General features: G+C 68.2%; 54 protein-coding genes and 1 pseudogene (2 of these 55 only partly in view). 33 read left to right on the top strand and 22 right to left on the bottom strand.

The genetic code is table 11. The features are described from left to right. Nucleotides 1-1,101, bottom strand: partial view of an aldehyde dehydrogenase family protein gene (locus G6N50_RS17380; protein WP_083098435.1) — the 5' portion only. It extends 384 nt beyond the left edge of the window; the window shows 1,101 of its 1,485 coding nt (coding positions 1-1,101); it begins with the start codon at nt 1,099-1,101; its stop codon lies off the left edge, out of view. Nucleotides 1,102-1,187: 86 nt separating this feature from the next. Here G6N50_RS17380 and G6N50_RS17375 point away from each other — a divergent pair, with 86 nt between their 5' ends. From G6N50_RS17375 to G6N50_RS17355, 5 genes are all read left to right on the top strand, one after another. Beyond that, nucleotides 1,188-1,478, top strand: coding sequence for a LysR family transcriptional regulator (locus G6N50_RS17375; protein ID WP_232068769.1), 291 nt, complete (start codon nt 1,188-1,190; stop codon nt 1,476-1,478). A 168-nt stretch (nt 1,479-1,646) separates the two neighbouring features. Beyond that, a complete protein-coding gene (gene dnaK, locus G6N50_RS17370; protein ID WP_083098433.1) occupies nt 1,647-3,506 on the top strand; it encodes a molecular chaperone DnaK in 1,860 nt (619 codons plus the stop codon). Then, a complete protein-coding gene (gene grpE, locus G6N50_RS17365) occupies nt 3,503-4,171 on the top strand; it encodes a nucleotide exchange factor GrpE (RefSeq protein WP_083098431.1) in 669 nt (222 codons plus the stop codon). Before dnaK ends, grpE begins: the two co-directional genes overlap by 4 nt. A gap of 50 nt (nt 4,172-4,221) precedes the next feature. After that, nucleotides 4,222-5,400, top strand: a complete 1,179-nt coding sequence (dnaJ, locus tag G6N50_RS17360; protein ID WP_083098429.1) for a molecular chaperone DnaJ — start codon at nt 4,222-4,224, stop codon at nt 5,398-5,400. Continuing rightward, nucleotides 5,400-5,783 (top strand): heat shock protein transcriptional repressor HspR, encoded by a 384-nt coding sequence (locus G6N50_RS17355; protein WP_083098428.1) that lies wholly within the window; start codon nt 5,400-5,402, stop codon nt 5,781-5,783. The genes dnaJ and G6N50_RS17355 overlap by 1 nt, the downstream gene beginning before the upstream one ends. Here the strand turns inward: G6N50_RS17355 and G6N50_RS17350 are convergent. The 3 genes from G6N50_RS17350 to G6N50_RS17340 are packed head-to-tail and all read right to left on the bottom strand — an operon-like array spanning nt 5,780 to nt 8,339. Then, on the bottom strand, nt 5,780-6,685 hold the full coding sequence (locus G6N50_RS17350) for an aldose 1-epimerase (protein ID WP_083098427.1): 906 nt from the start codon (nt 6,683-6,685) through the stop codon (nt 5,780-5,782). The two genes, G6N50_RS17355 and G6N50_RS17350, sit on opposite strands and share 4 nt — an antisense overlap. Nucleotides 6,686-6,687: 2 nt before the next feature. Next, nucleotides 6,688-7,866 (bottom strand): FAD-binding oxidoreductase, encoded by a 1,179-nt coding sequence (locus G6N50_RS17345; protein WP_083098426.1) that lies wholly within the window; start codon nt 7,864-7,866, stop codon nt 6,688-6,690. Between the two features lie 32 nt (nt 7,867-7,898). Then, entirely contained in the window at nt 7,899-8,339 is a 441-nt protein-coding gene (locus tag G6N50_RS17340) for a DUF3060 domain-containing protein (RefSeq protein WP_083098425.1), read from the bottom strand. A 131-nt stretch (nt 8,340-8,470) separates the two neighbouring features. Here G6N50_RS17340 and clpB point away from each other — a divergent pair, with 131 nt between their 5' ends. From clpB to G6N50_RS29740, 8 genes are all read left to right on the top strand, one after another. Continuing rightward, nucleotides 8,471-11,017, top strand: a complete 2,547-nt coding sequence (gene clpB, locus G6N50_RS17335; RefSeq protein WP_083098482.1) for an ATP-dependent chaperone ClpB — start codon at nt 8,471-8,473, stop codon at nt 11,015-11,017. Nucleotides 11,018-11,415: 398 nt separating this feature from the next. After that, nucleotides 11,416-12,294, top strand: a complete 879-nt coding sequence (gene ttfA, locus G6N50_RS17330; protein WP_083098422.1) for a trehalose monomycolate transport factor TtfA — start codon at nt 11,416-11,418, stop codon at nt 12,292-12,294. Between the two features lie 56 nt (nt 12,295-12,350). After that, on the top strand, nt 12,351-13,127 hold the full coding sequence (locus G6N50_RS17325) for an SDR family NAD(P)-dependent oxidoreductase (RefSeq protein ID WP_083098480.1): 777 nt from the start codon (nt 12,351-12,353) through the stop codon (nt 13,125-13,127). Beyond that, entirely contained in the window at nt 13,114-13,653 is a 540-nt protein-coding gene (pyrE, locus tag G6N50_RS17320; RefSeq protein WP_083098420.1) for an orotate phosphoribosyltransferase, read from the top strand. Before G6N50_RS17325 ends, pyrE begins: the two co-directional genes overlap by 14 nt. A 228-nt stretch (nt 13,654-13,881) precedes the next feature. Further along, nucleotides 13,882-14,784 carry a hypothetical protein gene (locus G6N50_RS17315; protein WP_083098418.1) on the top strand — a complete coding sequence of 301 codons (903 nt, stop codon included), beginning with the start codon at nt 13,882-13,884 and terminating at the stop codon, nt 14,782-14,784. Further along, complete coding sequence (locus tag G6N50_RS17310; RefSeq protein WP_083098416.1) at nt 14,781-15,428, top strand: TrmH family RNA methyltransferase; 648 nt, start codon at nt 14,781-14,783, stop codon at nt 15,426-15,428. The genes G6N50_RS17315 and G6N50_RS17310 overlap by 4 nt, the downstream gene beginning before the upstream one ends. 87 nt (nt 15,429-15,515) lie before the next feature. Continuing rightward, the gene (locus tag G6N50_RS17305; protein WP_083098414.1) at nt 15,516-16,646 is read left to right on the top strand and encodes a glycoside hydrolase family 76 protein; all 1,131 of its coding nucleotides are present in this window, start codon (nt 15,516-15,518) and stop codon (nt 16,644-16,646) included. Continuing rightward, on the top strand, nt 16,643-17,995 hold the full coding sequence (locus G6N50_RS29740) for a 3-oxoacid CoA-transferase (RefSeq protein ID WP_083098412.1): 1,353 nt from the start codon (nt 16,643-16,645) through the stop codon (nt 17,993-17,995). Before G6N50_RS17305 ends, G6N50_RS29740 begins: the two co-directional genes overlap by 4 nt. 13 nt (nt 17,996-18,008) lie before the next feature. Here the strand turns inward: G6N50_RS29740 and G6N50_RS17295 are convergent, their stop codons facing one another. Then, nucleotides 18,009-18,701: a DedA family protein gene (locus G6N50_RS17295; protein WP_083098410.1), complete on the bottom strand. Its 693-nt coding sequence runs from the start codon at nt 18,699-18,701 to the stop codon at nt 18,009-18,011. A gap of 129 nt (nt 18,702-18,830) precedes the next feature. On the opposite strand from G6N50_RS17295, the gene fbaA reads away from it, so the two are divergent. Further along, nucleotides 18,831-19,865: a class II fructose-bisphosphate aldolase gene (gene fbaA / locus G6N50_RS17290; RefSeq protein ID WP_083098408.1), complete on the top strand. Its 1,035-nt coding sequence runs from the start codon at nt 18,831-18,833 to the stop codon at nt 19,863-19,865. Nucleotide 19,866: 1 nt separating this feature from the next. On the opposite strand, the gene G6N50_RS29735 is transcribed toward fbaA, so the two are convergent. Together G6N50_RS29735 and G6N50_RS17280 are read right to left on the bottom strand one after the other, a co-directional pair. After that, entirely contained in the window at nt 19,867-21,249 is a 1,383-nt protein-coding gene (locus tag G6N50_RS29735) for a serine/threonine-protein kinase (RefSeq protein WP_083098407.1), read from the bottom strand. Between the two features lie 97 nt (nt 21,250-21,346). Continuing rightward, complete coding sequence (locus G6N50_RS17280; RefSeq protein ID WP_083098406.1) at nt 21,347-22,219, bottom strand: Rv0361 family membrane protein; 873 nt, start codon at nt 22,217-22,219, stop codon at nt 21,347-21,349. Between the two features lie 120 nt (nt 22,220-22,339). Here G6N50_RS17280 and G6N50_RS17275 point away from each other — a divergent pair, with 120 nt between their 5' ends. After that, nucleotides 22,340-22,753: a DUF3151 domain-containing protein gene (locus G6N50_RS17275; RefSeq protein WP_083098478.1), complete on the top strand. Its 414-nt coding sequence runs from the start codon at nt 22,340-22,342 to the stop codon at nt 22,751-22,753. 1 nt (nt 22,754) lies between these two features. On the opposite strand, the gene G6N50_RS17270 is transcribed toward G6N50_RS17275, so the two are convergent. Genes G6N50_RS17270 through G6N50_RS17260 form a run of 3 tightly spaced genes read right to left on the bottom strand, consistent with a single transcriptional unit; the run spans nt 22,755 to nt 25,074 of the window. Further along, a complete protein-coding gene (locus G6N50_RS17270) occupies nt 22,755-23,651 on the bottom strand; it encodes a cation diffusion facilitator family transporter (RefSeq protein ID WP_083098405.1) in 897 nt (298 codons plus the stop codon). 40 nt (nt 23,652-23,691) lie between these two features. Further along, nucleotides 23,692-24,474 (bottom strand): site-2 protease family protein, encoded by a 783-nt coding sequence (locus tag G6N50_RS17265; protein ID WP_083098404.1) that lies wholly within the window; start codon nt 24,472-24,474, stop codon nt 23,692-23,694. 9 nt (nt 24,475-24,483) lie between these two features. Then, complete coding sequence (locus G6N50_RS17260) at nt 24,484-25,074, bottom strand: peptidase M50 (protein ID WP_232068768.1); 591 nt, start codon at nt 25,072-25,074, stop codon at nt 24,484-24,486. A 420-nt stretch (nt 25,075-25,494) separates the two neighbouring features. Here G6N50_RS17260 and G6N50_RS17255 point away from each other — a divergent pair, with 420 nt between their 5' ends. From G6N50_RS17255 to G6N50_RS17230, 6 genes are all read left to right on the top strand, one after another. Beyond that, complete coding sequence (locus G6N50_RS17255; protein ID WP_142275717.1) at nt 25,495-26,397, top strand: histidine phosphatase family protein; 903 nt, start codon at nt 25,495-25,497, stop codon at nt 26,395-26,397. A gap of 217 nt (nt 26,398-26,614) precedes the next feature. Further along, entirely contained in the window at nt 26,615-27,913 is a 1,299-nt protein-coding gene (locus G6N50_RS17250) for an adenylosuccinate synthase (protein WP_083098400.1), read from the top strand. After that, nucleotides 27,910-28,554, top strand: coding sequence for a PaaI family thioesterase (locus G6N50_RS17245; protein WP_083098398.1), 645 nt, complete (start codon nt 27,910-27,912; stop codon nt 28,552-28,554). The genes G6N50_RS17250 and G6N50_RS17245 overlap by 4 nt, the downstream gene beginning before the upstream one ends. Before the next feature lie 97 nt (nt 28,555-28,651). Then, the gene (purT, locus tag G6N50_RS17240; protein ID WP_083098396.1) at nt 28,652-29,902 is read left to right on the top strand and encodes a formate-dependent phosphoribosylglycinamide formyltransferase; all 1,251 of its coding nucleotides are present in this window, start codon (nt 28,652-28,654) and stop codon (nt 29,900-29,902) included. Between the two features lie 124 nt (nt 29,903-30,026). Beyond that, nucleotides 30,027-30,467, top strand: coding sequence for a rhodanese-like domain-containing protein (locus G6N50_RS17235; protein WP_083098394.1), 441 nt, complete (start codon nt 30,027-30,029; stop codon nt 30,465-30,467). A gap of 7 nt (nt 30,468-30,474) precedes the next feature. Continuing rightward, nucleotides 30,475-31,698 carry an O-succinylhomoserine sulfhydrylase gene (locus tag G6N50_RS17230; protein ID WP_083098392.1) on the top strand — a complete coding sequence of 408 codons (1,224 nt, stop codon included), beginning with the start codon at nt 30,475-30,477 and terminating at the stop codon, nt 31,696-31,698. On the opposite strand, the gene G6N50_RS17225 is transcribed toward G6N50_RS17230, so the two are convergent. The 5 genes from G6N50_RS17225 to G6N50_RS17205 all read right to left on the bottom strand — a co-directional run bounded on the left by G6N50_RS17225 (nt 31,695) and on the right by G6N50_RS17205 (nt 37,564). Continuing rightward, entirely contained in the window at nt 31,695-33,074 is a 1,380-nt protein-coding gene (locus G6N50_RS17225) for an NAD(P)/FAD-dependent oxidoreductase (protein WP_083098390.1), read from the bottom strand. The two genes, G6N50_RS17230 and G6N50_RS17225, sit on opposite strands and share 4 nt — an antisense overlap. An 843-nt stretch (nt 33,075-33,917) precedes the next feature. Beyond that, nucleotides 33,918-34,544: a hypothetical protein gene (locus G6N50_RS17220; protein WP_083098388.1), complete on the bottom strand. Its 627-nt coding sequence runs from the start codon at nt 34,542-34,544 to the stop codon at nt 33,918-33,920. 4 nt (nt 34,545-34,548) lie between these two features. Continuing rightward, the gene (locus G6N50_RS17215) at nt 34,549-35,211 is read right to left on the bottom strand and encodes a TetR/AcrR family transcriptional regulator (protein ID WP_083098386.1); all 663 of its coding nucleotides are present in this window, start codon (nt 35,209-35,211) and stop codon (nt 34,549-34,551) included. Between the two features lie 7 nt (nt 35,212-35,218). Beyond that, complete coding sequence (locus G6N50_RS17210) at nt 35,219-36,367, bottom strand: acyl-CoA dehydrogenase family protein (protein WP_083098384.1); 1,149 nt, start codon at nt 36,365-36,367, stop codon at nt 35,219-35,221. A 12-nt stretch (nt 36,368-36,379) separates the two neighbouring features. Then, nucleotides 36,380-37,564, bottom strand: coding sequence for an acyl-CoA dehydrogenase family protein (locus G6N50_RS17205; RefSeq protein ID WP_083098382.1), 1,185 nt, complete (start codon nt 37,562-37,564; stop codon nt 36,380-36,382). Between the two features lie 173 nt (nt 37,565-37,737). Between G6N50_RS17205 and G6N50_RS17200 the strand changes: the two genes are divergently transcribed. From G6N50_RS17200 to G6N50_RS17190, 3 genes are read left to right on the top strand one after another with little or no spacing between them, the layout of a single operon-like run. Beyond that, on the top strand, nt 37,738-38,109 hold the full coding sequence (locus tag G6N50_RS17200) for a DUF3054 domain-containing protein (RefSeq protein ID WP_083098380.1): 372 nt from the start codon (nt 37,738-37,740) through the stop codon (nt 38,107-38,109). Nucleotides 38,110-38,116: 7 nt separating this feature from the next. Beyond that, nucleotides 38,117-38,998 carry an SAM-dependent methyltransferase gene (locus tag G6N50_RS17195; protein ID WP_083098379.1) on the top strand — a complete coding sequence of 294 codons (882 nt, stop codon included), beginning with the start codon at nt 38,117-38,119 and terminating at the stop codon, nt 38,996-38,998. A gap of 6 nt (nt 38,999-39,004) precedes the next feature. Next, nucleotides 39,005-39,508 carry a GNAT family N-acetyltransferase gene (locus G6N50_RS17190; protein WP_083098476.1) on the top strand — a complete coding sequence of 168 codons (504 nt, stop codon included), beginning with the start codon at nt 39,005-39,007 and terminating at the stop codon, nt 39,506-39,508. 63 nt (nt 39,509-39,571) lie between these two features. On the opposite strand, the pseudogene G6N50_RS17185 reads toward G6N50_RS17190, so the two are convergent. Together G6N50_RS17185 and G6N50_RS17180 are read right to left on the bottom strand one after the other, a co-directional pair. Next, a pseudogene (locus G6N50_RS17185) lies at nt 39,572-40,556 on the bottom strand (IS481 family transposase). A gap of 169 nt (nt 40,557-40,725) precedes the next feature. Next, complete coding sequence (locus tag G6N50_RS17180; protein WP_083099956.1) at nt 40,726-41,472, bottom strand: MBL fold metallo-hydrolase; 747 nt, start codon at nt 41,470-41,472, stop codon at nt 40,726-40,728. 239 nt (nt 41,473-41,711) lie between these two features. Here G6N50_RS17180 and fgd point away from each other — a divergent pair, with 239 nt between their 5' ends. The 4 genes from fgd to G6N50_RS17160 all read left to right on the top strand — a co-directional run bounded on the left by fgd (nt 41,712) and on the right by G6N50_RS17160 (nt 46,887). Next, nucleotides 41,712-42,722: a glucose-6-phosphate dehydrogenase (coenzyme-F420) gene (fgd, locus tag G6N50_RS17175; RefSeq protein ID WP_083099955.1), complete on the top strand. Its 1,011-nt coding sequence runs from the start codon at nt 41,712-41,714 to the stop codon at nt 42,720-42,722. Nucleotides 42,723-42,733: 11 nt separating this feature from the next. Next, entirely contained in the window at nt 42,734-44,818 is a 2,085-nt protein-coding gene (pta, locus tag G6N50_RS17170; RefSeq protein WP_083099953.1) for a phosphate acetyltransferase, read from the top strand. Beyond that, on the top strand, nt 44,808-45,968 hold the full coding sequence (locus tag G6N50_RS17165; protein WP_083099952.1) for an acetate kinase: 1,161 nt from the start codon (nt 44,808-44,810) through the stop codon (nt 45,966-45,968). The genes pta and G6N50_RS17165 overlap by 11 nt, the downstream gene beginning before the upstream one ends. Nucleotides 45,969-46,032: 64 nt before the next feature. After that, complete coding sequence (locus G6N50_RS17160) at nt 46,033-46,887, top strand: endonuclease domain-containing protein (RefSeq protein ID WP_083099950.1); 855 nt, start codon at nt 46,033-46,035, stop codon at nt 46,885-46,887. Between the two features lie 86 nt (nt 46,888-46,973). Here the strand turns inward: G6N50_RS17160 and G6N50_RS17155 are convergent, their stop codons facing one another. From G6N50_RS17155 to glnX, 3 genes are read right to left on the bottom strand one after another with little or no spacing between them, the layout of a single operon-like run. After that, entirely contained in the window at nt 46,974-49,256 is a 2,283-nt protein-coding gene (locus G6N50_RS17155; RefSeq protein WP_083099948.1) for a serine/threonine-protein kinase PknG, read from the bottom strand. Next, on the bottom strand, nt 49,256-50,233 hold the full coding sequence (locus G6N50_RS17150; protein ID WP_083099947.1) for a glutamate ABC transporter substrate-binding protein: 978 nt from the start codon (nt 50,231-50,233) through the stop codon (nt 49,256-49,258). The genes G6N50_RS17155 and G6N50_RS17150 overlap by 1 nt, the downstream gene beginning before the upstream one ends. Further along, the gene (glnX, locus tag G6N50_RS17145) at nt 50,233-51,552 is read right to left on the bottom strand and encodes a protein kinase G-activating protein GlnX (RefSeq protein WP_083099945.1); all 1,320 of its coding nucleotides are present in this window, start codon (nt 51,550-51,552) and stop codon (nt 50,233-50,235) included. Before glnX ends, G6N50_RS17150 begins: the two co-directional genes overlap by 1 nt. 139 nt (nt 51,553-51,691) lie before the next feature. Here glnX and G6N50_RS17140 point away from each other — a divergent pair, with 139 nt between their 5' ends. After that, nucleotides 51,692-52,324 carry an NUDIX hydrolase gene (locus G6N50_RS17140; RefSeq protein WP_083099944.1) on the top strand — a complete coding sequence of 211 codons (633 nt, stop codon included), beginning with the start codon at nt 51,692-51,694 and terminating at the stop codon, nt 52,322-52,324. On the opposite strand, the gene thiE is transcribed toward G6N50_RS17140, so the two are convergent. Then, a complete protein-coding gene (thiE, locus tag G6N50_RS17135) occupies nt 52,296-52,967 on the bottom strand; it encodes a thiamine phosphate synthase (RefSeq protein ID WP_083099942.1) in 672 nt (223 codons plus the stop codon). The genes G6N50_RS17140 and thiE overlap by 29 nt on opposite strands. 174 nt (nt 52,968-53,141) lie before the next feature. Here thiE and thiO point away from each other — a divergent pair, with 174 nt between their 5' ends. Genes thiO through G6N50_RS17115 form a run of 4 tightly spaced genes read left to right on the top strand, consistent with a single transcriptional unit; the run spans nt 53,142 to nt 55,926 of the window. After that, nucleotides 53,142-54,161, top strand: a complete 1,020-nt coding sequence (gene thiO / locus G6N50_RS17130) for a glycine oxidase ThiO (RefSeq protein ID WP_083099958.1) — start codon at nt 53,142-53,144, stop codon at nt 54,159-54,161. 52 nt (nt 54,162-54,213) lie between these two features. Then, a complete protein-coding gene (gene thiS, locus G6N50_RS17125) occupies nt 54,214-54,411 on the top strand; it encodes a sulfur carrier protein ThiS (RefSeq protein ID WP_083099941.1) in 198 nt (65 codons plus the stop codon). Beyond that, entirely contained in the window at nt 54,404-55,162 is a 759-nt protein-coding gene (gene thiG, locus G6N50_RS17120) for a thiazole synthase (RefSeq protein ID WP_083099939.1), read from the top strand. The genes thiS and thiG overlap by 8 nt, the downstream gene beginning before the upstream one ends. Continuing rightward, the gene (locus tag G6N50_RS17115) at nt 55,159-55,926 is read left to right on the top strand and encodes an SGNH/GDSL hydrolase family protein (protein WP_083099937.1); all 768 of its coding nucleotides are present in this window, start codon (nt 55,159-55,161) and stop codon (nt 55,924-55,926) included. Before thiG ends, G6N50_RS17115 begins: the two co-directional genes overlap by 4 nt. A gap of 3 nt (nt 55,927-55,929) precedes the next feature. On the opposite strand, the gene G6N50_RS17110 is transcribed toward G6N50_RS17115, so the two are convergent. Continuing rightward, nucleotides 55,930-56,388 carry the 3' portion of a serine/threonine protein kinase gene (locus tag G6N50_RS17110; RefSeq protein ID WP_083099936.1) on the bottom strand. 63 nt of this gene lie beyond the right edge of the window, so the window shows 459 of its 522 coding nt (coding positions 64-522); the start codon falls outside the window, past its right edge; its stop codon occupies nt 55,930-55,932.

The following is a 56,388-nucleotide window of genomic DNA, read 5'->3' as shown; positions in this document are numbered from 1 at the left end:
CACGGTCGGTGCGACGTAGAAGCCGTCCGCGAGCCGGGGATCCTGCGGTAGTGGCGCCTGGGCGGCGATGTGGGCGCCTTCGGCCACGCCGATGTCGAGATAGTCCAGGACCTGCTTGCGCTGTGCTCGGGTGACCAGCGGACCCACATCGGTGCTGGGATCGGCGCCGTCGCCCACCCGCAGCCGGCGCACAGCGGCGCACAGCCTCTCTTCGAACTCCGCATAGATGTTGTCCTGCACCAGGATTCGCGACGCCGCGGTGCACGCCTCGCCCTGGTTGAAGAAGCCGCCGTCGATGGCGGCCAGCAGCGCGTCACTCAGGTTGGCGTCGTCAAACACCAGCAGCGGGTTCTTTCCGCCCAGCTCCATCAGCGCCGGCGTGAGGTTGCCGGCCGCGGTGCGCAGGACCGCCGAACCGGTCAGCGGCGATCCGGTGAAGGAGATCTTGCCCACCAGTTGATGCTCCGCGAGTGCGGCGCCCACCCTGCCTCCGCCGGGCACGGCGTACACCACCGGGTCGGGCAGCACCGACTGGATCAGTTCCACCAGTCTCAGCACCACCGAGGGCGCCTGCTCCGGCGGTTTGAGCACGACGGCGTTGCCGACGGCCAGTGCGGGCGCGACCTTTCCCGCGGTGTGGATCGGCGGCCAGTTGAAGGGCACGATGCCGGCGATCACGCCGTAGGGCTCCAGCGTGGTCACGTCGAAAACCGGGCCGTAGTCACGCGCCTGGCTCGGCAGCACCTCGACCATGGCGGCGAAGTATTCAAAGATCCCGATCGCGGCTTCGACGTCGAAGCCGCGCGCCTGGGTGACCGGCTTGCCCATCTCCCGCGATTCGAGGGCGGCGATCTCGTCGGCGTGCGCGCGAATCACGTCGGCGATCTGCCGCAGGTAGCGGCCGCGTTCGCGGGCCGGGCGCTGCTTCCAGTTCAGGTGCGCGGCGTGCGCGGCCCGCACGGCCTGGTCCACCTGCTCGATACCGGCCCCCCGCACGACGGTGACGACCTGACCGGTGGCGGGGTCTTCCACGACGAACCTGTCGTCGGGGGACGCCGAGGACCAGCGGGTGCTGACCTCGGTTGGGGCTTGCTGATCCATGGGCATTGTCACGGTATGCCCGTCAGTCCGATCAGCACCAACGATATCTTCTGATGGTTGCCATCATCGCCGGTGATAATCGCTGTATGGAGCTTCGGCACCTCGAGTATTTTCTGGCCGTCGCGGACAGTCGGAGCTTCACGGCGGCGGCCAAGCGCCTGCACGTCGTGCAGTCCGGGGTGTCGGCCACCATCAAGGCGCTCGAACGCGAACTGGGCACCGAGCTGTTCATCCGGGCCGCGGCCGGCGTGGCGCTGAGCTCCGCCGGCGAAGCGCTGCGACCCCACGCCCGGGCCACCCTCGACGCCGCCCGCGCGGCCACCCGGGCGCTGCTCGCGCTGATCGAGGAACTCGCCGGCGAGGCGACGAATTTTTAGCCACCCCGGGGAACAAGGCTGGACCAACCACCGTTAACATCATCGACAAGTTGAGCGAAGCACACTCAATACTGGGTTGACAGCCCACCGGCCCAAAAGGCAGGCTTGAGCGAGGTTCACTCAGCATAGTGGCACCAGACAAGCTCTACATATTCAGGAGGAATCACTATGGCTCGTGCGGTCGGTATCGACCTCGGGACCACCAACTCCGTCGTCGCAGTTCTCGAGGGCGGCGACCCGGTCGTCGTCGCCAACTCCGAGGGTTCGCGGACCACCCCGTCCATCGTCGCCTTCGCGCGCAACGGTGAGGTGCTCGTCGGCCAGCCCGCCAAGAACCAGGCGGTCACCAACGTCGACCGCACTATCCGTTCGGTCAAGCGGCACATGGGCAGCGACTGGTCCATCGAGATCGACGACAAGAAATACACCGCCCAGGAGATCAGCGCCCGCGTGCTGATGAAGCTGAAGCGCGACGCCGAGGCGTACCTGGGTGAGGACGTCACCGACGCGGTCGTCACCGTGCCGGCGTACTTCAACGACGCCCAGCGTCAGGCGACCAAGGAGGCCGGCCAGATCGCCGGCCTGAACGTGCTGCGCATCGTCAACGAGCCGACCGCCGCGGCGCTGGCCTACGGCCTGGACAAGGGCGAGAAGGAACAGACCATCCTGGTCTTCGACCTTGGTGGCGGTACGTTCGACGTCTCGCTGCTTGAGATCGGCGAGGGCGTGGTCGAGGTCCGCGCCACCAGTGGTGACAACCACCTCGGTGGTGACGACTGGGATGACCGCGTGGTCGAGTGGCTGGTCGACAAGTTCAAGGGCACCAGCGGAATTGACCTGACCAAGGACAAGATGGCGATGCAGCGGCTGCGTGAGGCCGCCGAGAAGGCCAAGATCGAGCTCTCGAGTTCGCAGAGCACCTCGATCAACTTGCCCTACATCACCGTTGACGCGGACAAGAACCCGCTGTTCCTCGACGAGCAGCTGACCCGCGCCGAATTCCAGCGCATCACACAGGACCTGCTGGACCGAACCCGTCAGCCCTTCCAGTCCGTGATCAAGGACGCCGGCATCTCGGTCTCCGAGATCGACCACGTGGTCCTGGTGGGTGGTTCCACCCGCATGCCGGCGGTCACCGAGTTGGTCAAGGAACTGACCGGCGGCAAGGAGCCCAACAAGGGCGTCAACCCCGACGAGGTCGTCGCCGTGGGTGCCGCGCTGCAGGCCGGCGTGCTCAAGGGTGAGGTGAAAGATGTTCTGCTGCTTGACGTTACGCCGCTGAGCCTGGGTATTGAGACCAAGGGTGGCGTGATGACCAAGCTCATCGAACGCAACACCACCATCCCCACCAAGCGGTCGGAGACCTTCACCACGGCCGACGACAACCAGCCGTCGGTGCAGATCCAGGTCTATCAGGGTGAGCGCGAGATCGCCTCGCACAACAAGCTGCTCGGCTCCTTCGAGTTGACCGGCATCCCGCCGGCTCCGCGCGGCGTCCCGCAGATCGAGGTCACGTTCGACATCGACGCCAACGGCATCGTGCACGTCACGGCCAAGGACAAGGGCACCGGCAAGGAGAACACGATCAAGATCCAGGAGGGCTCCGGCCTGTCCAAGGAGGAGATCGACCGGATGATCAAGGACGCCGAGGCGCACGCCGAGGAGGACCGTCAGCGGCGCGAGGAGGCCGACGTCCGCAACCAGGCCGAATCGCTGGTCTACCAGACGGAGAAATTCGTCACCGAACAGCGCGAAGCCGAAGGCGGCTCGAAGGTTCCCGAGGACACGCTGAGCAAGGTCGACGCCGCGATCGCCGAGGCCAAGACGGCCTTGGGCGGCACCGACATCACCGCGATCAAGGCGGCGATGGAGAAGCTGGGCCAGGAGTCCCAGGCGCTCGGACAGGCGATCTACGAGGCCACCCAGGCCGCCGGCGAGCAGGCCGGCGCCGGCGCGGCCGGGTCGGCGGGGTCCGCCGACGACGTCGTGGACGCGGAGGTGGTCGACGATGACCGGGAGTCCAAGTGACGGAAAGCAATCCACACGAACAGGTGACAGTCACCGACAAGCGGCGAATCGATCCTGAGACCGGCGAAATTCGGCAGGTCCCTCCCGGCGGCACGCCGGGAGGGGCTGCGGCCGGGCCTTTCGCGGGCGAATCTCCCGAGGAGGCCGGCAAGGCCGCCGAATTGCTGGGTGATCTGCAACGCGTCCAGGCCGACTTCGCCAACTACCGCAAGCGGGCGCTGCGCGATCAGCAGGCCGCGGCGGACCGGGCCAAGGCCGCCGTCGTCAACCAATTGCTGCCTGTGCTCGACGATCTCGACCGGGCACGCAAGCACGGCGACCTGGAGTCCGGACCGCTGAGGTCGGTGGCCGACAAGCTGGAGAGTGCGCTGACCGGTCTGGGCCTGTCGGCGTTCGGCGCCGAAGGCGAGGACTTCGACCCGCTGCTGCACGAAGCCGTCCAGCACGAGGGCAGCGGCTCCGATGGCTCCCGTCCGGTGATCGGCACTGTCATGCGGCAGGGCTACAAGCTGGGCGAGCAGGTGCTGCGCCACGCTCTGGTCGGCGTCGTCGACACGGTCGAAGGCGACGGCGAGGCGGCGGTCGCTACCGGTGAGTCCGCCGCGACGGCCGGGGAAACCGCGTCGGCCGAATCGGACGATAACGCCGGCACACCCGGTGACTAGACCACACAATCAGCACAACAGAAGAGAGAAAGGTGAGGAGGTGACGCGACATGGCCCAGCGTGAATGGGTCGAAAAGGACTTCTATAAGGAGCTGGGCGTCTCCTCTGACGCCAGTCCCGAAGAGATCAAACGTGCCTACCGCAAGCTGGCGCGCGATCTGCACCCGGACGCCAACCCCGACAACCCCGCCGCCGGCGAACGATTCAAAGCGGTCTCGGAGGCGCACAACGTCTTGTCGGATCCGGCCAAGCGCAAGGAATACGACGAGACCCGAAGGCTGTTCGCCGGCGGTGGTTTTGGCGGGCGCCGGTTCGACACCGGCGGGTTCGGGGGCTTCAACGTCGGCGGTGACGGCGCTGAATTCAACCTCAACGATCTGTTCGACGCCGCCGGCCGCAGCGGCGGCACCAACATCGGCGACCTGTTCGGCGGGTTGTTCGGGCGGGGTTCGGGTGCCCGTCCCAGCCGGCCGCGCCGCGGCAACGACCTCGAGACCGAAACCCAGCTGGATTTCGTCGAGGCCGCCAAGGGTGTGGCGATGCCGTTGCGGCTGACCAGTCCGGCGCCGTGCACCAACTGCCACGGCAGTGGCGCGCGGCCGGGCACCAGCCCGAAAGTTTGTCCCACCTGCAACGGTTCCGGGGTGATCAACCGCAACCAGGGCGCGTTCGGCTTCTCCGAACCCTGCACCGATTGCCGGGGCAGCGGCTCGATCATCGAGCACCCCTGCGACGAGTGCAAGGGCACCGGCGTCACCACCCGCACCCGCACCATCAACGTGCGGATCCCGCCTGGCGTGGAGGACGGGCAGCGCATCCGGCTGCCCGGCCAGGGTGAAGCCGGGTTGCGCGGTGCGCCGTCGGGTGACTTGTACGTGACCGTGCATGTGCGCCCGGACAAGGTGTTCGGCCGCGACGGCGACGACCTCACCGTGACCGTTCCGGTCAGCTTCACCGAGTTGGCTTTGGGCTCAACCATTTCGGTTCCCACGCTGGACGGCAAGGTCGGGGTTCGGGTGCCCAAGGGCACCGCCGACGGACGCATCCTGCGGGTGCGCGGACGGGGCGTGCCCAAGCGCAGCGGCGGTAATGGCGACTTGCTGGTGACTGTAAAGGTCGCCGTACCACCGAATCTGGAGGGTGCCGCCCAGGAGGCGCTGGAGGCGTACGCCGCCGCCGAGCGTTCCAGTGGCTTCGACCCCCGGGCCGGATGGGCGGGTAACCGCTGATGGCCAAGAATCGCAAAGAGGATGCGCGGACCTTTCTGATCTCGGTGGCCGCCGAGCTGGCCGGCATGCACGCCCAGACGCTGCGCACCTACGACCGCCTCGGCCTGGTCAGCCCGCGCCGGACTTCCGGTGGGGGACGGCGGTATTCGGAGCACGACGTCAACCTGCTGCGCGAGGTGCAACGGCTCTCCCAGGACGAGGGGGTCAACCTCGCCGGCATCAAGCGCATCATCGAGCTGACCAACCAAGTCGATGCGCTGCAGGCCCGGATCAAGGAGTTGACCGAGGAACTGGCGCAGACGCGTGCCAGCCAGCGCCGCGATCTGGCGGTGGTGCCCAAGAGCACCGCCGTGGTGGTGTGGCAGCCGCGCCGGGGACGCTAGGCCAGCCGAAGGGAAAACTGCGTGACCGCCGGTTCGCCCGGCCGCGCGCATCGGTAGCCGCCGCGGCGCAGCGCGTCGGTCGGTGCGGTCATCGGCTCAAAGCACACGATCGCCTTCGCGGGGTCCTCGGCCGGTGGCGCGAAAATCTGCGCCGCCGGATAGCCGTACTCGAAATGCACCTCGATGCGGCGTCCGCCGCCGGACACCGCGAACACCGCGCCTTCGGCCACCTCGTCGTAGGCATCGTCGAAAGACTTGTCGCCCAGCGCCTCTCGCCGCGCCGGCTCCGGCTCGGAGTCGCCGGTCGGCAGCCCGCTGCCGTCGAGGCCCAGATGCCGCAACGGCGGCGTCTCGATGATCCACTCGGACCGCGGCACGTCGGGCAGCTGCAGGTAGGGATGAAACCCGAAGCACAGCGGCACCACGCGGTCACCGGTCGCGATGACCGTCGTCCGCACCGTCAGCGTCCGGTCGGCCAGCCGCACCGCCAGCGTCAGCAGATGCGGGTACGGGAAGCTGGCCAGTAATCGGGGATCCGCACCGAAATCCAGGTCAGCGGTCAACTCGTGGGCGGTCTCGGCTGTCGTCCGCCATCCCGGGTAGGCGGCCAGGACACCGTGGATGGGCAGCCCGTTGGGGTCGGCGCGCACCCCGTTTTCTCCCGGCGTCAGGGTCACCGTGACGTCCCGCGCGGTATAGGTGTTCCCGCCCAACCGATTTGCCCAGGGATACAGAATCGGGATCCCCATCGTCTTGCCATCCGAGATATAGGCGTCCAGGCCGCGGCGCTGGCCCAGCAACTCGACACCGGCGTCGCGCAGCGACGTGCCGATCATCCCCGCCTCGGGGACGAACTGCGCGACCACCGGCGATGAAGGATCGCGCAGGGTGACGACGTGCATGGTTACCTCCATAGCGGGTCATGCTGAATGCGTTCGGGCGGAGTCCCTTTGGCGATCAGGGCGGCCTTGGTGGCCTCGACCATCGCCGGCCCGCCGCAGACCAGGATCTGCCGGTCGCCCCACCCGCCGTACTTGGTCACCACCTCGGGCAGCCGGCCGATCTGGTGCACGTGCAGGCCTCGCGGTGGCGTCACGTCGGGATAGTCGACGGCCCACGACGGGTCGGCGTTGTATTCCGAGACCGGCGATACCGACAACCACGGATTGTGCGAGGCGATCTGCCACAGCGTCGGCAGGTCGTAGAGTTCGCAGCGGTACCGGGCGCCGAAGAAAAGATGGATCCGCGGGTTGACCGCGTACCGGCACAGGTCCATGATCAGCGCCCGCAGCGGTGCCAGACCCGTGCTGCCGACGACCATCAGCACGTCGCCGCCGTCCCGGTCGACCCGTAGGCCGCCATGCGGGCTGGACAGCCGCCACCGGTCGCCGATGCGGGTTTCGTTGACGATTGCGGTGCTGACCAAGCCGCCGGGGACCAACCGGACGTGAAACTCGATCCCGCCGCCCGGGTCGGCCGGGATGGCCGGACTCAAATACCGCCAGCGGCGCGGGCATTGGGGCACATGGACGTTGACGTACTGGCCGGCGTGGTAGTCCATCGGCTGATCGAGCTGCAGCCGCACCACCGCCAGATCCCGGGACACCCGCATGTGCTCGATGACGGTGCCGTCCCACCAGGCGGGTCCCTCGTCGGCGTCCGCGGCGCCGCTCATCACCCCGGTGATCAGGTTCAGCGACTCCCGGGCCGCCTCGTCGACCGCACCCGTCCAGGCCGCACCCAAGTGGGCACGCAGCGTTGTGAACAACGCTCTCCGCAGCGTCTCGTAATGGTGCGGCAGCACACCGTATTTGCGATGATCGCGGCCGAGTTGGGCCAGGAAAGCCACCGGCTCCCGGGCGCGCCGCGCGACCAGCTCGCCGTACACCCAGTGCAACGCGTGGCCGAAAGCGATCCGCTGGGCGCTCATTTCGGGCGGGAACAGGTCGCGCACGGAGCCGTCGAGGGCGAACCACTGGGTGTAGAAGCGATGGACGAGTTCCCCGGAATCGACCGGGCCCGAGCCGTCGGGTGCGAAGGCAGCGCGCAGCACCCGCAGCGCTTCGACGTCCTCCAGGCTCACGGGCCCCGATTCTAGGCTCGGCAGCCGGCGAATCAGCCTTGCCGGACGATGTTGGCCGTCCCGGCGTTCGCGATCTTGGGTGAACCCCAGTGATAGAGAACGACGTTGCCGGTCCCGGACGCGCTCACCGCATCGGTGCTGTCGACCGCGACGTGATTGCCGCTGCCAGAGACGCTGACGCTGGTGCAGTGCCCGGTCAGGGTGATGGTGTTCTGCTTCCCACTCACCGACAGATAGCCGTCGTGACAAAGAAGCGTCTTGGTCGCACCGGTCCCGCTGACCTGCAACGTGCCGGACTCCGGAACCGTCGAGGGATCGTCGCCGCCGAGGTCCGTGTGCGACCCGACGGCAACCAGGCCCGCAAGCGCGAGTCCGGCGGCCACGGCGGCGAGCCAGAGGATCCGGGGAACGCGGCGCCGGGGCTTGGAGAGGTCGGCGCCGGCCTGGTTGGGGTACTGCGTCGTCTGCGTCATCGATAGGGGGGTACCCCGTACGCCGGATCGCCCAAAACTCGATAGGGTTGAGCGGAACAGACTCAACCTTGACGGCGTTGAACTACCGGACGAGCATTTTTCCCAACCTTTGGAACCGAACGGAGGTCGTCGTGGACGCTTTCAACCCGACCACCAAAACCCAGGCGGCGCTGACCTCGGCGCTGCAGGCGGCGTCGGCCGCCGGCAACCCCGAAATCCGGCCCGCGCACCTGCTGATGGCCCTGCTGACCCAGGCGGACGGGATCGCGGGGCCGCTGTTGGAGGCTGTCGGCGTCCAGCCCGCGACCATTCGCACCGAGGCGGAGCGCCTGGTGGAAAGGCTGCCCCAGACCAGCGGCGCCAGCTCGCAGCCCCAGCTGTCGCGCGAATCGCTGGCCGCCATCACCACCGCACAGCAACTGGCCACCGAGATGGACGACGAGTACGTCTCGACCGAGCACCTGCTGGTCGGCCTGGCCACCGGGGATTCCGACGTGGCCAAGCTGCTGACCGGCCACGGCGCGTCGCCGCAGGCCCTGCGGGACGGCTTCGTCAAGGTCCGCGGCAGCGCCCGAGTCACCAGCCCCGAGCCCGAGGCCACCTATCAGGCGCTGGAGAAGTACTCCACCGACCTGACGGCACGCGCCCGCGAAGGCAAACTCGACCCGGTCATCGGCAGGGACAACGAGATCCGCCGCGTCGTGCAGGTGCTGTCGCGCCGCACCAAGAACAACCCGGTGCTCATCGGTGAGCCCGGCGTCGGCAAGACCGCGATCGTGGAGGGCCTGGCCCAGCGCATCGTCGCCGGCGACGTGCCCGAGAGCCTGCGCGACAAGACCGTCATCAGCCTGGACATGGGCTCGATGGTGGCCGGCGCCAAGTACCGCGGCGAGTTCGAGGAGCGGCTCAAGGCCGTCCTCGACGACATCAAGAACTCCGCCGGGCAGATCATCACGTTCATCGACGAGCTGCACACCATCGTCGGCGCCGGCGCGACCGGCGAGGGCGCCATGGACGCCGGCAACATGATCAAACCGATGCTGGCCCGTGGCGAGCTGCGGCTGGTCGGCGCGACCACGCTCGACGAATACCGCAAGTACATCGAGAAGGACGCCGCGCTGGAGCGGCGCTTCCAGCAGGTGCTGGTCGGAGAGCCGTCGGTGGAGGACACCGTCGGCATCCTGCGCGGGCTCAAGGACCGCTACGAGGTGCACCACGGTGTGCGCATCACCGACTCGGCGCTGGTCGCCGCGGCGACGCTGTCCGACCGCTACATCACCGCCCGCTTCCTGCCGGACAAGGCCATCGACCTGGTCGACGAGGCCGCGTCGCGCCTGAAGATGGAGATCGACTCGCGGCCCGTCGAGATCGACGAGGTCGAGCGCCTGGTGCGCCGCCTCGAGATCGAGGAGATGGCGCTGGCCAAGGAGGAGGACGAGGCGTCCAAGGAGCGGCTGGAGAAGCTGCGCTCCGAGCTGGCCGACCAGAAGGAGAAGCTGGCCGAGCTCACCACGAGGTGGCAGAACGAGAAGAGCGCGATCGACGTCGTCCGTGAACTCAAGGAGCAGCTGGACACGCTGCGCGGCGAGTCCGAGCGCGCCGAGCGCGACGGCGACCTGGCCAAGGCCGCCGAGCTGCGCTACGGGCGCATCCCCGAGGTCGAGAAGAAGCTCGACGCCGCCCTGCCGCACGCCGAGGCCCGCGACAACGTGATGCTCAAGGAGGAGGTTGGTCCCGACGACATCGCCGACGTGGTGTCAGCCTGGACGGGGATCCCCGCCGGGCGCATGCTCGAGGGCGAAACCGCCAAGCTGCTGCGCATGGAGGACGAGCTGGGCAAGCGCGTCATCGGCCAGAAGAGGGCGGTGACCGCGGTGTCCGATGCGGTGCGCCGTTCCCGGGCCGGTGTTGCCGACCCGAACCGGCCGACAGGGTCGTTCATGTTCCTGGGCCCGACCGGTGTCGGTAAGACCGAGCTGGCAAAGGCGCTGGCGGAGTTCCTGTTCGACGACGAACGCGCGATGGTCCGCATCGACATGAGCGAATACGGCGAGAAGCACTCGGTGGCACGCCTCGTCGGCGCCCCGCCCGGGTACATCGGCTACGACCAGGGCGGCCAGCTGACCGAGGCGGTCCGGCGGCGTCCCTACACGGTGATCCTGTTCGACGAGATCGAGAAGGCGCACCCGGACGTGTTCGACGTGCTGCTGCAGGTGCTCGACGAGGGCCGGCTCACCGACGGGCAGGGCCGCACGGTCGACTTCCGCAACACCATCCTGATCCTGACGTCCAACCTGGGGTCGGGTGGCAGCGAGGAGCAGGTGATGGCCGCGGTGCGCTCGGCATTCAAGCCCGAGTTCATCAACCGGCTCGACGACGTGATCATCTTCCACGGCCTCGAGCCCGGCGAGCTGGTATCGATCGTCGACATCCAGCTGGCCCAGCTGCAGAAGCGGCTGGCACAGCGTCGCCTCATCTTGGAGGTGTCGCTGCCGGCCAAGCAGTGGCTGGCGCAGCGCGGGTTCGACCCGGTCTACGGCGCCCGGCCGCTGCGCCGCCTCGTGCAGCAGGCCATCGGCGACCAGCTGGCGAAGCTGTTGCTGGCCGGCGACGTGCACGACGGCGACACCGTCCCGGTGAACGTCAGCCCCGACGGCGACTCGCTGATCCTGGGCTAGTGACGATCGCGAGCGCGGCGTAGCCGGGCGAAGCGGGTCGTCACCATCGGGCTAGCACGATCGCGAGCGCGGCGTAGCCGGGCGAAGCGGGTCGTCACCATCGGGCTAGCACGATCGCGAGCGCGGCGTAGCCGGGCGAAGCGGGTCGTCACCGTCGGGCTAGCACGATCGCGAGCGCGGCGTAGCCGGGCGAAGCGGGTCGTCACCATCGGGCTAGCACGATCGCCGGCGCCGAACGTGCACTCACGGTGGAAACCGAGCGATTTCTTCGCACTGAGCGCACGTTCGGCACGTCAGCCCCGGACGCCGGCTCGCCGATCCTGGGCCAGCCAGCTGTGATTGGGTTGTGACCTGGTCGCCTTCTGTGTTCCGGGCCAATAGCAGATACCCTGTTTTGGATGGTCCCCCTCTGGTTCACGCTCTCCGCGCTGTGCTTTGTCGGCGCGGGGGTGTTGCTGTACGTCGACATCGATCGGCGGCGCGGGCGCAGCAGGCGCCGCAAGTCGTGGGCGCGATCGCACGGCTTCGACTACGAGCGTGAATCGACCGACATCCTCAAGCGCTGGAAGCGCGGTGTGATGTCGACGGTGGGCGATGTCACCGCCCAGAACGTGGTGCTGGGTCAGATCCGTGGCGAGGCCGTCTACATCTTCGACCTCGAAGAGGTCGCGACGGTTATCGCACTGCACCGCAAGGTGGGCACCAACGTCGTGGTGGACCTGCGACTCAAGGGACTCAAAGAGCCACGGGAGAGCGACATTTGGCTGTTGGGCGCGATCGGGCCGCGGATGGTCTACTCCACCAATCTGGACGCCGCCCGCCGGGCCTGCGACCGCCGCATGGTCACCTTCGCGCACACCGCACCGGACAGCGCCGAGATCATGTGGAACGAGCAGAACTGGACGCTGGTCGCCATGCCGATTACCAGCACCCGCACCCAGTGGGACGAGGGTCTGCGCACCGTACGTCAGTTCAACGACCTGTTGCGGGTGCTGCCGCCGCTGCCCGACGAGGCCCCGCAGGAAACCGGGGCGCCGTCGGGACCGCGCAACGCCTCGCCCAGCCGGCCCTTGGCGCCCGCGGGCCGAGCCGAGCTGCCGCCTCGACGCCCGCAGCAGGATGTGGCGGGGCTGATGGGCCCCGATCTTCAGCCGGGTCGCCGCGCCGCCGAGCCGCTGCGCCGGGAGCAGCCGCCACCCGAAGGGCGCCCGGAGACCATCCGTCGTCCACCGCCCTCGGGGCGCAACGGCCACCAGGCCAGCAACTATCAGCTCTGACGGCGGCGCCGGGTAGCGCAGGACCCGGTGCAGCCGCCGTCATTAAGATGTCGCTCATGCCTCGCCCCGTCGCCCTGATCACCGGGCCCACGTCGGGAATCGGCGCCGGATTCGCGCGACGCTATGCCAGCGACGGCTACGACCTGGTACTGGTCGCCCGCGACGTCGACCGCCTGACCCGGCTGTCGGCCGAGTTGCAGGAACACGCCGGTGCCGTCGAGATCCTGCCCGCCGACCTGGCCGATCCCGCCGGCCGCCAGCGGGTCTGCAACCGGCTCGCCGCCGGGGGTGTGCGCGTCCTGGTGAACAACGCCGGCTTCGGCACCTCCGGCGACTTCTGGTCCGCCGACCCCGCGCTGCTGCAGTCCCAGCTCGACGTCAACGTCACCGCGGTCATGCACCTGACCCGGGCGGCCCTGCCGGCCATGCTCGAGGCCGGCAGGGGCACCGTCATCAACATCGCCAGCGTCGCAGGGCTGGTGCCCGGGCGCGGGTCGACCTATTCGGCGTCCAAGGCCTGGGTGATCTCGTTCAGCGAGGGCCTGGCCGTCGGCCTGCAGGGCACCGGGGTTTCCGTGCACGCGGTGTGCCCGGGCTACGTGCACACCGAATTTCACGACCGCGCCGGGATCGACATGGCCAAGTCGCCGTCGTTCATGTGGCTCGAGGTCGACGACGTCGTCAACCAGAGCCTGGCCGATGTCGCCCGCGGCAAGGTGATCAGCATTCCGGGCCTGCAGTACAAGGCGATCATCGCCGCCGAGCGCCTGATGCCGCGGACCCTGATGCGAGCGGTCACCAAACGAATCGGGAGCGGCCGTGGCCGGACCTGACCTCGAAGAGCTGGCGGAGCTGGTGCGGCGGCTGTCGGTGGTGCACGGGCGGGTCACGCTGTCCTCGGGCAAGGAGGCCGACTACTACGTCGACCTGCGCCGGGCCACCCTGCACCACCGCGCCTCGGCGCTGATCGGCACGCTGATGCGGGAACTGACCAGCGACTGGGACTACGACGTGGTCGGCGGCCTGACGCTGGGCGCTGACCCGGTGGCCACCGCCGTCATGCACGCGCCGGGCCGCCCCATCGACGCCTTCGTCGTGCGTAAGTCGGCGAAAACCCATGGGCTGCAACGTCTTATCGAAGGATCAGAGGTCTCCGGCAAGCGGGTGCTGGTCGTCGAGGACACCAGTACCACCGGCAATTCGGCGCTGACCGCGGTGCGCGCCGTCCAGGGGGCCGGCGGCGAAGTGGTGGGGGTGGCCACCGTGGTGGACCGCGCCACCGGCGCCGCCGAGGCCATCGAGGCCGAGGGGCTGCCGTACCGGAGTGTGCTCGGTCTCGCCGATCTGGGGCTGAGCTAGTTGCCGGCGAGTCCTCGTATGCACCCGTTGTCACATCGGCCGCAGGAATCCCTGGTGCGGGCGATGTTCGTCGTGCCCGCCTCTCAGCGACAAGAACGTCGCAGCGCGGGGGCGCCCGAGTTGTCGCTGAAAGGCGGGCAATTCGTCCCTCCCTTCGGCCAGGGGCTGCCGTGCCGGATGTGGTCGGTGTGGCAGGGGAGTCCCGGCCCGGCCGCGAGCCGCTGAACTATGCGCACATTCCTTGCGATAGCAGCCTGTGTGGCGCTGTGCCTGGCCGGCTGCTCGTCCCCGAACCAACCCGTGCGTCCCTACGGCGCCCAGGGCGCGCGGCTCGGCGAGTCGCTGGCCTTGCTTGGCTGGAACATGTCGGTGTCGAATCTGCGCTGGGACGGCGACTTTGTGCTGGTCGACGTCGATGCGAGCCCAACCTCGGCCAAGGATCCGCACGCCAAACCCGAGGACATCCGCTTCGGGCTCTACGGCGCGCTGGCCCATCCGATGGAGACCGCGGGCCTGGGCAGCTGCGACAGCGCGAAGGCCAGCGTCCGGGACATCCCCGCGCCGCTCTCGGCGCCGCGCGACCGGCTCACCGGCACGGTTTGCCTTGGGCCGCTGAACGATCGAAGTCAGGCGCGCGGTGTCTACGTCTACTCGCCGCGCGACCGGATCCCGGACAGCTCGTCGGCCTACCCGGTCGCCTTCCCGGTGGGTCTGCTGCCGACCAACGCCAACGACAGCGGCGGCCTGGCGGTCAAGACCGCCAGCCTGTCGGCATGGCGGGCCGACGGCATCCCGGTGACCAAGATGCAGCTGGGGGATCCGGGAGCGTTCACCGGCAACGGCTACATGCTGCTGGGGCTGGAAGCCACCGCCATCGCGGCCCGCTATCGCGACGAGTCCGCCAAGCGCGGCGGCCCGATGATGCTGCTGGCGTCGCCGACCCTGCCCGCCCCGGGATTGAACCCGGCCTGCGCGGCGTACGGGTCGTCGGTGCTGATCCTGCCCGACGCCTCACTGGACGCAGTGCACGTCAACGCGTCGCTGTGCACCCAGGGCGAGATCAACGACGCGTTGCTCTACGCCACGCTGGCGATCGACGGTACGCACGCCGGGGTGTGGACGCAGCGATGAGCGGGCCCGGGCCCACCGAATGGGCGGTGACGCCGCCGGCCGGCGTCGGGCCGTGGCCGGGCGAGTTGCCCGACGATCCGCGGTATGACCCAGTCCTGTTGCGCGAGGGCGACACTCGCAATGTCGTCGACGCCTACCGGTACTGGACGCGGGAGGCGATCATCGCCGACATCGACCGGCGTCGGCACCCCCTGCACGTGGCGATCGAAAACTTCGGGCACGACGCCAACATCGGTTCGGTGGTGCGCACCGCCAACGCCTTCGCGGTGCATACCGTGCACATCGTGGGGCGGCGGCGGTGGAATCGCCGCGGCGCCATGGTGACCGACCGCTATCAGCGGCTGTGCCACCACGACAGCACCGCCGAACTGCTGGACTTCGCGGCGGATGCCGGGCTGACCGTGGTCGCCGTGGACAACGTCCCGGGCGCGGCGCGCCTGGAACGGGCCGCGCTGCCTCGCGAGTGCCTGCTGGTGTTCGGTCAGGAGGGCCCCGGCATCACCGACGACACCCGCGCCGGCGCGCGGCTGACGGTGTCGATCGCGCAGTTCGGCTCGACGCGCAGCATCAACGCCGGCGTCGCCGCCGGGATCGCCATGCACGCCTGGGTCCAGCAGCACGCCGATCTGTCCCGCGCTTGGTAGCCAGCGGCCGTCTCGCACTGCGTGTCGCCGCCCCGAGTGCACACTCGGAGGCGTCGAGGCCACCGGCGTGGGGCAGGATCGACAGGTATGGATCAGCTCTGGGCCAACCGCGCGGCCAGCAGCGAAGCCGCCGTCACGCAACGACACCTGAAGCGGCTGTGGGGGCTGCCCGCGACCCAGCTGGGCGTGGTGGCCTGGCCGCCCACGCGGCGCGACCGCTGGTTCGGCACCTGGCACTACTGGTGGCAGGCGCATCTGCTGGACTGCCTGGTCGACGCCCAGGCGCGCGACCCGCGGCCGCACCGGCATGCCGAGATCAACCGGCAGGTCCGCTCGCACCGGCTGCGCAACAACTTCTCGTGGATCAACAGCTACTACGACGACATGGCCTGGCTGGCGCTGGCGCTGGAACGGGCCGCCCGGATCACCGGCGTCGAGCGCCGGCGCGCGTTGCCCAAGCTCGCCAACCAATTCCTCAGGGCATGGGTGCCTGAGGACGGCGGCGGCATCCCGTGGCGCAAGTCCGACCAGTTCTTCAACGCCCCCGCCAACGGGCCGGCGGGAATCTTCCTCGCGCGCTACGGGGACCATATGCGGCGCGCCCAGCAGATGGCCGACTGGATCGACGAGACCCTGATCGACCCGGAGACGCACCTGGTGTTCGACGGCATCAAAGCCGGCTCGCTGGTGCGCGCGCAGTACACCTACTGCCAGGGCGTGGTGCTCGGGCTGGAGACGGAACTTGCGGCACGCACCCATGACGATCGGCACGCTCCCCGGGTGCACCGGCTGGTCGCGGCCGTGCACGAACACATGGCCCCGGCGGGCGTGCTGGCCGGCGCCGGCGGCGGGGACGGCGGCCTGTTCGCCGGGGTGACCGCCCGCTACCTGGCGCTGGTGGCCACCGCCCTGCCGGGGGAGGGGGCCGACGACGTGCTGGCCCGCGACACCGCCCGGCAGATCGTGCTGGCCAGTGCGAAGTCGGCCTGGGACAACAGGCAGACGGTGGACGGGCTGCCGGTGTTCGGCCCGTTCTGGGACCGCGACGCCCAGCTTCCCACCGCGGGCGGCAAAGAGGCGGAGTTCGTCGAGGGCGCGGTGATGGCTTCCGAGGTGGCCGAACGGGACCTGTCGGTGCAGCTGTCGGGGTGGATGCTCATGGAGGCCGCCTGTAACGTCTCCGTCGAGTCGCCGCACGAGAACAGGAGCGCCCTGTGAGCAATAAGGTCCACCACGACGCAGAGTCGGCTCTGCACGGCCTGCTGAAGGACGGCATCACCATCGCCGCCGGCGGCTTCGGCCTGTGCGGCATCCCGGAGAAGCTGATCCAGGCTCTGGTCGACAGCGGCGTCAAGGACCTCACCATCGTCGGAAACAACGCCGGCGTAGACGATTTCGGCATGGGACTGCTGCTCAAGGGGCGGCAGGTGAAGAAGGTGGTCGCCTCCTACGTCGGGGAGAACAAGGAGTTCGAGCGCCAGGTGCTGGCCGGGGAGCTGGACCTGGTGCTGACGCCGCAGGGCACGCTCGCGGAGAAGTTGCGCGCCGGCGGCGCGGGCATTCCCGGCTTCTACACCCGCACGGCCTTCGGCACCAACCTCGCCGAGGGCAAGGACACCAGGGTCTTCGACGGCACCGAATACGTTCTGGAAGAAGGCATTCGGGCCGACGTGGCGATCGTCAAGGCGTGGAAGGGTGACACCGCCGGCAACCTCGTCTACCGCAAGACGGCGCGCAACTTCAATCCCATGATCGCCACCTGCGGCGCGATCACCGTGGCAGAGGTGGAGGAGCTGGTCGAGGTCGGCGAGCTGGACCCCGACCTGATCCACACCCCTGGCATTTACGTGGACCGCATCATCGCCGGCACCGGCTACGAGAAGCGCATCGAGTTCCGCACCACCAGCGGCGGTGCCGCGCTGAAGAACGACAGCCCCATCCGCGAGCGGATGGCCCAGCGCGCCGCCCAGGAGTTGCGCGACGGCTATTACGTGAACCTGGGCATCGGCATCCCGACGCTGGTGGCCAACTTCATTCCCGACGGCATCAAGGTCACGCTGCAATCGGAGAACGGCCTGCTCGGCATCGGGGCCTACCCGAGCGAGGACACCGTCGATCCCGACCTGATCAACGCGGGCAAGCAGACCATCACCAGCCTGCCCGGGTCCAGCTTCTTCAGCAGCGCCGATTCCTTCGCGATGATCCGCGGCGGCCACATCGACCTGTCCATCCTGGGCGCCCTGGAGGTCGCCGAGAACGGCGACCTGGCCAACTGGATGGTGCCGGGCAAGATGGTCAAGGGGCCGGGCGGCGCAATGGATCTCGTGTCGGGCGTCAAGCGCGTGATCGTGCTGATGGACCACACCGCCAAGGACGGCAGTCCGAAGATCCTCAGCCGGTGCACGCTGCCGCTGACCGGCAAGAACGTCGTCGACATGATCATCACCAACCTGTGCGTCTTCGACGTCGAGCCGGGACGGGGACTGACGCTCACCGAGCTGCAGCCCGGGGTGACGGTCGAGGAGGTCCGCGCCAAGACCGGCTGCGACTTCAACGTCGCGGTCTGACCCGGCGACTCGGCTACTCGGTGGCCGGCAGCCGCTCGGGTTCCTTGTCGGGCTCGGCCGCCTGGTGCCGGCGTCCCCGAGAGCTCCGCCAGGCCGCGATCAACGCCGGCATCAGCGAGACGACCAGGATCACCAGCAGGATCTTCTGCAGGTTGTGGTGCACGAACGGCACGTTGCCCAGGAAGTAGCCCGCCAGCGTCACGCCGCCGCCCCAGAGGATGCCGCCGACGATGTCGAAGCCCAAGAACACCGGGTAGCGCATGTAGGACACCCCGGCGACCGGCGGGACGAACGTCCGCACGAACGGCGCGAACCGCGCCAGGATGATCGCCCAGGGCCCGTACTTCTCGAAGAACGCGTGCGACTCGGTCACGTAGTGCTTCTTGAAGAACCGGGAGTCTTCCTTCTTGAACAGCGCCGGGCCGATCCGCCGGCCGATGAAATACCCGGTCTGATCGCCCAGAATCGCCACGGTGGCGACGGCGGGGGCCAGCACCCAGATGCTGGCCGGTGGGTTCGGGTGGGCGGCCAGCAGCCCGCCGGTGAACAGCAGCGATTCGCCGGGCAGCAACGGAAACAGCAGCCCGGTCTCGATGAAGACGATGACCAGGATGCCGGGCAGCACCGCGGACCCGAAGACGCCATCGGCGCCCAACCAATACATCGGGTCGAAGATGTGGGGCAGGGCCGTCACGGCGGTGCTCATGATTGCTCAACATACCGGCGAAACGACGCTGGCCCGCACAAAGCCCGGACTAACTCGCGCCCCGGTCCGCCGGGTAGCTGCCGACCACGCATCCGTGGTTGGGTAGGAGCAGCCGTCAGGAGGTGTCTGATGCCCATCGCCACGCCCGAGGTCTACGCCGAAATGCTGCGGCGCGCCAAGGAAGGCACGTATGCCTTCCCGGCGATCAACTGCACCTCGTCGGAGACGGTGAACGCGGCCATCAAAGGCTTCGCCGATGCCGGCAGCGACGGGATCATCCAGTTCTCCACCGGGGGCGCCGAATTCGCGTCGGGGCTGGGTGTCAAGGACATGGTGGCCGGCGCGGTGGCACTGGCCGAGTTCACCCGTTGCATTGCGGACAGGTACCCGATCAACGTCGCGCTACACACCGACCACTGCCCCAAGGACAAGCTGGACACCTATGTCCGCCCGCTGCTGGCGATCTCGGCCGAACGCGTGGCGGCGGGTCAGGATCCGCTGTTCGGGTCGCACATGTGGGACGGTTCGGCCGTGCCGATCGACGAGAACCTGGTGATCGCGCGGGAGCTGCTCAAGGAGGCGGCGGCCGCCAAGATCGTCCTCGAGATCGAGATCGGCGTGGTGGGCGGCGAGGAGGACGGCGTCGCCCACGAGATCAACGACAAGCTGTACACCACGCCGGAGGACTTCGAGAAGACCGTCGACGCGCTGGGCCACGGGGAGCACGGCAAGTATCTGCTGGCCGCGACGTTCGGCAACGTGCACGGCGTCTACAAGCCCGGCAATGTCAAGCTCCGCCCCGACATCCTGGCCCAGGGCCAGAAGGTGGCGGCGGCCAAACTCGGCCTCGGCGATGACGCCAAGCCGTTCGACTTCGTCTTCCACGGCGGCTCGGGATCGGCGACGTCGGAGATCGAGGAGGCGCTGCGCTACGGCGTGGTGAAGATGAACGTCGACACCGACACCCAGTACGCGTTCACCCGCCCGATCGCCGGCCACATGTTCGGCAACTACGACGGCGTGCTCAAGGTCGACGGCGAGGTCGGCGTCAAGAAGGTCTACGACCCGCGCAGCTACCTCAAGAAGGCCGAGGCGTCGATGTCCGAGCGGGTGGTCCAGGCCTGCACCGACCTGCACTGCGCCGGAAAGTCCTTGAGCGCCTAAGCTACCCGCTGGGTGACTGGCAGATCTTCCACTGCTTGTCGCGGTATTGCAGGTCGAGGCTTCGGGTCGAGCGGACCTGCGGGTCGTAGGCCATGAAGGTGGTTACGTCAGCCTTGGCATGCTGTCCGTCAACGGCAATATGGTCGATGCTGCCGATGACCGGATACTGCTTAGCCGCCAACACCCGTTGGTAGGTCGCCTGCCACGAGTGCTCGTCGTACTGCATGTAGCCATCATGGGTCGCGCCGCACGTGATGTTCCGGAGGATTGTCAGGTCACCCGTCTTCACGGCGGAATCGTAGGACTGAATGGTTGCACGGACTCGGTCGTCTTGCGCCGTCACGCGGGGGCTGTCCGCCGGCCCACGGCGGGTCAACAAGAGGATGGAAACCAGCGCAATCACCGCCAAGACCACTGCCCCGATCGAGATGGGCCTGAGCACCCTACGTCTGCGCGCAGAGTTTTCTCGAACTTGGCCGAGGCTGGACTCTTTTCGGGTGGGAGTGAACGACTGGGCTCGTGGTGTTGGGCATGTCGGGCGGGCGGCCCGGGTGTCACCGCGCAGGGCGGCGGCGAAGTCCCGGCAGCTCGCGAACCGAGCGGACGGTTCTTTGGCCAGTGCCCGCGACATGACCACATCCAGATGGGCAAGGTCTGGACGTGCGGCACCCAATTGTGGCGGCGCCGCACTGAGATGGCGCCCAATGACGACAGCCGGATTCGGATGATTGAAAAGTGTTTCACCGCACAGCAGTTGATAAGCCGTAGCCGCCAGCGCGTATTGGTCGGCGCGGCCATCGATTTCCGAACCCGTTAGCTGTTCCGGTGCGGCGTAGGCGACGGTGCCAACGACCATGTTGGTCGCGGTCAGCCCGCTAATGTCGCTGATCCTTCGAGCGATGCCAAAATCCGCCAATGTGATCCGTCGATCACCACTCCCGCCGCTGCCGATGAGGATGTTGGCCGGTTTGACGTCGCGATGCAAGAGGCCGCGTTCGTGCGCGTAATCCAACGCGCCCGCGACAGCCCCCACGATCTCAATTGCCTGATCGTGGGGAAATCCCGTCCGATAATGCTGTCTGATCAGTTGCGCGGCATCTGCCCCGTCCACGTAATCCATCGAGATCCACAGCTGCCCGTCGTGCTCGCCTTGGTCGTGGATCGCGACGACGTGCGGATGCGACAGTGAGGCGGCGAGATCGGCCTCCCGGTTGAATCTCTCTCGAAACTCAGGGTCGGCGGATATTTCCCCGGGAAGGATCTTCAGAGCCTCCAGCCGTGGCAGCCGGGGATGGTTCACCAGGTATACCTCGCCCATACCCCCCGAACCCAACAACCGAACCACGGTGAAACCGGCAAACATCTCCCCCGTGCCCAACGGCATAGCGCACATCCTAGTTGGAACGTTGCAGACCGCATTGCTTCGCCGAAACCCGGTCGCCGCGTGTGAATCCCACTATCAATACGCGCTCGTTAACGGGTTAGCCGCTCGGGGACTGACAGACCTTCCACTGTTCGTCGCGGTACTGCAGATCCAGGCTGCGGGTGGAGCGCAGCTGCGGGTCGTAGGCCATGAACGAGGTGACGTTGGCCTCGGCGTGCTGACCGTTGACCGCCACCTGATCGATGCTGGCGATCACCGGATACTGCTTGGCCGCCGACACCCGACGATAGGTCTCGTCCCACGCATGCTCGTCGTAGTCGGCGTAGCCGTCGCGGGTGGTGCCGCAGGTGATGGTGCGCAGCGTGGTCAGGTCACCCCGCTGGATCGCGACGTCGAAGTTCGCGATGGTGTGCCGAACCTGGTCTTCCTGCGAGACATTCGTGTGTTTGCCCCGGGTGAGCAGCACCGTGCCCAGGATCGCGATCGCCGCCAGCGCCAGCACGATCACCACCACGGCCAAGATCCAGCCCCAGTTGAATTGCCGGGAGGTGCGCAGCTTCCCGCCGAGTCGAGGTGGGATCGATTGTGGCACAGCGGGTTTGGGTGAGACCCCGAACTGTGTGGTGCCGTCCGGCCCGGGCGGTGTCGCGAAGACCTCGGTGGCGGGTTCCGGGGTGGTGGAGATGATTGCGGTCTCTTTGGCGTCGAAGCCCGGCGCGGTGAAGCGACGCTCGCGCTGCGGCTCGTCCGGTATCTCCTGCGGGCCGCTTCGCGGGTCGGGTCTGTTGATCACCACGGTCTCGGTCTCGGAGTCGCTGGGGACCAGGGGGACGCTCTCGGTGGCGTCGTCGCCGCTTTGGAAGCCGGACTCGGCACCCCACTCGTCGCTCGGTTCGGTGCGAGACTCGCGTGGGTCGAACCCGGGCCGTTGCGGCGTGCCGCCGCGTCCGGGTTCGGATGGGTTGGGCATGAGTACTACTGTCCTCCCGCTTCGTGGGGTAGTTGCAGAGCTTAGCGACCGTGTACCCGACTCGGGGCGATGGCCGAGGTGCGTCACACGGGCAAAACGGGCGAGCTGCAGAATAGAGCCATGACGCCGATGGGAGATCTTCTAGGGCCCGACCCGATCCTGCTGCCCGGAGATACCGATGCCGAGGCGGAACTGCTCGCCGGTGAGAACCCCGGCATCGTCGCCGCCGCGCACCCGACGGCGTCGGTGGCCTGGGCGGCGCTGGCCGAGCGGGCACTGGCCGACGACCAGGCCATCACCGCCTACGCCTATGCCCGCACCGGCTACCACCGCGGCCTGGACCAGCTGCGCAGAAACGGCTGGAAGGGCTTCGGCCCGGTGCCCTACGCGCACGAACCCAACCGCGGCTTCCTGCGGTGTGTGGCGGCGCTGGCGCGCGCCGCCGACACGATCGGCGAAACCGACGAGCACGCGCGGTGCCTGGACCTGCTCGACGACTGCGACCCCGCGGCGCGCAACGAGCTCGGGCTTTGACTTAGAAGCTGTCCGAACAAGCGCTGTCGTCGGGGCAGTCGATCTGGATCGTGGCGTGCTCCAGCCCGCGAGCCGACAACACCGCACGCGCGTCATGCAGCACCCGGGCGGAGTCGCCGGCGCTGATCAGGTGTGCGGTGCACATGTCCTTGCCCGGTGACAGGGTCCACACGTGCAGGTCGTGCACGTCGGTCACCCCGTCGACGGCGCCCAGCGCGGAGCGCAGTTCCGCCACGTCGATGTGGGTGGGTGACGCTTCGGCGAGGATGCGCAGCGCGTCGCGGGCCAGCGAGACGGCCCGCGGCAGCACCCAGAAGGCGACCAGCACGGCCACCACCACGTCGGCGTAGGGCCAGTGCGTCGTCACGGTGACCACCCCGGCGATCAGGACGCCCAGGCTGCTGACGCTGTCGGCCACGACCTCCATGTAGGCGCCCTTGACGGCCAGGCTCCCTGACGAATGCGAGCGCAGCAGCAATGCGACCGCGACGTTCGTCAGCAGGCCGACCAGCGCGACGACGATCATGGGCACACCAGGCACCGACGGGGCTTCCTGCAGCCGCCGGATCGCCTCGGAGAGGATGAACACCGCGACCCCGATCAGCAGCGCGGCGTTGGCGACTGCGGTGAACACCTCGGCGCGGTGCCAGCCGTAGGTGCGACCAGGCGATGAGCTGCCGCGCCGGGCCAGCGTCACGGCGCCCAGCCCCATGAACACCGCGACGACGTCGGTCAGCATGTGCCCCGCGTCGGCCAGCAACGCCATCGAGTTGATCAGCAACGACGTGGTCAGCTCCACGGCGAAGAACGCCGCGAGAATCGCCGCGGCCATGATCATGCGCGGGATCAGCCGGGCGGCGTCCGTCTCGGCGGGGGTGTGGTTGTGGCCTGCGCCCATGCCGGGAAATATATGCGTATCGACGCATATATGGCAAGGGTCAGAACCAGCGGCTCCAGAAGCGGGTCAGCACGTTGCCCGCTCCGGCCAACCAGTGCGGCACACCGGAGAAGTCGACCAACCAGTACACGACCCCGAAGAACCACTGGTTGAGCACCGGTGCCAGGAGCAAGAACAACAGGATGACGAAGCCCCACTGCTTGGCCGGCGCCAGCGCGCGCTGAGTCTCGGAACTCAGATGCGGTTCCAGGGCGTCGTATCCGTCCAGGCCCGGGATGGGCAGCAGATTCAGCAACACGGCGGTCAGCTGGAGGAACGCCAGGAACGCCACCCCGGCCCACAGCACCGCGTGCGCCGGGTCGAAGAACAACCGCGTCGCCGCCAGCAGCAGCACCGCCAGCACGAGGTTGGCCGTCGGGCCGGCCAGGCTGACCATGGTGCGCCGGGCGGGTGTCATGAACCAGGTGCGCACGTAGACCGCCGCGCCGGGCAGGCCGATCCCGCCCAGCAGGATGATCACCATCGGCAGCAGCAGCGACAGCGCGGGATGGCTGTAGCGGCGCGGATCCAGCGTCAGGTATCCGCGCACGGCGGCGTCGTGGTCGCCGAACCGCCAGGCGGTCACCGCGTGCCCGAATTCGTGTAGGCATAGCGACACCAGCCAGCCGGAGATCACGAAGATGAACACCCCGGCGTAGGCCAGCGGCCGCGTGCTGATCCCGGCCGACCAGGCCAGCGCGGCACCGACGCCCGTCAACCCGATCAGGCCCAGGAAGATCGGGCTGGGACGTACCGATTCGTGCTGGGAGGCGCGGAAGCTCACCGGTCGAAACTAGCGGACCAGCAGCCAGCCTTCGATGTTGCGGTAGAACGCCGAGCGGCGGGCGGCGCGCGGGGCGGGAACGCCGTCACGCAGCACGGTGGCACCCGTGCTGCCCAGTTGGGCGGCGCGGCCGGTGACCCACCGGGGCCAGAGGCGGCCCAGCCCACGGCCGTCGACCGCCGCCCGCAGGCCCGGCGCGGTTAGCGTCGGCTCGATCCACACGCCGGTGACGTCGCCGTCGAACAACGTCGTGTCGTCGACCACCGCCTCACCGTGAATGAACCGCGCGTCCTCCGGCGGGAGCCAGCCGGCCCGCCCGACGATCGCCGACCCGGTCTCGTCGCGGATCAGCGTCACCCGCCGCGCCGAGCCCCGCCTGGCCCGCCGTGCCGCCCGGCTTCCGGCCGGCAGGCGGTAGATCCGGGTGGCCCGGGTGCGGCGGCGCGGCACGTAGGCCACCTCGATGTCGAGCCGCTCGGCGCGCAACAGCCGGGTCAGCACCGTGCCCAGCTCGGCGTCGGCGCCCAGCACGACCAGCCGCCGGTATGGGCCGATCGCAGCATCGATGTCGGTTTCGCTGACGACCCGGTGGGCGGGCATGCCCCGCAACGTTCGATAGGCGGGCCGTTTGCCGAACAGAAGGATTGCGGCGGCTCGATCTTCCTGCGTCACAGTCTATCCAATCAAGAAGTCTCCAAAGCCCTTGTCTTCCAGCAGCTCTGGTCCGGTCGATGGTTAGACACGAACTTCGACATCGAAAGACCTTGCCATAACGACACAGTCACAACATGGTGTCGACTGCGAAAGTTGTTGCACCACTGCTGGGAAACAACCGGATACTTTACTCCTGCCACAGGGCCGACGTTGCGCGGAATCCCGCCACGAGTGGTTGAGAGAACGGAGAACGACCATTCGCCGACTCACCGCCATCTTGTCAACCGCGCGAACCGCACTGTTCGTGTCGGATGCCGGCCCCACGCGCGTCCGTTGCTGACGAAGCAACTCGGCCGCGCCTGCGCCGTGGTGCTTTCGATTGTCCTGCTGTGCAATGGATCTGCGACAGCCTCGGCGGACGAATCGATCGTGATCGACTTGGTGCGACACGGGCAATCGGTGGCCAATGCGGCGGGATTGATCGACACGGCGGTGCCCGGAGCTGTACTCACCCAGCTGGGTCAGCAACAGGCGCAGACCGTCGCCGGCGTTCTCGCGGCGAAGGGCCCGGTCGCCGCGATCTTCGCGTCGCAGTTGATCAGGACGCAGCAGACCGCGGCCCCGTTGGCTTCCGCGTTGGGGATGAACGTGCAGGCTTTGCCGGGCCTCAACGAGATCGACGCCGGCGCTTTCAACGGCCAGCCGCAGTTCAGCCTCGCCGGGCTCGCATACCTGCTGGGCCCGGTGGCGTGGCTGCTCGGGCTGCGCATCGTGCCGATGCTGGCTCCGGGTTCCACCGATGCCAACGGGTTCGAGTTCCGCAGGCGTTTCAACGGTGCGCTCCAAACCATGTACGGCAGTGCCGCGACCAACGCCGCCGGCTTCGGTGACGTGCTCCAGACGATGTATGCCAGCGCCGTTGCCAACCCGGTGCGCGCCGCGAACGGCAGGGTCACCGAGGTGGCGTTCTCCAGCGAATTCGCCATCGGCGTCGGGACGATGATGAGCGTCAAGAATCCCGATCCGTTGCTCCTGCTTTTCGACCCGCTGCCCAATACCGGCATCGTCGTGATCGAGGGCAGCCCCCACGATGGCTGGACGCTAATCAGCTGGAACGGGAAACCCGTGCATCCGGGCTGGTCGGCCTCGAAGAAGGGCCATGTGGCCAACGGCCTGTGCCTGATGCTGGACGCATCCACCAGGACGGGTGTGTGCGCGGCCAAGCCGCCCGCGACGGCGAGTGCTCCGGTCGCGGCGCCGTACGGGTGAGGTCGCGGCACCCGGCGCCCGCCGAACACCACCACCGCCGCGTCGGCGACGTTGGTGCCCGCCTTCACCGGCTGTGTCATGCCTGTCTCGCCGGCTCCTGGCTTAAGCTGATTTGCCCGGCTCCTCAGCTGGCCACCGGCGCCCCGCGTGGTCGCCAGGCTAGGGTGGGTCACCGGCTGGACCACAATACGCAGGCGAGATCAGGTGGGAGCGTGTCATGCCGGCAATCGTCCTCATCGGCGCCCAATGGGGCGACGAGGGCAAGGGTAAGGCCACCGATCTGCTCGGTGGCCGCGTGCAGTGGGTGGTGCGCTACCAGGGCGGCAACAACGCCGGGCACACCGTCGTCCTGCCCACCGGCGAGAACTTCGCGCTGCACCTGATCCCGTCGGGAGTGCTCACGCCCGGCGTCACCAACGTCATCGGCAACGGTGTGGTGGTCGACCCCGGCGTGCTGCTGGACGAGCTGAAGGGCCTCGAAGACCGCGGCGTGGACACCACCAAGCTGCTCATCTCCGCCGACGCCCACCTGCTGTTGCCCTACCACGTGGCCATCGACAAGGTCACCGAGCGCTACATGGGCAACAAGAAGATCGGCACCACCGGCCGCGGTATCGGCCCCTGCTACCAGGACAAGATCGCCCGCCAGGGGATCCGCGTCGCCGACGTACTCGACCCCGAGGTGCTGACCCACAAGGTCGAGGGTGCGCTGGAACTCAAGAACCAGATCCTGGTCAAGATCTACAACCGCAAGGCGCTGGACCCGCACCAGGTCGTCGAGTCCCTGCTGGAGCAGGCGGAGGGGTTCAGGCACCGCATCCGCGACACCCGGCGGCTGCTCAACGCCGCGCTCGAGACCGGCGAAACGGTACTGCTGGAGGGCTCACAGGGCACCCTGCTCGACGTCGACCACGGCACGTATCCCTATGTGACGTCGTCGAATCCGACGGCCGGCGGCGCGGCCGTCGGGTCCGGCATCGGCCCCACCCGCATCACCGCCGTGCTGGGGATCCTCAAGGCCTACACCACCCGCGTGGGCTCCGGCCCGTTCCCCACCGAGCTGTTCGACGAGAACGGCGAATACCTGTCCAAGACCGGCGGCGAATTCGGCGTCACCACCGGGCGGCGGCGCCGCTGCGGCTGGTTCGACGCCGTGATCGCCCGCTATGCCACCCGGGTCAACGGCATCACCGACTTCTTCCTGACCAAGCTCGACGTGCTGTCCAGCCTGGAAACGGTGCCGATCTGCGTCGGTTACCGCATCGACGGCGACCGCACCAACGACATGCCGATGACGCAAAGCGACCTGGCGCGCGCCGAACCCATTTACGAAGAGCTGCCCGGCTGGTGGGAGGACATCTCGCACGCACGGGAATTCGACGACCTGCCCGCCAAAGCGCGCGACTATGTGCTGCGGCTGGAAGAGCTTGCGGGAGCGCATATTTCATGCATCGGTGTGGGTCCCGGGCGTGAACAGACCATCGTCCGGCGCGACGTGCTGGCAGCCCGCCCGTGACGGATGCGGCCCAGGATCCCAAAGAACTCGACCCCGAATACGAACACCACGGCGGCTTCCCCGAATACGGGGTGGCCAGCCCCGGGCCCGGATTCGGGCGGTTCGTGGCGGCGATGCGCCGGCTGCAGGACCTCGCCGTGTCCGCCGACCCCGACGACGACGTGTGGGACGACGCGGCCGATCGTGTCGCGGCACTGACCGAGCTGCTGGGGCCGTCTCAGGCCGCCGAGGGTGCGGCGCCCGCGGGGCGCACTCCCGACCTGCCGGGCATGGGCAGTCTGCTGTTGCCGCCGTGGACGTTGACGCGATACCAGCCCGACGGCTGCGAAATGCGCGGCCGTTTCACCCGCTATCACGTCGGCGGCAACATGGCCGTGCACGGCGGCGTGCTGCCGCTGCTGTTCGACCACATGTTCGGGATGATCTCGCACGCCGCGAACCGGCCCATCAGCCGGACGGCGTTCCTGCACGTCGACTACCGCAAAATCACCCCGATCGACGTTCCGTTGGCGGTGCGCGGACGGGTCACCCGCACCGAGGGGCGCAAAGCGTTCGTGTCCGCCGAAATGGTCGACGCCGACGACGCGCTGCTGGCCGAGGCCAACGGCCTGATGGTGCAGTTACTCCCAGGCCAGCCCTGAGTTGGATGGCCCGCTTCCTCCCCACCCCGCTTCGCGGGCCGCATCGTCGGCGGGCGACATCGGCCGAGCACCTCGGCAGCCGACCTATCCTTGAGCCGTGACTGACGGCCCCACCGACGGACGGGACGACGAGACGACGTCGCTCGTCGTGCCCCAGCAAGCTCCCGCGCGCGCCGAAGCCCGGCCCACCGCCCCTGCCGACGGCAGGCCGACGGTGGTGCTGCTGGGCGCCGGCGAGATCAGCCGGGAGCTGGCGATCGACTTGGGGCGCCTCGGGGCCCGGGTGATCGCCGTCGAGGCGCACCCGGACGCACCCGCGCACGGGGTGGCCGACCAGGCCCTGGTGCTCCCGCTGACCGACGCCGGCGAGCTGTCCGCGGCGCTGCAACGGCTGCGACCAGACTTCGTCGTGACCGCGACCGACACCGTCGCCGTCGAAGTCCTCGACGCCGTGGCCGCCGGCGGCAATCACACCGAACTGGTGCCCAGCGCCCGCGCCGTGCGGCTCAGCGCCGACCGCGAGGGCCTGCGTCGGCTGGCCGCCGACGAGTTGGGGCTGCCCACCGCGCCGTTCTGGTTTGCCGGATCGCTGGGCGAACTCGAGGCGGTGGGCGCGCACGCCGGATATCCGTTGCTGGTCAAGCCGGTGGCCGGGACGACCGGGCCGGGGCAGTCGGTGGTGGCGCGACGGGAAGACCTGGGGCCGGCGTGGCAGCGGGCGGTGGCCGGTCACGCGGGCCCCGGACAGCCCCGGGTGCTGGCCGAAACCGTGGTTGAGGTCGAGTTTTGCGTCACGCTGCTGGCGGTGCGCAGCGAGGGCCCTACGGGTCCGGTGATCGAATTCTGCTCGCCCATCGGTCATCGCGGCTCCGGCGGGCAGGTGCTGGAATCCTGGCAGCCCCAGAAGATGAGTGGGGCCGCGACGGACGCCGCGAAGTCGATCGCCGCGCGGATCGTCAAGGCGCTGGGCGGCCGCGGCGTCTTCGCGGTCGAATTGATGGTCAACGGCGACGAGGTGTACTTCGCCGATGTCACGTCGCGCCCGGCCGACAGCGCGTGGGTGACGCTGCGTAGTCAGCGGCTCTCCGCGTTCGAACTGCAGGCCCGCACCATCTTGGGCCTGCCGGTGGACACCATGATGGTTTCGCCGGCTGCTGCCCGCGCGATCGACCCGCCCGACGTTCACGACCCCGCCGCGCTGAGCGGCGCGCTGAGCGTGCCCGAAAGTGACCTGCGCGTGGCCGGTGGCGGCTACCGGGCACTGGCCACGGCCCCGGAGGTGACGGCCGCGCGGGAGCGCGCCGGCCAGGTCGCCGGGCGGCTGGCCGCGCGACCGTCACCCGGCTGAGCCGCGCCACCGTCACCCGGCTGAGCCGGCGCGGGATTCGCGCGCATCCATCGCCCCCGGATGGGTAAGTACGGCGATGGCCTCGATAATGTGGCTGACAAACGAACGACGAGGGAATACCAGCATGAGCACAGAGCGCGCACACTCCTACGCGGGGGACATCTCGCCGCTGGAGGCATGGAAGCTGCTCAGCGACAACCCCAACGCCGTCCTGGTCGACGTGCGGACCGACGCCGAATGGCGATTCGTCGGTGTGCCCGATCTGTCCAGCCTCGGTCGTGAGGTGTTGTTCCTGGAGTGGAATTTGTCCGACGGACGGCACAACGCGAATTTCGCCGACGAACTGCGCGAGCGGGTGGCCCCGTCGGAGACCGACGAGCAGCGCCCGGTGCTGTTCTTGTGTCGCTCCGGTCAGCGTTCCATCGGGGCCGCCGAGGCGGCGACCCAGCTGGGCATCACGCCGGCCTACAACATCGTGGACGGCTTCGAGGGCCAGCTCGATGCCAACGGTCACCGCGGCGAAACAGGTTGGCGAGCAATCGGATTGCCCTGGAAGCAGGGTTGAGCCGGCGATGACCCCAGCCGACGACGGCGTCCGCACGCCCACGGCGCTGCCCGACGGAGTCAGCCAGGCGACCATCGGGGTGCGCGGCGGGCTCTTGCGTTCGGGATTCGACGAGACGGCCGAGGCGATGTATCTGACGTCGGGCTATGTCTACTCCTCGGCGGAAGTGGCCGAGCAGTCGTTCACCGGCGAGGTTGACCACTTCGTCTACTCGCGCTACGGCAACCCGACCGTGACGATGTTCGAGGAGCGGCTGCGCCTGCTGGAAGGGGCGCCGGCGGCCTTCGCCACCGCGAGCGGCATGGCGGCGGTGTTCACCTCGCTGGGTGCGCTGCTGGGCGCGGGGGACCGGTTGGTCGCGTCGCGCAGCCTGTTCGGGTCGTGTTTCGTGGTGTGCAACGAGATCCTGCCGCGGTGGGGCGTGGAGACGGTTTTCGTCGACGGCGACGACCTCGCGCAGTGGGAGGAGGCGCTGTCGAAGCCCACTCAAGCGGTGTTCTTCGAGACCCCGTCGAATCCGATGCAGTCGCTGGTCGATATCGCGGCGGTGACTGAACTCGCTCACGCCGCAGGGGCAAAAGTGGTGTTGGACAACGTTTTTGCCACACCACTTCTGCAGCAGGGCATTCCGCTCGGGGTTGACGTCGTGGTGTACTCGGGCACCAAGCACATCGATGGCCAGGGCCGGGTGCTCGGCGGGGCCATTCTCGGTGACAAGGAATACATCGACGGCCCGGTGCAGAAACTGATGCGCCACACCGGCCCGGCGCTGAGCGCGTTCAACGCCTGGGTGTTGGTGAAAGGCCTCGAGACGCTGGCTGTTCGGGTCGACTACAGCAACTCCTCGGCGCACCGGATCGCGGAATTCTTAGAGACCCATCCGGCGGTGAGTTGGGTTCGCTACCCGTTCCTGCCGTCGCACCCGCAGTACGACTTGGCCAAGCGCCAGATGTCCGGCGGGGGAACGGTGATCACCTTCGCGCTGGACTGCCCCGACGCCAGGGCCAAGCAGCGGGCCTTCGAGGTGCTGGACAAGCTGTCGCTGATCGACATCTCCAACAACCTCGGCGACGCCAAATCCCTTGTCACACATCCGGCCACCACCACCCATCGGGCGATGGGCCCGGAGGGCCGCGCGGCGATCGGCCTCGGCGACGGCGTGGTCCGGATCTCCGTCGGGCTGGAAGGCACCGACGACCTGATCGCCGACATCGACCGGGCGCTGAGCTAGCCGGCCTGCTTCTCGGCCGCTTCGATGCGTTCGGCCGCGGCCAGCGTCCCCTCCTGCGCTTGGCGCTCCACCCAGTCCACCACCGGCCGGGCGTACATCATCTGGCTGGTGATGGCCATCTGTCCGCGGGTGCGGCCCAGGAAGGAGATCCCCCAGGCGAACATGGCGGCGATGCGATTGCGGTGGCCGATCAGGTAGTACAGGTGCAGCAGCAGCCACGCCAGCCAGGCGATGAAGCCGCCGAACTCCAGCTTGCCGACCTTCGCGACTGCGCTGTAGCGCGAAATCAGGGCCATGCTGCCCTTGTCGAAGTACTTGAACGGTTTGCGGTTGGCCGGATCGTCCTGGCCCTTCACCGCGTGCTTGATCAGCTTGGTAGCGTAGTGCGCCCCCTGGATCGCGCCCTGCGCCATCCCCGGCACGCCCGGCACCGACATCAGGTCCCCGACGACGAACACGTACGGATGCCCCTTGACGGTGAGGTCGGGCTCGACGATCACCCGTCCGGCGCGGTCGGTTTCGGTTCCGTCGGACTGCTCGGCGACCATCTTGCCCAGCTCGCTGGCCTGCACGCCCGCAGCCCACACCTTGCACGCGCATTCGATGCGGCGCTCGCCGCCGTCCTTCTCCTTGACCGTGATGCCCATGTAGTCCACCGCGGTCACCATCGCGTTCAGCTGGATCTCGACGTCCATCTTCTGCAGCCGCCGTTTCGCCTTGAGGCCCAGGTTCTCTCCCATCGGCGGCAACACCGCGGGCGCGGCGTCGAGCAGGATGACCCGGCATTCGCTGGGCGTGATCGTCCGGAACGCCCCGGCCAGCGTGCGCTCGGCGAGCTGGACGATCTCGCCGGCCAGTTCGACCCCGGTCGGCCCGGCGCCGACCACCACGAACGTCAGGCGGCGCTGCCGCTCGGCGGGGTCGGTGGCCACTTCGGCGGCCTCGAACGCGCCGAGGATGCGGGCCCGCAACTCGAGGGCGTCGTCGACGCTCTTCATGCCCGGCGCGAAGGCCGCGTACTCGTCGTGGCCGAAATAGGACTGCTGCGCGCCGGCGGCCACGATGAGGCTGTCGAAGGGCGTCACCGTCTGCATGCCCATCAGGTGCGACGTCACCGTCTTGGCCGTCAGGTCGATCTCGCTGACCTCGCCCCACAGCACCCGCACGTTCTTCTGCCGGCGCAGGATGAGCCGGGTGGTCGGCGCGATGTCGCCCTCGGACAGGATGCCGGTGGCGACCTGGTACAGCAACGGCTGGAACAGGTGCGTGGTGGTCCTCGAGATCAGGGTGACGTCCACGTCGGCCCGTCTGAGTGCCTTGGCCGCGTTCAGGCCACCGAATCCGCTTCCGATGATGACGACGCGATGGCGCGACATGCCTGTCCCTTCTGCGCACGTGGGCCTGGGAGTCGATCTTCCCAGCGCATGTCCACCGTACGACGCCACCCCGCAGAAAGGCGAGACCTGCGCGAAGACGGGAATACCGCGCGCGACAACCACGAGTGGCGTCCCAGGGCGCCGCAGTCCGAAACCCGTTGACAACAAGCGGTTCTCGGCATATCTGCCTGAAATACCTTGTGTGGTAGCGGATCCCGGCCGAAGCCGCTTTGGGGCAGCGACCCATGTCACGGCTCCGGCCGGGCCTTCGCTACGCGAAGGTTGATACGAACGAAAGGCCGCAAATCGCTTTGTGGCCAGTTCGGTTACTGAACGGCTATCCGCCGGTGCAAGTCAAACCGGGACCGCAATCGATAACAAGCGGAACCGTGCAAGCCGAGGTCATTGGTGCTGCGAAAGCGATGACCAAGGCGAGGACGATTTTTCCGGTACGACGTGACATGAGAACCCCCTTCGTCTGGGAGACGTATTCTGATGCCCGACGTGGGGGAGCTTACGCGGTCATTGGCTCGTAGATAAGGGATTTCACGAATAACGCGGTGCGTTTCGTCAAACGGATGACGCCGGATCACCGGCGGGATGCGGCCGCTTTGGCTTGAATAGAATTTCAGCAAAACTCGGTGGCGGGGAGAAATGGAATTATCCTGCGCGGGTATCCCGCCGAGGCTATATTGGAACGCTATTTAGCCGCTGGCCGGCGGTGTTGTGCGCCGACTGGATATGAATTCAAACAAGCGCCGTGACCGGCCGCGGCCAGGTTGGGGCGAAATTGTCAAGTCGGCAACCGGTTTCATCGGTCGATCGGGGACACCCGAGGCCGGCCTAGAACGGCCACGCGTTGGCGTCGCTCTTGTACTTGGCGTTGAGGTCGCTGCAGAAGTCGGCGGCGGTGCCGGCCAGCAGGATGTAATAGGTCTCGCCACGGCGGCTTTCGTAGGAGGTGGGGGTGGTCCAGCCGTTGTCGCACATCGCGGCTTCGCCGCCGGCCGCCGTCCTTCGCCAATTGGTCTTGGCGCAGGCGACCAGGCTGTCGAGGTTCGGTGTGGCGCTCTTGGCCGCCACCAGCATCGCGCCTCCCCATTGCCCGTCGTTGCGCCGGTAGGCGCGGGCCCCGAATCCGGCGTTGTTGGTCTGGCAGGTCAACGCGCGGCGCAGCAGCGAGAAGGGACTCGCGAGCTGTTGGTTGGCGGCCCCGGCCGCGGCCGTGATGAACTGCGCCGCGTCCGAGCCGTCCACCTCCTGGACCGCGTTAGGGTTGCCAAAGCTAAAGAGCTGTTGGGAGATTCCCTGCGCGGCCGCCGAGCCGCCACCGATGATCGGCCCGCTGCCGCTGGACGTCATCGCGGGCAGCGCCGCGGTGGGATCGGCGACCGCCGCGGGCACACCGGCGGCGGCGCCCAGGGTCAGCAGCGCGATCAGGCTGCGAATCGGGCGCGCGGTGAGTCTCATGCCCCTATTTCAGCACGTGCGCGTAGCCGGCGCGGCGCTCGTCGGCAATCAATCCGGTCAGCACGTGGCGGGTCTGCAGCGCGATGTATTGATCGATGCCGTAGATCGGCCCGAAGTGCCAGTGCTTGAGGGCCCAGCCGTGGGCCAGCAGCATGATGTCGAACACGATGAGGTCGACGTCGACGTCGCGAAACACGCCCTGGGCGCTGCCGGCTTCGATCACCGCGCGCAGCGGTGCGGCGGTGGCGATTTCGAGGTCCTTGATCTGGGCGCGGCCGGCCGGGGAGAGCGTGCGGCTCTCCCGGTAGGTCAGCACCACGCCGTCGAGGTTCTCATCGACGATCTCGATGTAGCGGCGCATGCCCGCGGTTAACTGGTCCACGACGTCGTCGCCGGCGGTGGCGATCACCGGTGCCAGTTGATCGCGGAACACGTCCAGGATCCGCACGATCGTCGCGAGCAGCAGGTCCTCCTTACCGCCGAAGTACTTGTAGATGAGGCCGACGCTGACCTTGGCCTCGGTGGCCAGATCCTGCATGGACATTTGGTGAAAGCCGTTGCGGCCCATCACCTTGACCGCGGCGTCGAGCACCTGACGGCGCCGCGAGCCGGCCCGGGCCGCGCGCACCGCCTCCTCGACGGGCAGCTCGCTGTAATCGGTGACCATCACACCCTCAGATGCCCAGGTCCTTGGCGATGATCGTCTTCATGATCTCGTTGGTGCCGCCGTAGATGGTCTGAATGCGGGCGTCGACGAAGGCCCGCGCCACGCTGTATTCGCGCATGTAGCCGTACCCGCCGTGCAGCTGCAGGCAGCGGTCGGCGGTGCGCACCTGCAGATCGGTGGTCCACCACTTCAGCCGGGCGGCGCGAGCGGCGGTCAGCTCACCCTCCAGGTGTTCGGCCAGGCAGTCTTCGAGATAGGTACGGGCGATGTCGATTTCGGTCGCCAGCTCGGCGAGCACGAATTGGCTGTTCTGGAAGCCGGCGATCGGTGAGCCGAACGCCGTGCGGTCACGCACGTAGTCGAGGGTCTCGGCCAGAATGCTTTCCGCGGCGGCCACCGCGCCCACCCCGAGCGCGAGCCGCTCCTGGGGCAGGTTCTTCATCAGCTGATAGAAGCCCTTGCCCTCCTCTTGGAGAAGGTTCGCACTCGGCACCCGCATATCGGTGAACGTGAGCTCGCTGGTGTCCTGGGCGTGCAGGCCGATCTTCTCCAGGTTGCGGCCGCGCGCGAAGCCCGGCGTGGCCGGGTCGACGACCAGCAGCGACAGCCCGTGGTGGCGGTCCGGCGAGGTGCGCACCGCGACGACGAACAGATCGCCGATCTGTCCGTTGGAGATGAACGTCTTGGCGCCGTTGACGACGTAGTCGTCGCCGTCGCGTACGGCCGCGGTGCGGATCCCGGCCAGGTCGCTGCCGGTGCCGGGCTCGGTCATCGCGATGGCGAGCACCGTCTCGCCGGTGACCACGCCGGGCAGCCAGCGCTGTTGCTGTTCCGGTGTGGTCAGATCGGTGAGATAGGGCAGCACCACGTCGTTTTGCAGCGTGAAGGCGATGGCCTCGGCGGCCGCGCCGGCCCGCTGCAACTCGTCGATCACGATCGCGTTGTAGCGGAAGTCGGCCACGCCCGGTCCGCCGAGATGCTCGGGGACCGAGAAACCCAGCAGCCCGAGCTTGCCGGCCTCGAGGAATAGCGAGCGATCCCACTGGCCGCGCTTCTCCGAGTCCTCGTGTTTGGGTACCACGGTCTGGCGCACGAAATCCCGGACCAACTCCCGGAATTGGTGATGCTCGGGCGTGTACTCCAGCCGTGCGGCCATGTCTTCCCCTTATTACCGGAAGGCGGCGCTGCCGGTGAACGCCTGGCCGAGGACGAGCTGGTGCATCTCCGGTGTGCCCTCGTACGTCAGCACCGACTCCAGGTTGACCATGTGCCGGATGACGGGGTATTCGAGCGATATTCCGTTGCCGCCCAGTATGGTTCGTGCGGTCCGGCAGATCTTGATCGCCTCGCGGGTGTTGTTGAGCTTGCCGAAGCTGACCTGCTCGGGGCGCAGCCCGACGCTGTCCTTGAGGCGGCCGAGGTGCAGCGACAGCAACTGGCCCTTGTGCAGTTCGACCGCCATGTCGACGAGCTTGGCCTGGGTCAACTGGAAGCCCGCGATGGGGCGGCCGAACTGGGTGCGTTGCGTCGAGTAATCCAGCGCGGCCTGCCAGGCCGAGCGGGCCGCTCCCATCGAGCCCCAGATAATTCCGTAACGGGCCTCGGACAGACAGGACAGCGGCCCGCGCAGCCCCTTGGCCTCGGGCAGCATCGCCTCGGCGGGCACCCGCAGGTCGTCGAGCACCAACTCGCTGGTGATCGAGGCCCGCAGCGACAGCTTGTGGTGAATCGTGTTGGCGGAAAAGCCCGGTGTCTTGGTGGGGACGATGAAGCCGCGAATCCCGTCGTCGGTGGCGGCCCAGACAACGGCGACGTCGGCGACCGAGCCGTTGGTGATCCACAGTTTGCGGCCGTTGAGTACCCAGTCCGAACCATCTTGGCGCGCACGGGTTTTCATCGCGGCGGGATCGGAACCGACGTCGGGTTCGGTCAACCCGAAGCAGCCGAGCAGCTCACCGGTGGCCATCGGCGGCAGCCATTCCTGCTTCTGCTCCTCGGAGCCGAAATTCCAGATCGCGAACATCGCCAGCGAGCCCTGCACCGAGACCATCGACCGCAGACCGGAATCTGCGGCCTCCAGCTCCACGCAGGCCAGCCCGTAGTGCACGGCGGAGGCACCGCCACAGCCGTACCCGTCCAGGTGCATGCCCAGCAGGCCGAGTTGGCCGAATCCCTTGGCCAGTTCGCGGACCGGCAGATCACCGATCTCAAACCACTCCGCGACGTGTGGGAGGACATGCTCGGCGCAGAATTCCCTGACGGTGTCGCGCACCGCGAGCTCGTCGCTGGATAGCGAGGCGTCGAGGCCGAGCGGGTCGTCGCGGTCGAAGGCGGGTGGTGTCTTAGTACTCATGGGATCAGCCTGCCACTAATCCCGCCATCGTCAGGTCGCCGCTGACACCGGGCACCGTCAGGCCGCCGCTGACGCCGACCGCCGCCCGGTGAATGGGTATTCATCGCTGACGAATGTAGGTTCACCGCGGCTGCGTGGTCAAGGATCGTGGCGTGCCCCGGTAGTCTGCCTGCATGCTTAGGCTCCAGTGGCTGGCCTGGCTCGCGGTGGACGTCCTCGGTGTGCTGGTGTTCTGCGCCGTGGGGCGCCGCAGCCACGACGAAGGGCTCAACGTCACCGGCGTCGCCGTGACGGCCTGGCCGTTTCTCACCGGCACCGTCGTCGGGTGGCTGGCCTCGCGAGGGTGGCGGCAGCCGACCGCCGTGCGGCCCACCGGGGTTGTCGTGTGGTTGTCCACCGTGGTCGTCGGGATGCTGTTGCGCAAGGCGACCTCTGCGGGTGTGGCGGCAAGTTTCGTGGTGGTGGCGACGACGGTCACCGCGCTGTTGTTGCTGGGCTGGCGAGTGGCCGCCGGGTTGACCCTGCGGCGTCGCTCCGGCGTCTGAGGCGACCATGGCGCAGACGGCCGACGTGGCGGTGACCGCAACTTTCGGTGCCGCCGCGCGGGCGGTGGCCACCAACAGGGGCCTGCTGAACGATCCGTTCGCCGAGCCGCTGCTGTGCGCCGTCGGGATCGACTACCTCACCCGGGCGATCAAGGACCACGTGTTCGCGGAGGACGACGGCGACGACCCGGCGATGACGGCGCTGATGGATGCGCTCACGGCGCATACGCGATTCGTCGACGAATTTCTGGCCGACGCCGGCCGGGCGGGCATCCGGCAGGTGGTGATCCTGGCCTCGGGCCTGGACACCCGGCCGTACCGGCTGTGGTGGCCGCGGGGGACCACGGTCTATGAGATCGACCAGCCGCAGGTGCTCGACTTCAAAGCCGAAGTGCTGCACGGCCTGGACGCCCAATTGGCGTCCCACCGGTGTGCGATCGGCATCGACCTGCGCCAGGATTGGCCGGCGGCGCTGCGCCGGGTCGGATTCGACCCGACCCAGCCCACGGTCTGGGTCGCCGAGCAGTTGCTCGTCGGGTATCTGCCGCCCGGCGAACAGAATCACGTGCTGCAGGCCGTCACCACCGCCAGCGCCCCCGGCAGCCGTTTCACCGCCGATCACATGCCGACCTGGAATCCGTTGCAGCTCGGCGCCGAGCGCGCCTTTGTCGACGGCTGGCGGCAACGCGGCCTGGACGTCGATCTGGCCAGCCTGACCTATCCCGGCGAATATCATTATGTGCCAGAGTATTTGGCGTCAAATGGCTGGGAGACGGCCGGGTGTAGCGTCACCGAGCTACTGGGTGCGATGGGGCTGGGCAGGCGGCGACGGGCCGGGCCCGGTGGCTCGGAGTTCATCCCGGAATACGTCACCGCGACGCGCGTTTGAGTTTTGGTGATGCCGGAATCAAGCCCGCCACAAGGCCAGTTGCGGTTCGTGTCGGCCACTCACGATGACCCGCTGGCACAACCGTTGCTGGCCGAACTGGCCGTCGAGTATGCGCAGCGATACGGCGGCACACCGAGCACGCATCTGACCTGGCTGCCCGTGCCCGAGGCCGAGTTGGCACCGCCGGACGGCGGATTGCTGATCGGTGTGCTGGACGGTGTGCCGGTGACCGGCGGTGCGTTTCTCCGCTACGACGCCGACACCGCCGAGCTCAAACGGATCTGGACCGACGGCGCTCATCGGCGCCGCGGTTACGCCCGGGCGCTGCTGGCGGCGTTGGAGGCCGAAACCCGGGCCCGCGGGTATCGGCGGCTCTACCTGATCACCGGCGATCGGCAGCCCGAGGCCGCAGCGCTCTATGACGCGACGGGATACACCCGGATACCGCCGGATCCGCTGCCGTCCTGGGGCCCGTTTGTTCCGATCGCCTTCGAGAAGTGGCTGACCTGACTTAGGCTCCGTCACAACGGGTTTCAAGGGATATAGCACTCCCGATATCAGCTGGCGGATGTGCTAGCTGTAGGAGGTCACCACGTTGGTGACGCCGGTGGTGAGTCGTGATGCTGGTGGCTGGCCGTCGGCGGCAGAGTGTGGTCGATGGTAGTTGAAGTGGATGTTCCAGACCTTGAGTGCCTCGCTGCGTTGGGATTCTGAGGTCCAGGTGCGGGCGTAGAGGAATTCTTCGGCCAGGATGCGGTGATATCTCTCTACCTTGCCGTTGTGGCGCGGGGTGTAGGGCGTGATGCGCTGGTGGCGTGCGCCGTGCAGGACGTGGGCGAAGTCGCGGGCGCGGTAGCAGGAGCCGTTGTCGGTGACAATCCGTTGGATGCGGTCGATCCCGTGCGCAGCGAACCAGACCCGGGAACGGTGCATAAATCCGATTGCTGTGATTGCCTTTTCATCGGTGAGCGCTTCGGTGTAAGTCAATCGGGAGTAGCCGTCCACCGCGGAATGCAGATAGACATAGCCGGCGCGGGCCGCTCGCGAGGCTCTGCCCTGGGCGCTGTTCTTGCCGTGCACCCGCCACCCACCACCGTCGGGGATGCGGCCGACCTTCTTGACGTCGACGTGCACCATGTGCCCGGGGCAGCGAGCGATGATACGTTGCGGTACTCGATTCAGATCCCCGCTGGGGTCAAGGAACTTGCGCCGATTGCCCCAAGGTCACCAGCTGCCGGCTCACGGTGCGCCGGCCGATCACGATGCCGCGTGCATTGAGTTCGAATGCGATCCGCGTTGCCGACCACTTGCGGCCTCGGCGCATCGCCTCGATCACACTGATGACCTCAGCCGCAGTGGCCGTGGGCTGCCCTACCGGCGCCGACGAGCGGTCGTATAGGCCGAGTTCGCCGAACCGTCGGAACCGGTTGACCCACTTGGAGGCACACGCCCGCGAGATCCCCATCTCAGCAGCTACGTGGGCAATGGGACGGTCAACGCAGCGGGCAACGAGGCGGCGACGGCCTTCAACGGACAACGGAGCATTACCTTGGGTCATGGACGGGTTCCTTCAGGTTCAGGACGAGGGGTTTGGCGATTTCTCATCCTGCCGCCGAAGGACCCGTCCTCCTCACATCCCGACCATGTCGGCGTCTACAACGTCATGACCCGCAACAGCTAGCACGTTCGAGAGTCACACAATAGGAACTTAGGCGGTGCCGATGTGGTCACTGAGCCAGCGAGCTGGCCCGCGCGGTCGCTTCGCGGACCGGGCCGCGCCACACGTCGCCGTGCCCGGGCAGCAGGATCTCGGTGTCCAGCAGGGCCAGCGCGTCCAGGCTGCGTAGCGAATTCTGCTGGCTGTGGCTGAACACCGCCGGCAGCAGCTGCGGCCCGCCGCGGCGCAGTAGTGGGTGCCCGGTGATCAGCGCGTCGCCGCTGACCAGGACGCCGTCGACCACGTACGAGCAGTGCCCGCTGGTATGCCCGGGGGTGAAGACGGCGCTCGGCTGGCCCGGCAGCCCGGCGGCCACCTCGGCGGTCAGGGGCCGGGTGGACGGGATGCCGTGGCGAATCAGGCCGCCGCTGCGCAGCACATGCAGGCCCCACGCGGCCCAGCGCGGCCGCCAAATACGCAGGGCGACATCGAAAACCGACGCCTGTTCCAGATATTCGCGTTTGGCATGGCCCACCTCCTCGGCGTGGCAGTACACCTTGGTGCCGTATTCGTCGGCGAGCCAGATCGCCGAACCCAGGTGGTCGATGTGTGCGTGCGTGAGCAGGACGGCGCGCACGTCGCCGGGGCCGTAGCCCAGCTCGCACAGCGAAGCCAGCACGTCCTCGCGGTCCCCGGGATATCCGGCGTCGATCAGCATCACCCCGGTGCCGTCGACGACCAACGTCCAGTTAACGGCCTCGCCCCGGGCGAGATACACCGTGTCGGTCACTTGAACAAGAGTCGGCGCCGCTCCCATGCCCGCGAGTGTAGAAGCGATCGCTAGCGCGGCGAAGCCGGGCGCAGCGGGTCGCGACCGTCGGCGCAGAAGCGATCGCTAGCGCGGCGAAGCCGGGCGCAGCGGGTCGCGACCGTCGGCGCAGAAGCGATCGCTAGCGCGGCGAAGCCGGGCGCAGCGGGTCGCGACCGTCGGCGCAGAAGCGATCGCTAGCGCGGCTCAGCCGCGCCTGCGATCGGCGCGAGGAGTAGAAAGAACGGGTGCCTGAACTGAAACTCGGATACAAAGCGTCCGCCGAACAATTTGCTCCGCGCGAGCTCGTCGAACTCGCTGTCGCCGCCGAGGGTCATGGCATGGACAGCGCCACCGTCAGCGACCACTTCCAGCCCTGGCGGCACGAGGGCGGGCACGCACCGTTCTCGCTGGCCTGGATGACCGCCGTCGGCGAGCGCACCAAGAGGCTGGTGCTGGGCACCTCGGTGCTCACCCCGACCTTCCGGTACAACCCCGCCGTCATCGCGCAGGCGTTCGCCACGATGGGATGCCTGTATCCGGACCGCATCTTCCTCGGCGTCGGCACCGGGGAGTCGCTCAACGAAATAGCCACCGGATACGAGGGCGAATGGCCGGAGTTCAAGGAGCGCTACGCGCGGCTGCGCGAATCGGTGCGGCTGATGCGCGAGCTGTGGCTGGGCGACCGTGTCGACTTCGAGGGCGAGTACTACCAGACCAAGGGCGCCTCGATTTACGACGTGCCGGAGGGCGGCATCCCGATCTACATCGCCGCGGGCGGTCCGCAGGTGGCCAAGTACGCGGGTCGCGCGGGCGACGGCTTCATCTGCACCTCCGGCAAGGGCGAGGAGCTGTACAAGGACAAGCTGATGCCCGCCATGAAGGAGGGGGCGGAGGCGGCCGGGAAGAGTCCCGACGACGTCGACCGCATGATCGAAATCAAGATCTCGTACGACACCGACCCGGACAAGGCGCTGGAGAACACCCGGTTCTGGGCGCCGCTGTCGCTGACGGCCGAACAGAAGACCAGCATTCACGACCCGCTGGAGATGGAGAAGGCCGCCGACGCGCTGCCCATCGAACAGGTCGCCAAGCGCTGGATCGTGGCCTCCGATCCCGACGAGGCGGTCGAAAAGGTGGGCCAGTACGTGAAATGGGGCCTCAACCACCTGGTGTTCCACGCGCCCGGCCACGACCAGCGCCGGTTCCTGGAACTTTTCGAGAAGGACCTGGCGCCGCGGCTGCGGCGGCTGGCCTGAGGGGCGGACGAGTGGTCTCCGGTTCCGCGACAGCGATCTATATCGCCGCCCCCGAGCCGGAGACCGGCAAGTCGACGATCGCGCTCGGACTGTTGCACCGGCTGACCGCGACGGTCGCCAAAGTCGGTGTGTTCCGGCCGATTACCAGGCTGGGCGAGGACCGCGACTACATCCTGGACCTGCTCCTGGGGCATACCACGGCCGGGCTGTCCTACGAGCAGTGCGTCGGGGTGACCTATCACCAGCTGCACGCCGACGGCGACGCCGCCATGGCCGCCATCGTCGACGCCTATCACGCCGTGGCCGAGGCCTGCGACGTGGTGGTGATCGTCGGCAGCGATTACACCGACGTGACCCGGCCCGCGGAGCTTTCGGCCAACGCACGCATCGCGGTCAACCTCGGTGCGCCGCTGCTGCTCACGGTCAGCGGCAACGGCCGCACGGCCGCGGAGATCGCCGCCGTCGTCGAGGTCTGCCTGGCCGAGCTGGAGGCCCAGCACGCCCACACCGCGGCGGTGGTGGCCAACCGTTGCGAGCCGAGCCAGCTGACGGCGGTCGCCGAAGCGCTGCGCGCGTTCGCCCAGCGCAGCTACGTGCTGCCTGAGGAGCCGCTGCTGTCGGCGCCGACGGTGGCCGAATTGGAGACGGCTGTCGCCGGGACGCCGGTCGGCGGCGAGGAGTCGTTGCGCGAACGCGAGGTCACCGGCGTGCTGGTCGCCGGGATGACCGCCGACCATGTGCTGGAACGGCTGAGCGACGGCATGGCGGTGATCACCCCCGGTGACCGCTCGGACGTGGTGCTCGCCGTCACCAGTGCCCATGCCGCCGAAGGCTTTCCGTCGCTGTCGTGCATCGTGCTCAACGGGGACTTCGAGCTGCATCCATCCATCGCGGCGCTGGTCGCCGGCCTGCGGCTGCGTTTGCCCATCATCGCCACCGCGCTGGGCACCTACGACACGGCCAGCGCGGCCGCCGCGGCCCGGGGCCGGGTCACGGCGAGCTCGCAGCGCAAGATCGACACCGCGCTGGCGCTGATGGACAGGCACGTCGATATCACGGATCTGCTTGCGCAGCTTGCCATTCCGATCCCCACGGTTACCACGCCGCAGATGTTCATTCATCAGCTCACGCTGCAGGCGCGTTCGGACCGCAAGCGCATCGTCCTTCCCGAGGGTGACGACGACCGCATCCTCAAGTCCGCGGGCCGCGTGTTGCAGCGCCGCGTCGCCGACCTGACGATCCTCGGCGACGAAGCCCAAATTCGTCAGCGTGCGGGAGAACTCGGGGTGGACCTGGGCGACGCGAAGGTGATCGACCCGCGCACCAGCGAGTTGCGCCACCGATTCGTCGACCAGTACGCCGAATTGCGCAAGGCGAAAGGGGTCACCTTCGAGCAGGCCGGTGAGATCATGCGCGACGCCACATATTTCGGCACCATGCTGGTGTACAACGGCATGGTCGACGGCATGGTGTCGGGAGCCTCGCACACCACGGCGCATACCGTCCGGCCGGCTTTCGAAATCATCAAGACGGTCCCGGATGTCTCGACGGTGTCCAGCATTTTCTTGATGTGCCTGCCCGATCGGGTGCTGGCCTATGGCGACTGCGCGATCATCCCGAACCCGACCCCGGAGCAACTGGCCGACATCGCGATCTCCTCGGCGCGCACCGCCGCGCAGTTCGGCATCGAGCCACGGGTGGCGATGCTGTCGTACTCGACCGGCGACTCGGGCAGCGGGGCCGACGTCGAGAAGGTCAGGACGGCAACGGAATTGGTGCGGAAGCGGAACCCCGATCTGCCGGTCGAGGGGCCCATCCAGTACGACGCCGCGATCGAACCGTCGGTCGCGGCCACCAAACTGCGTTCCTCGCCGGTGGCGGGTCGCGCCACGGTGCTGATCTTTCCCGACCTCAATACGGGTAACAACACGTATAAGGCGGTGCAGCGCAGCGCCGGTGCGATCGCCATCGGCCCTGTCCTGCAGGGGCTGCGCAAGCCGGTCAACGACCTGTCCCGGGGCGCTTTGGTCGAAGACATCGTGAACACGGTTGCCATCACCGCGATCCAGGCGCAGGGTGGCGGTAATGGGAAGTAGCGGCGTGCGCCTGGTGTTGGTGATCAACTCCGGCTCGTCATCTCTGAAATATCAACTGGTCGACCCCGATTCGGGTGTCGCCCGGGCGACCGGCCTGGTGGAGCGGATCGGCGAGGAGTCGTCGTCGGTGCCCGACCACGACGCCGCGCTGCGCCGCGCGTTCGACACGCTGGCCGATGACGGTATCGACCTGAAGACGAGCGGCATCGTCGCCGTGGGCCATCGAGTAGTCCATGGTGGCAACACCTTTCATCAGCCCACGCTGCTGGACGACACGGTGATCGGCAGGCTCGACGAACTGTCGGAGCTGGCCCCGCTGCACAACCCGCCAGCGCTCAAGGGAATCGAGGTCGCGCGAAAACTACTGCCCGACATCGCCCACATCGCGGTGTTCGACACCGGATTCTTCCACGACCTGCCGCCCGCGGCGGCCACGTATGCCATCGACCGCGACCTGGCGCAGCGGTACCAGGTCCGCCGGTACGGGTTCCACGGCCCGTCGCATCGCTACGTCAGCGGGCAGGCCGCCGCCTTCCTGGATCGATCGGTCGGCGGCCTGAAACAGATTGTGCTGCACTTGGGTAACGGTTGCTCGGCCTCGGCGATCGCCGGCACCCGACCGCTGGACACCTCGATGGGCTTGACCCCGCTCGAGGGTTTGGTGATGGGCACCCGCAGCGGCGACATCGATCCCAGTATCGTCGGCTATCTGTCGCACGCGGCCAAGATGGCAGTCGAGGACGTCGAGTCCATGCTCAATCAGCGATCCGGCGTGCTGGGGCTGTCCGGTGAGCGCGACTTTCGCCGGTTGCGGTCGATGATCGAATCCGGCGACAAGTCAGCGCAACTGGCCTACAGCGTGTTCACGCATCGGCTGCGTAAGTACATCGGCGCCTACCTGGCGGTGCTCGGCCACACCGACGTCATCAGCTTCACCGCCGGGATCGGAGAGAACGACCCGGCGGTACGCCGCGACGCGGTCGCCGGCATGGAAGAACTGGGCATCATCCTCGATCAGCGCCGCAACCTCGGCGGCGGCAAGGGTGCCCGCCAAATCTCCGCCGACGATTCACCGATCGTCGTGCTGGTGATCCCGACGAACGAAGAGCTCGCCATCGCCCGCGACTGCGTGAGTCTGTTAGGCGGATAGAAAGCCGGCGGTGCTGTGGAGAGCCGTACACCCGATCGGCCGGTGACATGCGACTGTGCCCGGTATGGCAGTTCCGTTCATCGGCAGCGAGGCGCTCGCGTCCGGACGGCTGAGCCACCACCGGTTGCGGGTGGCCTACCGCGCGGTGTTCCCGAACGTCTACGTGCCGCGGCACGTGGAACCCTCCCTCGCGGTGCGCATCCGCGCGGCCTGGCTGTGGTCGGGGCGCAGGGCGGTCGTCGGGGGAGCGGCCGCGGCGGCGCTGCACGGTGCCGAGTGGATTCCCGACGGTGTCCCGGTCGAGTTGATACACAACAACACCCGTCCGCCGGATGGCGTGCTGATACGCCGGGACACGCTGTGCGCCGGTGAGACGCAGCTGTGCGACGGGCTGGCCGTGACCACACCGGAGCGAACCGCGTTCGACATCGGCCGGCGCGGGGCGGTCCACTCGGCCGTCGTGCGGCTCGACGCCCTCTCCCGCGCAACGGGTTTCAAGGCAGACGACGTCCTGCAGGTCGCCATGGCACACCCACGCTCGCCCGGGCTGCGGGGATTGGAGGCCGCACTCGAGCTGGTCGACCCGGGCGCACAGTCGCCGCGGGAAAGCTATCTGCGGCTGCTTCTCATCGACGCGGGTCTGTCCCGGCCGCAGACCCAGATCCCGGTGCTGGGTGCCGACGGCCTACCGGTCGCCTACCTGGACATGGGTTGGGAAGACCAGATGGTCGCCGTCGAATACGACGGCGACCACCATCGCACGGACAGAAGGCAATACGTCAAAGACATTCGGCGCGTCGAGATGCTCGAGCAGATGGGGTGGATCATCGTCCGGGTCGTCGCCGAGGACCGGCCCGCCGGCATCCTCCGCCGAGTGCGGGCGGCGCTAGCGAAGTCGACTGTGAAACCGCGGCTTTGAGTGTGAAACTACGGCTGGGTTTGTCGGCGTGTCGCCTTCCAGGATTCACACTGAACGGAAAGAGGGGCCCGACGAACCTGCGAAACCTAGAACGTGCTGGTGGGCCGAACCCGGTTCGCCATGTCCACCAGCGCGTAGCGGTGCCGCTGGGTGGGGGCGACGCGGGCCAGATTGCGCAGCGATGCCTCGACGCCCAGCCGCAGCCCGTGCTCGGTGAACGGGAACCCGAGGATGTGGTTGGTACTGGCCTTGTTGTCTTCCAACCAGTCCATCGCACAGCCCAGCACCAGCGCGCGGATCTGCAGGACGCGGGGTTCGGTGGGCGGCAACGCCTCCACCCGCCGGGCCGCGTCGCGGATGTCCTCCTCGGTGATCTCGCTCTTGGTGCGGCCGGACAACAGCGTCACGGCGCTGGTCAGTCGCGCGGTGGTGAAGTGCCTCGAGGTGGCAGGCACCTCGTCCAGCGTGCGCACCGCCGCGGCCCGATCCCCTTCCGCGGAAAGTGTTCTGGCCAATCCGAACGCGGCCGAGATCACCCCGTCATTGGTCTTCCACACCGTCTCGTAGAACTTGTGGTCGTCGACGTCGCCGGCCAGTTCGGCGGTGGCGGCCAGCGCCAGCTTGGGTGCCAGCTCGCCGGGGAACGTGTCCAGCACTTCGATGAAATGCGTTGTGGCCGAGTCGTAATCGCCGGTAAGCAGCTCGGCCACGGCCTTGTACCACACCAGCCGCCATTGCCAGCCGACCCGCTCGGCCAGGTCGTCGAGCTTGCGGGTGGCCTTGGCCACGTCGCCCAGATCGAGCAGCGCGCGGACCTCCATCAGCGGCAGTTCGGTCGACTCGGACACCTCGACGCCGTCGGCGTCCAGCGTGCCGTGCCGGGCCGCGCGCAACGAATCCAGCGTCTGCACCGGCTGGGACAACACCGTCGCCTGCAGAACCGGGGCCGCGACGTCGGCCGGATCCACCAGCGGCACTTGCAATGCGGTCACGATCTCGCGGGCGGTCAGCTTCTCGGAGTGGACCTGGCCGTCCAGGTACACGTCGGTGTGCGCGACCAGCAAGTCCACCCCGAACGTCGAACGGCTGGGGCTGAAGATGGTCGACAGGCCCGGCCGTGGCGTCCCGCTGTCGTGGGCGACCACCTCGCGCAGGACACCCAGCAGCTGGGCGGACAACTCCTCGGTGCTGGCGAACCGGCGCCGCGGGTCGGGGTCGGTGGCGCGGCGCAGCACCCGGCGGAAGGAGTCGTAGGTGGTCAACACCGGGTCGTGTTCGGGCAGGCCGTCGACGTAACGGCCGTTGCGGGTCTGCAGGTTGAGCGTGAGTGCGGCCAGCGTGCGGCCCACCGTGTAGATGTCGGTGGCGACCGTCGGGCCGGTCCGCACGATCTCCGGTGCCTGGAAACCCGGTGTGCCATAGAGGTATCCGAACGAATTGATTCGCGACACCGCGCCCAGGTCGATCAACTTGAGCTGCTCTTCGGTGAGCATGATGTTCTCGGGCTTGAGGTCGTTGTAGACCAGACCGATGGAGTGCAGATAGCTCAGCGCGGGCAGGATTTCCAGCAGGTAGGCCACGGCCTCGGCGACCGGAAGCTTCTCGCCCTTCCCGTGCTTGAGCGGCTGGCCACCGACGTACTCCATGACGATGAGTCCGATCGGATTCTGGTGCTGGTCCTTGTGTTCGACGAAGTTGAAGATCTGCACGATCTGCGGGTGGACCACCTCGGCCAGGAACTGTCGCTCGGCCATCGCGATCGCCTGCGCCTCCGCGTCGCCGGAGTGCACCAAACCCTTGAGCACCACCGGCCGGTCGTTGACGTTGTGGTCGACCGCCAGGTAGACCCAGCCCAGGCCGCCGTGCGCGATGCAGCCCTTGACCTCGTACTGGCCGGCGACGATATCGCCGGGATTGAGTTGCGGCAGAAATGAATACGGGCTGCCGCAGGCCGGGCACCACCCCTCCGACGTGCCCTTGGCTTTCTTGCTGGACCGCCCCACCGGTTTTCCGCAGTTCCAGCAGAAGCGCTTGGACTCCGGCACCACCGGGTTGGTCATCAGGGCCTCGACCGGATCGATGTCCCGTCCGCGGGGGATCTCGACCAGGCCACCGCCGAGCTGTCTGACCGCAGGCACCGAGCGCGTCGCCACCGTCATGCGGTCCTGCGGATCGGTTTCCAGCGCGCCCAGCGAGATGTGCGGAAAGTCGTCGTCGTCATCGTCGTCGAAGTCGGGACGGAACAGCGCCTGGGTGGCCTGCAGCCGTCCCGTCGCGGCGCCGCTTTGAACGTCGGCCGGCTGGGTGCCCGGCGCGACGTCCTCCGAGCCGGATTCCGGCTGCTCGGTGTGCTTGTCCGGCTCGGCCATCAGTCCAGATACCTCGGTGTGGGCGGGGCCGGCGCGGGACCCAGCACCGTCAACCACTTGCGGTACAACGTGTTCCACGTGCCGTCGCGGCGGATCCGCTCCAGGGTTCCGTTGACGAACCGCACCAGCCCGGTGTTGTTCAAGTTGACCCCGATGCCGTAGGGCTGGGTGGCCATGTTGGGGCCGACGATGTGCAGGTAGGGGTCCTCTTCGACCAGACCGGCCAGGATCGAATCATCCGTGCTGACCGCGTCGATCTCCCGCTGCTGCATCGCCACCAGGCAGTCGGCCCAGTTGACCACCGACACCACGACCGGTGGCGGATCGATCTGCTGGATCCGGTGCAGCGAGGTGGTGCCCTTGGCCACGCAGACGCGCTTGCCGGACAGGTCGGCGACCTTGACGATCGACGAGTCGCGCGGGGCCAGGATGCGCTGGTTGGCGTCCAGGTACACGGTCGAGAAGTTCACCAGCTTGCGCCGGTCGCAGGTGATGGTCATGGTCTTGACCACGACGTCGACCTCGGCGCGCTGCAGGGCGGTGACCCGCTCGTCCGACGACAGGATCCGGTACTCGACGTGCGACGGTGCCCCGAAGATGTCGCGCGCGATCTCGCCGGCAATGTCGACGTCGAAACCGGTGATCTCGCCGGTGATCGGGTCGCGGAAGCTGAACAGGTTGCTACCGATGTCGAGACCGACGATCAGCCGGCCACGCGCGCGGATGTCGGCGACCGCGGCGTCCGCCTCCGCCTTGGTGGCAAAGGGCCGCAGGCTGGCCGTCAGATTGCAGTTCTCATTGGGGCCGTCGGGCGGCAGCGGCGGCTGCGGCGGCAACTGCTCCATGCCGACCGGTGTCGGCGGCGGCAACGTCGGCACGCTGGCGACCTGCAGCGATTCCGTGTGTCCGCAGCCCGCCAGCACCACCGCCGCGGCGGCCACGGTGCACGCCCGGCGAAGCAGGGGCAGGCGGATCATTATCGATACTCTTTCAGCCTCGGCCACAGGCCCAGCGCCACCGCGATGGCGGCGCCGAGGCTGAGCACCACGCCACCCACCTGGGCGCCGGACAGTCCGCTGCGCGCGTTGATCACGTCGTTGCGCAGGTGGATGCGGCCCTGATCCATGGCCTTGACCAGCTCGTCTTCCAGCTTGTCGAACGCCGGGGTGGAATCTTCTTCGCTGCTGCCCAGCGCCACCTGGGTCGCGGCGCGGTAGTTACCCACCGAGATGTACGAGGTGATCCGGTCGTTGGCCTGCCGCCAGCGCAGCAGCAGCTGATCGGCGCCCTCCAGGTCCGGCTTGTCGACGGCATCGCTGCGGGACATGTATTGGTCGAGCTGGCGGTGCATGGAATCGATGCGCTGATAAAACGATTGCTTGCGTTTCTCTTCGTCCCCGCGGCGGATCAGCGACAGCGTCTCGTCGGCGCGCGCCTGCTGGGCGGTGATGGCGACGTTGGTGACGGTCTTGAGGGATTCGGCGGCAGTGTCCTTCGCGCTACGACTGGCCGCCGTAGAAATGGTCAGCGCAGTTCCAACCCAAACCACCATGACGAGGATAGCGAGTGCGCCCACCACCAGGCCTGGGTTGATTCGGCGCCGGGTGCGCCGCGCCAACCAGCGGTGGGAGAAGGCGCCGAAGACCACGGTGGCGCCGACCACCATGATGACCGGCGCCGGAATCTGCGTCGACGCGGTGGTTTCGGCGTCCACCCGCTCCGACGTCGCCTGATAGAGCCGCGCCGCGTCGGGCAGGATCGTCGACTGCATCAGCCCCGATGCCTCCGACAGGTACGACGACCCGACCGGGTTGCCCTCCCGGTTGTTGGTTCGGGCGATTTCGATCAGGCCGGTGTAGACGGCCAGCTCCGCGTTGATCCGGCCCAGCAGCTGCACCAAAGGTTCGTCGGTGAGGCCGCTCGAGGCCCGGGTCACGGCGACCGATGCGTCGGTGATGGCCTGCTCGTAGCGCTGGCGAACGGGCTGGGGCTCGGCCTCGGCGATGAACGCGGTGGCCGCCGCGGCGTCGGCCACCGACAGCGTGGTGTAGAGCCGCCCGGCGGCGAACGACAGCGGCTCCGTGTGGTTGAGCACCGTGGTAAGCACTTGCTGGCGGTGGTTGATGGTGGTCGAGGTGGCGAAGGCGCTGATCCCGCCGAGCGCGGCGAGCACGATGCCGATGGTCAGGATGCGGCCCGGCGTCGTCGAGATGAACCACCAGCGTGGATGAGCCGGTTCGGCCGGTGACCGCGATCCCTGCGGCTCGGTCGACGGATGCGCCAGCTCAACCGTCACGTCTTATCAGCCCTCATCTCTTGCCACTTCGTTTCGCTGCACGGACCTCTATAAGCGAAGTCTAAGAGCATGTTCGGATAGATGGGTGGAGGTGGACGCAATTGACGGCGCCCTAACCAAGTCTGCATATCCTGAATCAGTGCAGGGCGACGGTGACGGATGGGTGATCTCCGACAGCGGCGCCCATTACTGGGGCCGCTTCGGCGCGGCGGGTTTGCTGGTGCGGGCCCCGCAACTCGACGGCACGCCCGCGGTGCTGCTGCAGCATCGCGCCGTGTGGAGCCATCAGGGCGGGACCTGGGGGCTACCGGGCGGCGCCCGGGACAGCCACGAGACGCCGGAGGAGACGGCGGTCCGCGAAGCGAACGAGGAGGCCGGGCTGCTCAGCGAGCGGCTCAGCGTGCGCGCGACCGTGGTCACGGCCGAGGTCGCCGGGATCGCCGGCACGCGGTGGAGTTACACCACCGTCGTCGCCGACGCCGACGAGTTGCTGCACACCGTGCCCAACCGGGAGAGCGCCGAGATGCGCTGGGTCGCCGAAAACGAAGTGGCCGACCTGCCGCTGCATCCCGGATTCGCGGCCAGCTGGCAGCGGCTGCGCACCGCGCCGGCGCTGTTGCCGCTGGGCCACGGCGACGAACGACGGCAATACCTGCCGCGCACGATCGAGATCGAGGCCGGCGTCTTCGTCTGGTGTATGCCCGGTGACGCCGACCAGGAGCCTTCGCAGCTGACCCGCCGGATCAGCGAGCTGCTGCCAGCGCCGAACTGAGCCGCTGGGCCGCTGCCCGGGGGTCCGCGGCCGCGGTGATCGCCCGCACCACCACGATGCGCCGGGCACCGGCGCCGAGCACCTCGGGCAGCCGCCGCTCGTCGATGCCGCCGATCGCGAACCACGGCTTGTCGGTTCCGAGTTCAGCCGCCACCCGCACCAGCGGCAGGCCGGGCGCGGCGCGGTCCGGTTTGGTGGGCGTCGGCCAGCACGGGCCGACGCAGAAATAGTCCGCTGGGCTGAGCGCCGCTGCGGTCGCCTGGTCGGTGCTGTGAGTGGAGGTGCCGAGCAGCACGTCCGGCCCGACGATGTCGCGCGCGACGGCCAGCGGCAGGTCGCCCTGCCCGAGGTGCAGCAGGTCGGCGCCGGCGGCGCGGGCGATGTCGGCGCGGTCGTTGACGGCGAACAAGGCGCCGTGCCGGCGGGCCGCGTCGGCCAGGATCTGGCATGCCGCCAGCTCGTCGCGCGCCTCGAGCGGGCCGAACCGCTGCTCACCGGCCGATCCCTTGTCGCGCAGCTGGATGATGTCCACGCCGCCGGCCAGGGCGGCGTCGGCGAAGTCGGCCAGATCGCCGCGCTCACGGCGCGCGTCGGTGCACAGATACAGCCGCGCTGCGGCCAGGCGGACAAGACGTTGGTGCACACCGAGACGCTAGCGCGCTAGCGTGGAGCCGAAGAAACTACTAGACACGGGAGTCCTGGGTAGTCGCCTGACTGCGGGGCTGAGAGTGGGCACAGCCGGAGCCACCCGGACCTGCCCTTACCGTCACACCTGATCCGGATCATGCCGGCGAAGGGAGGCTTGCGAATGACCGGGATGCCCTCCGGGCCACCACTGGGGTCCCTGGCCGTCATCGGCGGCGGCGTCATCGGGCTCGCGGTGGCGCGTCGCGCCGCGCAGGCCGGGTGGTCGGTGCGGGTGCACCGAGCCGAACACCGGGGAGCGTCCTGGGTCGCCGGCGGCATGCTGGCACCGCACAGCGAGGGATGGCCCGGCGAGGAACACCTGTTGCGGCTGGGCTTGGAATCGCTGCGGATGTGGCGCGAGGGCGGGTTCCTGGACGGGTTGCCGCCCGAGGTGGTCACCGCGCGCGAGTCGCTGGTGGTGGCCGTCGACCATGCCGATGTCGCCGACCTGCGCACCGTCGCCGACTGGTTGTCCGCCCAGGGGCATCCGGTGGTGTGGGAGTCGACCGCGCGCGACGTCGAACCACTGCTGGCGCAGGGCATCCGGCACGGCTTTCGGGCGCCCACCGAACTGGCCGTGGACAACCGGGCCGTGCTGGACGCGCTGAGCGCGGAGTGCGAGCGCCTCGGGGTGCGCTGGGCGCCGCCGGCGCACGACCTGTCGCGCGTCGATGGCGACGCGGTGGTGATCGCCAACGGCATCGACGCACCCGCGTTGTGGCCGGGCCTACCGGTGCGCCCGGTGAAGGGCGAAGTGCTGCGACTGCGGTGGCGAAACGGTTGTATGCCGTTGCCGCAGCGCGTTGTTCGCGCCCGCGTACACGGGCGGCAGGTGTACCTGGTGCCGCGTGCGGACGGCGTGGTCGTCGGTGCCACCCAGTACGAACACGGGCGCGACACCGCCCCGGTCGTCTCGGGGGTGCGCGACCTGCTCGACGACGCGTGCGCGGTGCTGCCGGCGCTGGGTGAATACGAGCTGGCCGAGTGTGCCGCCGGGCTGCGCCCGATGACCCCCGACAATCTGCCGTTGGTGCATCGCCTGGACGCCCGAACGCTGGTCGCGGCCGGGCACGGCCGGTCCGGCTTCCTGTTGGCGCCCTGGACGGCCGAGCAGATCGTTTCCGAACTGGCCCCGGTGGGAGCACTTTGATGATCCGCGCTGCGACGATGCTTCAGCGAAGCGATGAGGAGGAGCGGCGCTAATGGTCGTCGTGGTCAACGAGCAAAAGGTCGATGTCGACGCGCACACCACGGTCGCCGCGCTGGTGGATTCCCTGGGTTTTCCGGACCGCGGCGTGGCAGTGGCCATGGACGACGCCGTGCTGCCGCGATCCCGTTGGGCCACCGAACTTTTCGAAGGTGCCCGGCTCGAGATAGTGACGGCGGTGCAAGGTGGCTGATACCAAACTGACCATCGGAGATCGCAGCTTCGCGTCGCGGCTCATCATGGGGACCGGGGGGGCGAGCAACCTCGCGGTGCTGGAAGAGGCGCTGGTGGCGTCGGGCACGGAACTGACCACCGTCGCGATACGCCGGGTCGACGCCGAGGGCGGCACCGGATTGCTCGATCTGCTCAACCGACTGGGCATCACGCCGCTGCCGAACACCGCGGGTTGCCGCGGGGCGGCCGAGGCGGTGCTCACCGCGCAGTTGGCCCGCGAGGCGCTGAACACCAACTGGATCAAGCTCGAGGTGATCGCCGACGAACGCACGCTGCTGCCCGACGCGGTCGAATTGGTGCGAGCCGCAGAGCTATTGGTCGACGACGGGTTCGTCGTGTTGCCCTACACCAACGATGACCCGGTGCTGGCCCGCCGGCTCGAGGACGCCGGATGCGCGGCGGTGATGCCGCTGGGTTCGCCCATCGGCACCGGCCTTGGCATCACCAATCCGCACAACATCGAGATGATCGTCGCCCGGGCAGGCGTTCCGGTGGTGCTCGACGCCGGCATCGGAACCGCCAGCGACGCCGCGCTGGCGATGGAATTGGGTTGCGACGCTGTGTTGTTGGCCACCGCGGTGACCAGGGCCGCCGATCCGGCAGCGATGGCCGCCGCGATGGCCGCCGCCGTGACCGCCGGGTATCTGGCCCGGCGCGCCGGGCGCATCCCGAAGCGGTTCTGGGCGCAGGCGTCGAGCCCGCAGCGATGAGTCGTTATGTCGCGCTGGGCAGTTCGATGGCTGCGGGCCCCGGCATCCGCCCCCGCGCCGCGGGGGCTCCGCGATGGTCGGGCCGATCCGCACGCAACTACGCGCATCTGATCGCGCAGCGTTACCACCATGACCTGGTCGACGTTACTTTCTCCGGGGCGACCACTGCGCACGTGCTCACCGAAATCCAACGCGGCGCACCTCCACAGATCGCCGCGCTGGACGGCACCGAGAGCCTGGTCACGGTCACCATCGGCGGCAACGACGTGGGCTACATTCCGCTGTTGGTGGCCGCCTCGCTGCCGCATCCACTGCGTCACCTGCCGCTGCTGGGGAATCGAATCTCCGAACTGCTGGATCGCGAGGCGCGGGATCGGGCCCTGGACGCGGTGTTCGAGTCGCTCTGCGCGGTCGGCCGTGCCCTGCGTCAACGATCCGGCCGGGCAAGGGTTTTCTTCGTCGACTACCTGACCATACTGCCGCCGGCGGGTGTGCCGGCCGCGCCGCTGTCGCCCGTCGATGCCGACCTGGGCCGGCACGTGGCCGCCACGCTGGAGGGGATGACGGCCGACGCCGCCGCGGCGACCGGTTGCGAAGTCATCCGCGCGGGTGCGGCCGGCCGCGAACACCACGCGTGGTCGGCAGAGCCGTGGACGACGCTGCCGGGCCGCTTCGGTGTCCCGGTGCCGGGACGGCCCGCTCCCTTACACCCGAACGCCGACGGGATGCGCGCGGTGGCGGATTTGATTGCCGCTCAGCTGTAAACGTCAGCCGTTGGTGCGCCACCACTGGTAGAGCGCGTTGACGTCGGAATTGGACGCGGTCAGGTGACCCAGCACATTCTTGGCGTCGGTGGTCCAGGTCAACGTCGCGTAGTTCTTATAAGTGCCACACGCGATCTGGCCGCCGGTCTGGCCGTTCTGTTTCCAGGTTCCCGGCGACGCCCCGGCGTCCCCACACGCGGCCAGGGACACGTCTTTGATGGTGGAACTGAAGGCGGAGCCCAGGTTCGTGCCGTTGGAGAACAGCGCGTAAACGCCGGATCCCGGCCCGTTCGAGTCGGGGCTTTGCCCGCACACCAGTTCGGCGAGTTCACCTGCCTCGGTCAGCTCTTGCGACTTGCAGTTGTTCAAGCCGTAGCCCTTCGACAGCGAGGCGGCCAACGTGTTCATGTCTGCCGCGGTGCCGGTGTTGGGTTCGGCGATCGCGGCGCCACTGCCCGCGAG

Source organism: Mycobacterium mantenii (genome assembly GCF_010731775.1).
GTDB classification, from domain to species: Bacteria; Actinomycetota; Actinomycetes; order Mycobacteriales; family Mycobacteriaceae; genus Mycobacterium; species Mycobacterium mantenii.
The sequence above is the reverse complement of the archived record's forward strand: the minus strand, read 5'-3'. Positions and strand labels throughout refer to the sequence as shown.

Bases quoted from the DNA above. Each gene is read 5' to 3' on its own strand.
- G6N50_RS17375 (WP_232068769.1), top strand. From the start codon at position 1,188: ATGGAGCTTCGGCACCTCGAGTATTTTCTGGCCGTCGCGGACAGTCGG.
- dnaK (WP_083098433.1), top strand. From the start codon at position 1,647: ATGGCTCGTGCGGTCGGTATCGACCTCGGGACCACCAACTCCGTCGTC.
- dnaJ (WP_083098429.1), top strand. From the start codon at position 4,222: ATGGCCCAGCGTGAATGGGTCGAAAAGGACTTCTATAAGGAGCTGGGC.
- G6N50_RS17355 (WP_083098428.1), top strand. From the start codon at position 5,400: ATGGCCAAGAATCGCAAAGAGGATGCGCGGACCTTTCTGATCTCGGTG.
- G6N50_RS17350 (WP_083098427.1), bottom strand. From the start codon at position 6,685: ATGCACGTCGTCACCCTGCGCGATCCTTCATCGCCGGTGGTCGCGCAG.
- G6N50_RS17340 (WP_083098425.1), bottom strand. From the start codon at position 8,339: ATGACGCAGACGACGCAGTACCCCAACCAGGCCGGCGCCGACCTCTCC.
- ttfA (WP_083098422.1), top strand. From the start codon at position 11,416: ATGGTCCCCCTCTGGTTCACGCTCTCCGCGCTGTGCTTTGTCGGCGCG.
- G6N50_RS17325 (WP_083098480.1), top strand. From the start codon at position 12,351: ATGCCTCGCCCCGTCGCCCTGATCACCGGGCCCACGTCGGGAATCGGC.
- G6N50_RS17315 (WP_083098418.1), top strand. From the start codon at position 13,882: ATGCGCACATTCCTTGCGATAGCAGCCTGTGTGGCGCTGTGCCTGGCC.
- G6N50_RS17310 (WP_083098416.1), top strand. From the start codon at position 14,781: ATGAGCGGGCCCGGGCCCACCGAATGGGCGGTGACGCCGCCGGCCGGC.
- G6N50_RS17305 (WP_083098414.1), top strand. From the start codon at position 15,516: ATGGATCAGCTCTGGGCCAACCGCGCGGCCAGCAGCGAAGCCGCCGTC.
- G6N50_RS17295 (WP_083098410.1), bottom strand. From the start codon at position 18,701: ATGAGCACCGCCGTGACGGCCCTGCCCCACATCTTCGACCCGATGTAT.
- fbaA (WP_083098408.1), top strand. From the start codon at position 18,831: ATGCCCATCGCCACGCCCGAGGTCTACGCCGAAATGCTGCGGCGCGCC.
- G6N50_RS29735 (WP_083098407.1), bottom strand. From the start codon at position 21,249: ATGCCGTTGGGCACGGGGGAGATGTTTGCCGGTTTCACCGTGGTTCGG.
- G6N50_RS17280 (WP_083098406.1), bottom strand. From the start codon at position 22,219: ATGCCCAACCCATCCGAACCCGGACGCGGCGGCACGCCGCAACGGCCC.
- G6N50_RS17275 (WP_083098478.1), top strand. From the start codon at position 22,340: ATGACGCCGATGGGAGATCTTCTAGGGCCCGACCCGATCCTGCTGCCC.
- G6N50_RS17270 (WP_083098405.1), bottom strand. From the start codon at position 23,651: ATGGGCGCAGGCCACAACCACACCCCCGCCGAGACGGACGCCGCCCGG.
- G6N50_RS17260 (WP_232068768.1), bottom strand. From the start codon at position 25,074: ATGCCCGCCCACCGGGTCGTCAGCGAAACCGACATCGATGCTGCGATC.
- G6N50_RS17250 (WP_083098400.1), top strand. From the start codon at position 26,615: ATGCCGGCAATCGTCCTCATCGGCGCCCAATGGGGCGACGAGGGCAAG.
- G6N50_RS17235 (WP_083098394.1), top strand. From the start codon at position 30,027: ATGAGCACAGAGCGCGCACACTCCTACGCGGGGGACATCTCGCCGCTG.
- G6N50_RS17230 (WP_083098392.1), top strand. From the start codon at position 30,475: ATGACCCCAGCCGACGACGGCGTCCGCACGCCCACGGCGCTGCCCGAC.
- G6N50_RS17225 (WP_083098390.1), bottom strand. From the start codon at position 33,074: ATGTCGCGCCATCGCGTCGTCATCATCGGAAGCGGATTCGGTGGCCTG.
- G6N50_RS17220 (WP_083098388.1), bottom strand. From the start codon at position 34,544: ATGAGACTCACCGCGCGCCCGATTCGCAGCCTGATCGCGCTGCTGACC.
- G6N50_RS17215 (WP_083098386.1), bottom strand. From the start codon at position 35,211: ATGGTCACCGATTACAGCGAGCTGCCCGTCGAGGAGGCGGTGCGCGCG.
- G6N50_RS17210 (WP_083098384.1), bottom strand. From the start codon at position 36,367: ATGGCCGCACGGCTGGAGTACACGCCCGAGCATCACCAATTCCGGGAG.
- G6N50_RS17205 (WP_083098382.1), bottom strand. From the start codon at position 37,564: ATGAGTACTAAGACACCACCCGCCTTCGACCGCGACGACCCGCTCGGC.
- G6N50_RS17200 (WP_083098380.1), top strand. From the start codon at position 37,738: ATGCTTAGGCTCCAGTGGCTGGCCTGGCTCGCGGTGGACGTCCTCGGT.
- G6N50_RS17195 (WP_083098379.1), top strand. From the start codon at position 38,117: ATGGCGCAGACGGCCGACGTGGCGGTGACCGCAACTTTCGGTGCCGCC.
- G6N50_RS17180 (WP_083099956.1), bottom strand. From the start codon at position 41,472: ATGGGAGCGGCGCCGACTCTTGTTCAAGTGACCGACACGGTGTATCTC.
- G6N50_RS17165 (WP_083099952.1), top strand. From the start codon at position 44,808: ATGGGAAGTAGCGGCGTGCGCCTGGTGTTGGTGATCAACTCCGGCTCG.
- G6N50_RS17160 (WP_083099950.1), top strand. From the start codon at position 46,033: ATGGCAGTTCCGTTCATCGGCAGCGAGGCGCTCGCGTCCGGACGGCTG.
- G6N50_RS17155 (WP_083099948.1), bottom strand. From the start codon at position 49,256: ATGGCCGAGCCGGACAAGCACACCGAGCAGCCGGAATCCGGCTCGGAG.
- G6N50_RS17150 (WP_083099947.1), bottom strand. From the start codon at position 50,233: ATGATCCGCCTGCCCCTGCTTCGCCGGGCGTGCACCGTGGCCGCCGCG.
- thiO (WP_083099958.1), top strand. From the start codon at position 53,142: ATGCCCTCCGGGCCACCACTGGGGTCCCTGGCCGTCATCGGCGGCGGC.
- thiS (WP_083099941.1), top strand. From the start codon at position 54,214: ATGGTCGTCGTGGTCAACGAGCAAAAGGTCGATGTCGACGCGCACACC.
- G6N50_RS17115 (WP_083099937.1), top strand. From the start codon at position 55,159: ATGAGTCGTTATGTCGCGCTGGGCAGTTCGATGGCTGCGGGCCCCGGC.